Here is a 57,671-nt window from a genome sequence, read left to right as displayed (position 1 = left end):
GGCCGTAGCAAACTTATCGGTGATATGGATAATCACGACTTTCCAATAGGCGACCCAACTTCGGGCACACTCGCTTATGCTATGGATGATAGTTATGAATTACCTTCGACCAGCCATGTGTCGATTGTAGATGCCGAGGGTAATGCTATTTCTATGACAAGCTCGATAGAAATGGCATTTGGCTCGACGGTGATGGTTAACGGATATTTGCTTAATAACCAATTAACCGACTTTGCACTTTCTCCAAAAGTAGGGGATAAATGGGTCGCTAACCGGGTAGAAGCAAACAAACGCCCAAGAAGCTCTATGGCACCCGTAATGGTGTTTAATAAAGATGGGTCGCTGAAATTGATAGTCGGCTCGCCTGGCGGTAGTCGTATTATCAACTATGTTGCTCAAACCTTAGTTGGTGTTCTGGACTGGGGATTATCTGTGCAGGCTGCGATTGATTTACCAAAAATCACCAATCGCAATAAGTACACAACGCTTGAAAAAGGCACTGAGCTGACAAAACAAGCACCTTACTTTGAGAAAAAAGGTCATGAAGTACAGATCCGCGACTTAAACTCAGGACTGCATGCCATTGAGGTTCGTGGAACACATTTAATCGGTGGCGCAGATCCAAGAAGAGAAGGTGTTGCACTCGGTGAGAGCAGCGAATAAGCCGTGGTTTCTTAAGTGCTTTTAGGCTATAATTTAGCGTTCCAGAAAAATGCGTTTAACGTGCTCTGGAGCGCGTTAATAATGGTCTGATGAGCACTAAATTCATTGTAATTTAATCCTTTTCGACAATAATGAACCCTTAGACTAAAAAATTAGTGTCAAGCTTGTAAATATGACTAAACAAACCGATCCAAATTATCTCTACATTCCCTATTCAGGTCCTACGCTATTAGAAACACCATTGCTTAACAAAGGGAGTGCATTCTCTCAACGCGAGCGTGAAAATTTCAACTTAGCAGGACTACTTCCTCCTCGTTACGAAACAATTGAAGAGCAAGTTGAGCGTTGTTATCAGCAATACTCAAGCTTTAGCGACAACCTAAACAAGCACATTTACTTGCGTGCTATTCAGGATAACAACGAAACGCTGTATTACCGTTTAGTACGCGATCATTTGGAAGAAATGATGCCAATCATCTACACCCCTACAGTAGGTGATGCATGTGAGAAGTTTTCAGATATCTATCGCAGCTCTCGTGGTTTGTTTATTTCTTATGAAGACCGTTATCAAATCGACGATATTTTACGAAATGCTACTAAAGGCAAAGTAAAAGTTATTGTGGTTACAGATGGTGAACGTATTTTAGGCCTTGGCGACCAAGGTATTGGTGGTATGGGTATTCCTATCGGTAAGCTGGCACTTTACACCGTGTGTGGTGGGATCAGCCCAGCTTACACGTTGCCTGTTATGCTTGACGTGGGGACAAACAACGAGAAGCTACTCAACGACCCAATGTACATGGGCGCAAGACACCCGCGTATCAACCAAGCTGAATATGATGAATTCCTAGATTTATTCATTAAAGCGGTGAAACGCCGTTGGCCTAATGTGCTGTTACAGTTTGAAGATTTCGCGCAACCTAACGCAATGCCACTTTTGAAACGTTACCGCGATGAAATCTGTAGCTTTAACGATGATATCCAAGGCACCGCTGCGGTTACTGCAGGCTCGCTGTTAGCCGCTTGCCGTGTGAAGGGGGCAAAGCTCTCGGAACAAAAAGTGGTGTTTGTTGGTGCAGGTTCTGCTGGCTGTGGTATTGCAGAGCAAATTATTAGCCAAATGATTTCAGAAGGGATAACCGACGAGCAAGCGAGAAGCCAAGTGTTTATGGTGGACCGTTTTGGCCTTCTGACAGAAGGCATGGAAGGGCTAAGAGATTTCCAAGAAGCGCTAGTTCAACAACAAGCCAACCTTGCGGATTGGACATACAGTGGTGAATTTGCATCTTTATTAGATGTAATGCACTGTGCAAAACCAGACATCTTAATTGGTGTGTCAGGTCAAGCAGGTCTATTCACTGAGCAAGTGATCCGCGCGATGCATGCAGGGTGCGAACAGCCGATAATTTTCCCACTAAGTAATCCATCACGCCAAGTTGAAGCGCATCCAAAAGATGTGATTGAGTGGACTGATGGTCAAGCAATTGTAGCTACGGGAAGCCCATTTGAACCTGTAGTACATGGTGAGCAAACAATTATCATACCTCAATGTAATAACAGTTATATCTTCCCAGGGATCGGCCTTGGTGTACTTGCAGCTAAAGCGAACCGTATTACAGATAGCATGTTGATGGTATCGAGCGAAATGCTTGCTGAATCATCACCACGTGCTAATACGGGCAAAGGTAGCTTACTACCAGCCCTAACTGAAATTGAGCCGTTGAGTAAGCGAATTGCTTTTGCAGTTGCTAAAAAAGCAATGGAAGAGGGCGTTGCACTTGAAATGGAAGACGACGCAATTTGGGCAGCGATAGAGAAAAACTATTGGCTCCCTAAGTATAGAAATTACAAACGCTGTAGCGTCTAATTACTTTTACTTCGCTAAAACAGAAATCGCCGCCAACTCATATTGGCGGCGATTTTTGTTTATCAATCACGCGTAAAAGTTGAGAGTACCACATATAACTTCTCAGAGTGATAATCAACCATTTTGTTAAAATTTGTTACCCTGAAATCCAATTCAGTAGTTGTTAATTGAAATATGCTTGAATATACAGGTATCACATTTTAGGAGCAAAAGATGCGAATTTTAACTGGCTTACTGGCATTATGTTTATCTGGATTTAGCTTTGCAGGCGCATTGCCTGACTCGGCGCATTTATATGTTAAAGGCACTTCATTTATTCAAGTACAACCCGATATTGCAACCATTCGTGTTGCCATTACCGAAAAGCAAAAGTCGTTGCCCACAGCTAAAGAAAACGTCGATAAGATTATGGCTAAGGCCATCGAAATAGCTAAACGCTTTGATATTAAAGAAGACGATATTCACGCAGATCAGCTGAATGTCTACAGGCAGACACGCTACAATCGTGAATCAAATGAAGAAGAGTTTGATGGTTTTCGCGTAAGTCGAAGCCTGACTGTAAAACTTAAGGACATTAAAAAATATCCAGAGTTACTTCAAGAGTTTGTAGACAGCGGCATCAATCAGTTCAATAACACAGAATTTGGTGTTGAAAATGAAGGCAAGTATCTGCAAAGCCTCAAAAAAGCCGCCATCAAAGACGCAAAGAAAGCAGCTAAAGAGCTAGCAGGCGAGTTTGATGTTGAATTGGCAAAACTGTACTCAGTTTCATTCCAACCAATGCAAACGCCAGTTCAGCCTTACGTGCGCTCTGCAGCAATGGCGATGGAAGCAGATCAAGGCGCATACAAAAATGCGTATAACACAGGTGCAATCACATTGAACGCGGAAGTGTATGCTGTTTACTTAATTGAGTAATACTGGCTGTGAACTAATTAAACTTATACACTAAGCCCTCCATTGGAGGGCTTTTTATGATCACCGGTTTATATGCGGCATTGCTGGCACTAATCTATATTAAACTCAGTTTTAACATAATATCACTTAGACACAGACACAAAGTATCGCTAGGAGATGGCGGTATCGATGAACTGCAGAGTGCAATACGGATCCACGGTAATTTTATCGAGTACACACCTTTCGTACTGTTAATGATGTTATTACTCGAAACTCAACAAATCAACTCGTATTTACTTCATGCTTTTGGCATTGCTTTTTTGTTTTCTCGCATTGCACACTATGTTGCACTCGGTAAAACTAACTTTTCATTCAGAAAAGTAGCGATGGCGACAACATATGGAGTAATACTTATTTTAGCGTCATTCAACCTAGTGTATTACTTTATCTAATATGACAAAACACAAATTTCTGGTAACGGGTTTACCACGAACGGGCACAACAAGTCTGTGTATTGCTGCATTAGGTGCTGGATACAAAACAGCACACACGGCATATACAAGGCAAGCGTTAGACTGCGCTGAGTTTATTGCTGACACTCCCGTTTTTGCTGACTATGAAAAACTATATGCTTTATATCCTGAAGTTAAAATAGTACATTTGACACGAGATTTTGAGCAATGGCTTCCCTCAATTAAGCGTTTAATGACGGCAATGAAAGACAATTTACTGTCACATAAAGGGGGCTTTAACGACACCATTAAGCGTTGTTATTTAGAAACTTTTCCCGATTTTGACAAACATTTTGAAGATGATGATTATTGGCGGGATTGTTATAGTAAGCATCATGATAGGGTACTTAGCTTTGCAAAAATGAATCATATTCCTTTTATTACGGTCAATCTAATCGCTACCGATGCCGAACAAACGTTTGCCGAATTTATAGGCGTGGCTCAAGAAAAAGTGACCATCCCGCATGTCAATATCGGCGGTAAAGTAACTGCATGGAAGTGGTTTTCACACCCCAATAAAGTAGAATCGACACGTAACGGCAAAGCAGATAAAGACACCACACTCTTTAGCGTGCAAGTTCGCTCAAGCGCGTGAGTTTGTTATACTCACTACAAGCTGTATATACAAGATAGAGTTATGTTTGAATTAAAATATCACACACCTTTTAACTGGACTGAAAAAGTCCTAGCCAACTTTGATACCTTTCTTCAAGATCACGCCGCTGCAGAAAAAAAAGCAGCGGGGATGGCGATGGCAATGCTTGGTCATTACCCAGACAGGATCAAGCTAGTAAAAGCGATGGCAGATCTCGCAATAGAAGAAATGATCCATTTTAAACAGGTACTTAAGATCTTAACCGAGCGTGGTACGCTACTAGGGAACGATCAAAAAGACCCCTATATAAAGCAAATGCGCGCATTGTTCCGCCAAGGCACAGACGAATATTTAATTGATAGATTACTTATTGGCGCAGTAATAGAGGCTAGGGGCCACGAGCGCTTTTCTTTAGTTGCAGAAGCGCTTCCTGTAGGCAAAGAGAAAGACTTTTATGTTGCCATTGCCAAGTCAGAAGAAAAACACAAAAATCTCTTTGTGGAGCTTGGCTACGAGTATTTCGACAAATTAACGATAGATAACCGCCTAGAAGAAATTCTCATTGCAGAAGCGGATATTTGTAAGCGCATTCCATTTAGCGCAGCGCTTCATTAAAAACTGCGACATGACTCGAGACAATAAAGTCTCAACAAAGTTACAGTGTGACTTTATTGTCTCCTATATTTCTAAATTCTTATTCAGCGAACAGAACGGTTTCATCAAGATGTCTAGTTTCCCCTAGTGCATTGGGTTCCATGCTATTCTCTGAATACTTTTGGTTTCTAAACTGTTTCAGAACGACTGTTATAAATCAACCAGACGAGCAAGTGACTTTCTTTTATGTAAGATTTATCTATTTAACATAACGTAAATTATGGGAGGTTTTGAATGATGTAAGGAAAATTAGGTATACCCCCCGCATTATGTCCAATACTAGACGGTATCGGACATTAATAAAAGTTTACTGTATTTTCTATTGAGCTATGGTTTCGCTTTTTATAGTATGTGGTTGAATTTGTAATTTGAAGTATCGACATATGGAATTTGTAAGACCGCTAGAACCAATCTTGATAATTGATGACGCTGTTGAGATCAGAGATTTTCTGACACAGATTTTGGAAAACTTAGGGTTTGAAGAAGTTTATGGTTGTGAAGACTTTGATTCCGCAAAGCCGCTACTTAAGCATAAACAGCCCAGTGTTGTCTTCTTAGATATTGAGCTTCCCGATACAGATGGTACCGAGATCCTATCCTACATTAACGAAAATTTTCCAGTGGCCCATGTCATCATGTGCTCTGGTCATAATAGTATGGAGAATGTTCAAAATACTTGGGAGCTTGGTGCTAAGGGCTTTATCGCTAAGCCTTTCAATGCACACAAAGTGGATTCAGTCATGAAGCGTTTAGAGCTGGTTACATGAATGAAGAAATAAAGAAACTTACCGATGCGCTCTCTACTGTTATTTTAGAAAAGCCTGAACAAATAAAGCTCGCGATCTGTAGTCTTTTGTGTCGCGGACATCTCCTTATTGAAGATTTGCCAGGTATGGGTAAGACGACGCTATCTCATTCTCTTGCTGATGTGTTAGGTCTAACATATCGTCGCGTGCAATTTACTAGCGATCTGCTCCCAGCTGATATCACCGGTACTTCCATTTTCAACCGTGAACATCAGTCATTCGAATTCCATCCAGGTCCTATTTTCAGCCAAGTTTTACTGGCCGATGAAATCAACCGCGCAAGTCCAAAGACGCAAAGCGCCTTATTGGAATCCATGGAAGAACACCAAGTAACCATTGATGGCGTGAGCCATGAGCTCCCTAGCCCATTTTTTGTGATTGCAACGCAAAATCCTCAGCATCAATCTGGCACACATCCACTGCCTGAGTCACAACTAGACCGCTTTTTTATGCGTATAAGCTTGGGGTACCCCTCGGAAATTGCAGAAGCGCAGTTAATTAAATTAGCTGGAAAAGCAAGAAAACTGACTCGAGCACCACAAGTGATCGATGGCAAAACACTTTTGGCGTATCAGCAAGTTGTGCCTAACATTGTGCTAAGTGACGCCATTATTGATTACATCCTTCGCTTAGTTAACTACACACGAAGCTCAGGTCAATTTAGCGATCCTTTGTCGCCAAGAGCTAGCATCGCACTTGCAGCCGCAAGTCGTGCATATGCATTTATTAGTGGTCGAGATTTCGTGATACCCGATGATGTTCAAGCCGTTTTCACTTCAGTCTGTGCCCATCGACTTGGCGTTACCACGACTAATGAAGCAGAAGTTCAGACACAGGTCTTTCAAAACGTACCGGTACATTAAGCATGATTAACCGCTTGAAATGGAAAGTTAAGCAGCATATTTATAAACGACATCAACGCTCAGAAATACGGTTATCTCATAATAATATCTACATACTGCCATCTAAGGATGGCGGTTTTTTTATCGCTGTGGCTTTGCTTAATTTTGTATTGGGGATCAACTATCAGAATAATTTAATCCTTGCAGTGTCCTACATTATGGCTGTGATGATGATAGCCGCCCTATTTTTAGGTTTTTTTAACTTGAACAATACAAATGTCCGATATTTGGGAAGTAATGCTAATTTTAGCCCATATAGTTCATCTATTAGAATCAGTATTTCATCTAGCGCAGAGATCCAATCACTCAGGCTTTCAAGTGAATACAACCAAACGGCTACCCATATTTCTAAAGTGAGTGATGAAAAAGTTCTCGAGTTAGGCGCCCCTGAATTACCTCGTGGCGTATATGAAACGGGGGTAATTAAAATCCTCAGTTACTTCCCATTTGGCCTTATTCGTACCTGGTCGTATATAAAACCAAACGATGCTTTCTACGTGTACCCTACTCCATTGCCGGTTATAGACACAGAGTTTAGCTTTGGCAGTGCCTCGAATACTAGCCAAAGCATACAACAGAAAGAGCGTTCAGTTGAGTTCGACCATCTCTCGCAATATCAAAAAGGCATGAGTTTAAGCCGCGTTTCTTGGAAGCATTACGCCAAGACAGAGCAAATGTTAGTTAAACAGCATGCACCAGAGTCGGCCGATTTACACCGCGTTATTTTTGATTATTCTAAGCTTTCAGGCAGCAAAGAAGAACGTCTGAGTAAACTCTGTACTTTGGTGCTTGACGCCGATAAGCAACAGACAAGTTATGCCCTGTTACTGCAACAAAACAGGATCCCGTTCGGTCAAGGTGAAACCCATAAACTATGTTGCTTGGAGGCATTAAGTGAATTCTAGCTTCCCAAAATGGTACTACAGCACGTCACTATTTTTATGGCTGCTGAGCATTATTCTTGTCGATGATTTTGGTATCGGCTTTGTCGGATTATGTACCGTTTTAACACTATGGCAAGCATCGAGGTTGGTGACTAAACCAAGCGTATTAAGCATTCGCTTTATTAACTTGGTCACTTTACTCGGTGCCATTGCAACGGCCTCATTAATAGGTCTAAAAAACAGCGTGAATGTTTTTGTGGCTTTGATGTTGGTTGCATCGCTACTGAAACAAGTGCATGCCACGCATGCCCGCCAATTTACACAAATATGTATTTTGAATTTCTTTACTTATCCTTGCTTGTTTCTTTTTACACAAAGTATATTTGCAGCATTTCTTGTATTGATTTTGCTGGCTGTTAATTTAGCTATCATGCTTAATCTCGAGCAAAACCTAAGGTTCAAATCTGCGCTTAAGATAAGTGCAAAGGGATTGGTATTGGTGCTGCCTGTGGCTACTTTATTAGTTATTTTTTTACCTAAACTCCCTGCATTTTGGCAGTTACCTGCACCGCAGAATCAAGCAAAAACAGGGTTATCTGAGAATGTAGATCCTTTCAATATCGCAAATTTATCCCAGTCCAGCGACTTGGTGTTTCGGGCGTCATTTGAAGACACTCAACAAACGGGACCTTTCTATTGGCGTGCAATTATTCATGATGAATTTGACGGACGGCAATGGAAAGTCTCTGAGTATCAAGGTACCAATATCAGAGCGTTGCCCAAAGATCCGATTGGCACAGCAACCATTATTGCGCAGCCAAGTCAACTTCCTTGGTTGTACGGCCTGTCATACTCTTATTCGACAAACGCTAAGTTGAATAGTAATGTGTTTGGCACGGTCTATTTGAAAAACCTATCAGCAAAACCTGTCGAGTATCAAATCGATTTCACTGATTTTGAACCCCAAGATTCGTTAAGGCCTTGGTATTATAGCCGTAACATCGCATTACCTGACGACATTAACCAACAGGCAAGGCAACTGGCGCGCGATTGGGACAGTCAATCGACAACAACGAGCCAATTCATTGAATTAATGAAGCGCTATTTTTTGCAAAATGGTTTCGTCTATACCTTAACACCAACTACAACCCAATCGGACAATAGGATTGATGACTTTCTATTTAGCTCGTTTAATGGATTTTGCGGTCACTACGCCTCTGCCGCGGCATTTCTACTGCGAAGCGCGGGTATCCCCGCTCGCTTAATATCTGGCTATCTGGGCGGTGAAAAGAATGACAATCAAGGCTATTACAGCGTTTATCAATATGACGCACATGCTTGGGTTGAATATTTTACACCGGGAATTGGCTGGCAACGCTTAGACCCAACCGCCTGGATTGCCCCAGAGCGCATGACAGGGAGTCTTTCTCAGCTAGAACAATTATCGAGCGAGTTCAAAAGTGGTTTAGGCTACAGCTTAATTGGGTTGTCTAATTGGCAATCTATTAATTGGTTGCGATTACAGCTTGAGGAGCTTGACTATCAGTGGACTCGCGTCGTCATTAATTTTGACAAAGAAAAGCAAGGCGCACTGTTTAAAGAGTGGTTTGGGAGCAATGGTCAGCTTTGGGCCGGGATATTTTCTCTGTTTATGCTGCTTTTGCTCTCAATTGCGCTATTTTACCTTAGCAAGCAGCTTACTCGGCATAAATGCCCTATCGAACTGGTCTATTACAATGCTATAGTGTCCGATTTCAAAGAGCAATTAAGTGGCACTACGGCGAAACAACATATTGTCGAGTTATGTAAGTTATTTCCTGAGTTAGAAGTGTCGCTTTGGCAGTTTTATCAATTAATTGAAAAGTCACAGTATCAACAAAAACCACTTAATAAACTTGAGCTTGGTGAGTTGAAGAGGTTGTATAAATCAATAAAAAGAAAGGCAAGAAAATAGTATGAATGCTGTTATTTTGGGCGTCTTGCTCATGCTGGGGTTAACCCTCTTTAGAATAAATGTAATTGTCGCCATGACAGTTAGTGCAATAGCTGCGGGCTTAGTGGCCGGTTTAGATTTGAAGACAACCTTAAACGCCTTTAATGATGGGCTATCTGGTGGCGCAGAAATAGCTCTGAGCTATGCCATGTTAGGTGGGTTTGCGGTTGCTATTTCGAAGTCTGGCTTAACTCAAATCCTCGCGCAAAAGCTGCTCAAATTGGTTAATGCCAATGATTGCGAAGGCTCAACGTTCTTAAGCATGTTTATAATGGTTATCATCTTGGCTTGCTCGATTGCATCGCAAAACCTTGTGCCTGTCCATATTGCGTTTATTCCAATCCTCATTCCGCCGCTATTAGTCGTACTGAACAAGCTGACGATAGACCGCCGTGCGATTGCATGTATTTTAACGTTTGGCTTAGCGACCAGTTATATGGTGTTGCCATATGGATTCGGTGGCATTTACCTTTACTCTATTTTGCATAAAAACCTTGTAGATAATGGTTTAGAATTGGTTAAGTTCGACGTGCCTTACGCTATGGTAATCCCAGCGCTTGGTATGTTGATAGGACTATTGATTGCCGTTTTCATTACTTATCGTAAAAAGCGAGATTATGAAGTGAGTCAACAGCAAAGTACTCAGTCAAACACCGTACCGGAAGGCCAAGAAGCAACTAAAGTGATGATCGTCGGCGGCGCTGCGGTGTTTGCTTCTCTCCTTGCACAAAATATCAGTGGCTCAATGATTTTAGGTGGGCTCGTTGGCGTGATGATTTTTAGCCTCTTTGGTATTGTAAAATGGGAACAAAATTCGGATGTTTTCAGCAAAGGCGTAGCGATGATGGCAATGATAGGTTTTATCATGATCTCTGCGCAAGGCTTTGCCTCCGTCATGAAAGCAACGGGCGATGTGGCAAGTTTAGTAGCAAGTTGTGCCGATTTTGTTGGCGATAATAAACCACTTGCCGCTGCGATGATTTTGCTTGTTGGCTTACTTATTACCATGGGAATTGGCAGCTCATTTTCAACCGTGCCAATCATTGCCACGCTATTTGTACCTTTGTCTCTAGAAGTTGGCTTTTCTGCTATGGCTACCGCCGCTTTGGTGGGAACCGCAGGTGCACTAGGCGACGCGGGCTCTCCTGCATCAGATTCCACACTTGGACCCACTTCTGGCTTAAATGCCGACGGACAACACGATCATATATGGGATTCCGTGGTGCCAACATTTATTCACTTCAACATCCCACTTCTATGCTTTGGCTGGATAGCCGCGATGGTGTTATAGGTTTATACATCCATGATGGTATCAAGGCTCTTTGCCTTGGTACTTTTAGCTCGTAAACGCATTATATTCTCCTTGTCTCTAATGTCGCTTTTGTCTTATTAGTTTTCTTGTGCTATACCAAGAGGTAAGAGAATTAATGCAATAAGACTATGCAAACACTTAAACCAAGCGAAATAGCCAGTTACTGTAACGTACACCAACGTAGTGTGAGTCGTTGGATTGCCAATGGCGAATTAATAGGTCATAAGCTTCCTGGACGCGGTAACTACCGTGTCTTACTTGAAGACTTTTTATCCTTTTTAAACAAGCACAAAATCCCCCTTTCGCAAGACTTTATTAGCGACTATCAAATCGCAGAAAGTGGTCTACACTCTGATAAAGAACGGGATTTAGCTAAGGTGCTTATCATTGATGACGAGCCCCAGTATAGAAAAGCGATACGACGAGTGATAGGCAACGATTATTTGATACAAGAAGCTGGGGATGGCTTTATGGCAGGCATTGCCATCTCGGAGTTTAAACCAAGTTTAATCACGCTCGATCTTTCCATGCCGGGAATGGATGGCTTTCAAGTGATCTCATTTATCCGCGAAAAAGAAGAATTTAAAGCGATTAAGATTTTAGTGGTCTCTGCATTAAATGATGCGGAGCTTGAAAAGGCCAAAGCAATGGGTGCCAACGATGCCCTTTCTAAACCGTTTGATAACTCTATTCTGTTAGAAAAGATTAATGCGCTAATACAGGGGTAGCTATGAATGCACCTATCATGTTGGTTGATGATGAAATTGATATTCTAAAGTCGCTTAAGCGCACACTGCGTTTACAGCATTATGAAGTGGTATATACCGATGACCCAAGACAAGCGCTCGGTTTGATACAAGAGTACAAACCGCATGTGCTTATTACTGATTTCAGAATGCCCAACATGAATGGCCAAGAGCTTATCCAAGAAGTGAAAAAGCATGATCCTAGTATTGAATGCATCGTGCTTAGTGGGCAAGCTGATTATGACGATATGAAGTCACTGATCAACGCGAATAATACCTTTAAGTTTTTATCCAAGCCCTGGGATAGCGAAGAACTGTACACAACGATAGAAGCAGCACTCAAAAACCATCACAAAAACGAATTAAAAACCCAAATCCTGCGTAGCAATAATGCGCCTTTAGTCGAAGTAAATACCATAGGTAATATCATTGACTGTAATTACGCTTACACGGAGTTAGTGTTAAACGAAGTCAATAAGGGCAATTTCTTTCAACTGTTTAATTTTGAAAGTGATAAATGTCTTGATGATTTTGCTGAGCGCAGAATTGCAACACTAAAAAGCTCAGGGGTGTTATGCCAAGTTGAGCTCAAGCTAAAAACAGAATCCAGCTACTTACTTATTATTAAACCCCTCTCCAGCGAGGAGGATAAATATCCTAACTTCTATCAGAGCAAACTGGGATTTCTTGAACATATCAATCGCACTGATAACTCTGTAATGATCTGCCTGAAAATTCGTGATTTGCTAGTTAAAAATATTATTTCTAATACCCCGATATATTCAGATACGTTTAAAAAAATCATAGATCATGCTCTGCTGAGCGAAGCGACTCATTTTTCGATGCTTGAAATCAGCTTTGATCAAGCCATTTTCTGGCTAGATTCAGTACAAAGTGAGATTGAGGTACACAAATTTTTAGATGAGTTAATCAACTCGATCAAACAATTTTTCATTCGCAAAAATATCCAAATCAAGTTCTCCGTCTCTTACACCATGATTGAGCCTGAGCAACCACTCTCGGAAGCAATAGACAGCTTAGTCATCTACACCCAATTTGTTTGCGAATCACGCACTGATTTCTATATGCGTTATTCGCAATCACTGCTTTCAGAAAAGCTAAACGAGCATAAAGTGTCTGAGGCATTGTTTAACGCCGTTGATAATGATGAGTTTTACCTAAGATTCCAGCCTAAGCTTAATTTAAATGAACATTCAATCAATAGTTGTGAAGTGTTAATTCGCTGGAAGAACACCCAGTTTGGCGCTAACTCACCAGATTATTTTATTCCGTTGGCAGAAAAAGACGGACAAATAGTCAAAATAGGAAATTGGGTGCTTGAGCAGGCCTGTATCGCACTGTGCGAATGGCAAAAGGAAGAGCTTGAGATCCAAAAAGTTGCAGTGAATGTTTCACCCTATCAACTTTCCGATCCCAACTTTGTACAAACCATGTATTCGATAATTGAAAGGTATTCGCTCAAACCCGAGCAATTCGAATTAGAAATCACCGAGCACTTTGTCTTAGAAAACCTCGAGCAAGCTAAAACTAAGTTACTACAATTAAAAGAAATCGGATTCTCCATTGCTATTGATGATTTTGGCACTGGGTATTCCTCTTTGGGCTATATTTCAAAATTGCCAGTGGATGTTATCAAAATTGATAAGAGCCTGATTGAAAACATCGACAGTTCGAAATCGGCTCGAGATCTAGTTCAAAATGTTATTCGATTAGTTCACGACCTTGAATTAAAAGTTGTCGCTGAGGGTATAGAAACCGTCGAGCAGCTTGAAATTCTAGAACAGTTAAAATGCGATGAAGTACAAGGATATCTCATCGGAAAACCTGTTTTGCTTGAGGAGTTTACTCACTATGTCTATTAAAAGCCAAGTGCCACGGATTGTACTCGTTGATGACGATGAGTTAATGTTGAAGTCGCTCCACCGCCACTTCAAAATCAGCATGGAAAACGCTGAAATATTAACCTTTTCATCACCTAAACAATTCATAGAGTCCCTAGATACGTTAGCGAGCATCGACATCTTTGTGAGTGACTACCTTATGCCATCAATTAACGGTGTTGAATTAATCAATATTGTGAGACGCCGTTATCCGCAAGTCCTCACCGTCTTGTTAACGGGCGATACCACGGGCAAGGTACTGTGCAAATCTTCAATTTCTGCAACCTTTATCGTAGCTAAACCATTTCGAAGAGAAGAATTCGATGAGGTTATCACCGCTTTTTATCGACTCAATGAGCTGCCTTTAAGTGAAGCAATAAAACGTGCGCTAAATGAAACTTTCATTGAAAACGAATTGCCTATCTTGCTAAGTAAAATTGAAGACATTGATCTTGATTTTCAAAAGCTTGAAGCGATGCTGGAACAAGAAGTGCTTATTCAAGCCAAATTATTTCACTTATGTAACAGTGCTTATGTGGGGTTATCTACAAAGCAATACTCCCTCTCTACCGCAATTAAGACGCTCGGTGTGGATTTAGTGTCTGCAATTATTGTCTCTGTGTGTTATCACAATATGGTTGCAGCTAGATATGATATCACGAACTGTGAGCAGTTAAGCGATATTAACTTTAGAAAGGTTAAGTTACTTAAGGAATTACTACTCAAGCTACATGACGGATCGATTGACTCTGAGCGTGTTGTTTTTCTTCAATCCTTATTATTTCTAGGTGAGCTCGGCTCAGAAATAGCTCAGCTTATTACCGAAAGTCAATGTCATTCCCCACAGAGTTGCTATATCGAGAAATTGCATATAGCCCTTTATACTGCCACATTAATTGGCTACGAGCCAGCCATCACAGAGCAATTGTATGCACTCATCAAAGCCCTAGAAACGGGTAACTCAGATTGCAATGCCACTAAGCTATTGTTGCTTATAGATACAATCACCAATAAAGAAGTCAATCAGACGGTGATCAACACCTTTTTTGATCAAAAGAGCCAAGATTGGTTGGAGCTTTTCTATGAACTCAGAAGCAAATACTTTAGTTAGTTACAAAGTACTGATATTAGACGATGAAACGTCAATACTTAAGGCGTTAAAACGAGTCATACGGCTGCCTTCGGTAGAGGTTGTCAGTTTTGATAATCCTTTTGAAGCTCTTGAGTACATAGATACGTGCCCTGTTCAGGTTATTATCTCTGATTTTAGAATGCCGCTTATGAATGGTGGAGATTTTCTAAAACGAGCCAAAAAAATTAACCCCGGTGCAATTGGCATAATTCTTAGCGGTTATACCGACTCCGATATGCTTATTGATATGATAAATAGCAAGGTTGCGCATAAGTTTTTATGTAAACCATGGGTGAACGAAAAATTACTCGAAGAAGTTAATGCTGCAATAGACGTATACAATGATAACTATTTTAAAACGATTTTACAGGAACAACTAAAAAAGCGTGATTGCCCACGGGTACTAATCGATAATGAAGGCCAAGTTGTCGAACATAATCTCAGTAAAGACATAGAATCTCAGATACTTGCAGAGTTCTCGGCATGCTTTAGTGGTAATGGTATCTACCACACTCCGCTTGGTGTTTTAAGATGTGAGATCCGTAGCAATCCAAAAGACAAAGAGTTCTACCTGATCACCATCGAAAAAGTCGAAGTAACAGATGAAATTAACGTTTATGAAGCTATCACCGAACTGCTATTATGTTACTCGATAAATCCCGTTCTCACTTACTATGCGTTGCCAACTTGCGAACTCACTACAGCGAAATTGGCAGCTGCGGCTCAAGAAGTTTTCAGAAACTATAAAATATTGCCGTCACCGACACATAATTATCTGTTTGTACTTGATAACATTGAGCAATCCTTATTACAAAGAAAACAGATAGAGCTAGAAATTCAGTTGGAAAAATTACTTGATACCGCACTACCTCACGAGATACAAAGTAATACCACTCAACTTGCTGTATTTTTAAATAATGGAGAGTAGGCGTGGATACCTTTGCAACAGTTGAATTAACACAAGATTTAGTCGAATCAAGCTTTCCGCTTGCCGACCTCAATACTCTACTCACCTCTCTATCTGATTATTTTGAGGTGCCAATTACTTTAGTCACCGTAATTGAAGGGCAATGGCAACACCTTATCGCCAGACATGGGATCCTAGCCGATAGAACACCGGAGCAAGATGCTTTTTGTAAGAGCTTAATCAAATATAACAAGTCATTACTCGTTCCAGATACCGCCTTGGATGAAAACTATGCCAATAACCCACTCGTTACTGGCGAGCCTTACATTCGCTCATACTTGGGTGCACCTTTTCGGCTCGATGGCAAGCCAATCGGTGGCGTATGTTTAATCGATACTAAACCAAAAAATTATACCGAGCGAGATGTTCATTTACTTGAGACGATAAGCGGTCTTATCACCAATATTTTAGAGCTACAAAAGAACTATTCGTTATACCTAGAAGATCAAGAATTAATCCGCTTTTCACCAATCGTGTTAATTAAATGGAAGTATAATAATGGGCTTCGCATTCGTACGGTTTCTCCGAATATCGAACGCGTTATTGGTATTGACGCTTTCCACTTATGCTCCGGGGAATTGCATTTTGAAGACTTACTCACTGAGCCAAGTGTTGAGAAGTTTCATTTTAACTTACAAAACCACTTGGATGGTTTAGAAGCGTCTGAAATTTTGCTAGAGATGGCATTAGACTCAAAACAGATCTGGATCCGTATGATCACCGTGGCGCACTTTAACCACGACAGCAGAATGACAAGCATTCAGGCTTTTATCACCGAAAATACAGCACAAAAGTACACCGAAGACAAACTCAATGAGACGAACCGACAGATGCGTTTGTTGCTAGAAGCCTCGGAGCTAGGTACATGGGATTGGAATATTCCAGCAGATATCAACAAAGTCAATAAAAAGTGGTGTGATATGCTTGGAATTGAATTTGAATACGTTGAGACCAGCGTTAATTACTTTCGCCAACTTATTCACCCAGCCGATCGTAGCCATGTAGAAAAAGACTTAGCCAAGCATCTGCAAGGATTAACCGATGCCTACACCACTTCTTATAGAATGAAACATGCCGACGGCCACTGGGTATGGATAGAAACTTATGGCAAAGTGGTTGAACGCGATAATAGCGGCAGAGCGCTGCGCCTTGCTGGTACTCACCGAGATATTACCTACCGGATGGAAGCACAGTTACAGGAGCGTAAGCAAAAACAATTACTGTCTTTTATCAGTAAAGCACAGTCAGCCTATTTAAAGACAGGTGATCTGTCTAAATCATGCCGTGAAATTCTAGAAGAGCTCATAGACATTGCGGATAGCCAATTTGCGCTGATCGGCGAGCTTGAACACACCGCAGGTATACCAAGGCTCTTTATCCATGCAATTTCAGAAATGCAATGGAATGATCTAAGCTCTCAGTTGGTACAGCGATATTATGATAACGATCTCTATTTTACTGATTTTAATAATCTGTTCGGGTCGGTTATCCTGACGGGAAAAACCGTAATTAGTAACGAACGAGGCAAGCATCCAGCATCGAAAGGCACACCGAAAGGACATCCAAGGATCTCTAAATTCTTGGGGCTGCCGATAAAGCTCAATGGCGAATTAATCGGTATGATTGGACTTGCGAATAAGTTTTTTGACTATACCGAAGAAGATGCAAAATTCTTACAACCACTAGTCGATTCTCTAGCGGGCTTATACTATGCGGTTAAACTCGATAAAGAGCGTCAAGAAGCAGAAAATAAGCTGCTTGAACTTGCCATGACCGACACCTTATCAGGCCTGCCCAACCGACGTGCCTTTATGGAAAAAGCCGCCGAAGTTGGTGAGATATCCTTCCCCTATTTAATTGGTATGATAGATATCGATAACTTTAAGTCTATTAATGATACCTACGGTCACGATGCTGGTGACAAAGCTATTAAACTGATTGCTTACACCATAAAGGATGCGCTACGCAGTGATGATTTTACCGCGCGAATGGGAGGTGAGGAGTTTGCATTTGTGTTACTTGATGCTACACATGGATCATCTAGCGCATTGATTGAGTCCATCAGAGAGTCAATATCCAACTTGGAAATTGCACTTCCAGAAGAAGAGAAAATACGTCTCACGGTCAGTATTGGTGTAAAAGAGGTACTTCCCGAGATGGAAAGAATGTCTATTACAAGACATTTAAATGATGCTGATAGAGCATTGTATGAGGCTAAACATACTGGCAAAAATAAAGTAGTTTGGTTCGAATAACAAAATATTTCATATTGCTTGATATACTTTAATTTCGTGTCGGACATAAAAATGGAAAATGATGAAACAGCTCTCACTTAACCTAGCTGCACTTGGATTTTTAGTTACCTCATCAGTAGCTTATGCCGATTATACTGCTGAGTTAGAAATTGACCGAATGCAGGACACACCGTTTAAAGAGTGTAGCGACTCACTTTTCGCCAAGTTATGAATAATTTTTTTACCGAACTCACTTGGATTATCTCACAAGTGATTGGGGGAGAAACTACATAAATATTGATGGTTATGTAGAAGAAGAAGGCGAAAAGTTTGATTTTCTTCTTCAATACGAAGTCAAATCTGATGGGACGTTTGAGATTAATGCAATGGAGTTCTTAGGAAAAGCAAAAGACGACTCGTTTATTATCATGATGATGGACAAGATTTGCTATCATTCAACCGGTGATTAGCGCTTCAACTCGAAGCGCTAATCGGCTTCTAAATTTAGTCTACTGTAACACTGCACTGGATGGGCTGTTGATAATAACCCCAAGTTAATATTGCTACATTACTTTGTACTTTAAGGTGATAATCGCCACCGCGGTAATGAGTATCACTGGCGGAGTTATCGATGAACATCAGCTTTTCACTGTCATTAAATTCTGCGACCATGCTTAGTGGCTGAGTATCGTAGTAAAAAACGGATAATAACTTATCGTTACAGAGATACGTCGTATGCCCGGAGCTAGTCACTAATGCAAAACGAGCCTCAAGCTCGGCAATACGGTAAATATACAACTGCTTCAAGCAATGCGTGCTATCGCTAGATTTCCAACACGCATTGCGCCCTTTTATCCACCCTCTTTGTTCGGCTTTAAGCAGCTTCGAATGCGGCTCTTTTACAATTTTTTCATACACAGAATTGAGTTTGCGATCCAGTCGAGACAACGCCGCACTGTTACAAATAACGGCTTCCATGCTTCCTGCTCTTACCTCGTTACAAGCAAATGAAGGCGTATGTAAGGTATGTTGTTTTAAGTGCTCGTCAATATAGCGACACCAATCCTGCGTGCTACGGTCGGGCTTATCCGAGTAACTTCTTACACCAAGTTTAAACTCAATGACCGATTGCCATTCTTGGCTGCCAAGATCAGGACCATGCCCGCTACCATCGCCACTTATTAAAAGATCATCGGCCTCTTTCATCCACTGCTCACCACAGTGAAACGCTTCAACGTTCAATTGCTCGGTGGGTGTTAAAACGGTCCTATTTTGTGGCGCACATCCAAATAGAGTGATGGCTATAACTAAAGCCAATCCATGATAAAAAACTCGGGTTAATGTAGTCGCGTTCAAGCTCATTTCCTTTTAATCGCGTAAACAAGAGTTACGCTTACCAAAACAAAAAAATTGAGTTATTGTCATCGGTACGTCCGTTAGAGACACTTCTTTACTGTGGGCATTTAACTTTATGGCTTCTTTTGGCATTCCAAATACAACGCTGGAGCTTTCATCTTGTGCATAAGTCTTCGCTCCAGATTTCTTCATTTCTAACAAACCAAATGCACCATCAGCGCCCATTCCAGTTAATATAAAACCGATAGCATTGCTTCTAACTTGCTTCGCAACAGATTGAAACAATACATTGACCGAAGGCTTATGGCGCTGCACTGGTGGCCCATCTTTGAGCTGAGTGTAATAGAATGCACCACGACGAACAAGCTGAAGGTGATGGCTTCCTGGCGCGATGTACACATGGTTAGCCAGTACGCGTTCGTTATGTTCAGCCTCTTTAATCTTTAATTTTGAAAGATCATTTAGCCTTTGAGCAAAGGCTTTAGTGAAGTTGGCTGGCATATGTTGTACCACCACAATACCAGGCAATTCGGGCTCTAATTGACTAAAGATGTACTCAAGCGCTTGCGTCCCCCCTGTCGAAGTGCCGATGGCTACCACTTTATCAGTGGTATTAATGGCAAGGTTGGTATTGCTCATTGCGACATTGATAGCAGGCGCACGGCTTATGTCTTCCGTAGAGGACTTTGGTCTGTAGAATCTCGCTTGCTTAACCACTTTAATAAATTGCTCGCGTTGAGACTCAAGAAATGATTTTAGGCCACACTCTGGTTTAGTTAAGATTTCAAATGCGCCAAGAGAGAGTGCCTCTACCGACAATTGAGCTCCTGTGGTTGTTAGCGATGAACAAATGATCACGGGGATAGGTTTATTGCCCATGAGCCAGCGTAAAAAGGTAATGCCATCCATCTGTGGCATTTCTATATCAAGAATAATAACATCTGGCGGCTCTGCCAACACGCTAGGCTGCGCCAAGACAGGGTTGCTAAACACCTTAGTCACGCAGATTTCAGGCGAATACTCCAACATCGCAGTGACCGTTTGTCTTACCACAGCAGAGTCATCGATTATATAGACGGAAATTTTATTCGACATCAGGTTGCCCTCCTACTCGATAACGCAACATGAAAACGGTCTACCCGGCAAGCGCCATCCTTAAGATCCACTTGAACTCTCCGGTAATAAGGGCCACCTACATCACGCGCGACAAGCCTAAATCCATAATCGTCAATCAGCTTATGACTCATTTCGATGTTTCGCATACCGACAGTCTCTGAACAAGACGTTTTGAACATCTCTCCACCACCAAAAAGCTTAATCTCCACACAATCCTCAGGGATACTAAATCGCTTTAAATATTGGCGAACAAACGAAAAAGTCTTATCGACATATTTAGCGGACTCATCGTCATTCGGCTTTTCTGTGGTTGGCAATAGCATATGACTAACAACAACTAGTTGGTGCTGCTTAGACACTAAAACAAATGAAACACAGGACCCCAGCAAGGTATTGAGCGTTGCAGGACGAAATGACTCTACTGCCAAACTACCCGGCTGCAAAAATATTGATTCAACGTCTCTGCTTGGCATCAACATTTTGCATACACCGCAGGGGCGATTGATTCAAATTTATCATACACGCCATTTAAGCTCTCGGAGTGTCCTAAAAACAAAAAACCTTGCTTCGGCATCGCCCTATAAATATTCTCGAGGATTTTTACCTTTTCATCTTTTTCAAAATAAATCAGTGCATTACGGAGAAATATAATGTCAGCTTTACCACCGATATAAGGCACAAGTAGATTATTTTTGAAAAAGTTAACCTTATGATAGAGCTCATCATTCACCATGATATAGCCGGTCTTCTCTCCGACGCCATTTAAACAGTATTTCCTTAGATATTCGTTAGGAATATTTTTAGCACGATGTACGGAGTAAATTGCCTTTTTCGCTAAATCCAGCATCCGCTCAGAAATATCGCTAGCACGCACCACCCAATTCCCGTGGCCATAATGCTCCTGTGTGCACATCGCCAAGGTGTATGCCTCTTCGCCAGAGGAGCAAGCCGCACACCAAATATCTGGTGCAGACTTTTGGTAATATTTGGTAAACAGTTCAGCTAACTTTTCAAAGTGTTTACATTCTCTGAAGAAATAGGTTTCATTGGTAGTCAGCAAATCGATGCACATGTTTCGCTCACCTTTGTTATTGGGTACATTTAGATACTCAATGTACTCACCATAGCTACTTAATCCTAAAATCCTCAGTCTTTGATTTAGCCGTCCACAGACTAAGTTCTTTTTATGATCCCTAAGGTGTATTCCTGATTCTGCTTTGAAGAAGTCAGCAATACAGGTAAATTCCTGATCGCTAATAAAGTCCCCAATCATGTAGCATCTCCTTAGAACTGTTCAAAGTGCTCTTTTGAACGAGCTTGCCCAACGCTAACTTCTTTTCGCTCGACGACAGGTTTTGCTTCTGTTTTCGGCTTTCCTCTTTCTAATACTGGCATCTTGCTTTGGCTTTCAACATCTCCGATTTTAAAATAGGCGACGAGCTGGGTAAGCGCCTCTGCTTGACTGGACATTTCTTCCGCGGTGGCTGCGAGCTCTTCTGACGATGACGCATTTTGCTGTGTTAGCTGAGTAATTTGATTCATCGAGTCATTGATTTGGCCAACACCTGTAGCTTGTTCGTCTGACGCTGCGGAGATCTCTTGTACTAAGTCAGAGGTTTTACCAATCGCAGGCACGATTTCAGCAAGTAGACTACCTGCTCGCTCGGCTTTGCTCACTGAGCCAGATGCTAGCTGAGATATTTCCTGCGCTGCAAATTGAGATCGCTCAGCAAGTTTTCTGACTTCTGCAGCCACTACAGCAAACCCTTTGCCATGCTCACCAGCTCGAGCCGCTTCTATGGCAGCGTTGAGTGCTAACAGATTCGTTTGATAAGCAATGTCATCGACAATACCTATCTTAGAGGCAATTTGTTTCATGGCTGATACGGTCTCTTCCACGGCACTACCACCTTCTTGTGCTTCACCAGCTGCTTTTGATGCCATACCGTCGGTAATTTTGGAGTTTTCTGCATTTTGGGCAATGGATGCCGTCATTTGTTCTACAGAGGCTGATGTCTCTTCAACAGATGAGGCTTGTTCGCTTGCACTCTGTGCCAATGACTGTGCTGTTGAGGAGACTTCGGTAGATGCCTGCGTTAGCGACTCTGAGTTAGAACGAACATCACAAATAATGCGACTTAAACTGGAGATTGTACCATTGACGCTTTGCTTCAATTCGTCATAGACACCTGAATAGCTTCCTGCAATCTCAACATCAAGGCGACCTTCTTTTAACCCATCCATAACGTTAGCAATTTCCTGAATCGGTTTTTCAGTCGCTTCCAATACTTCGTTAAGACCATCAGTCATGGTTTTAAATGCGCCGGCATAGTTTGAGGTATCGGCGCGATTTTGGATGTTTCCTTTGACCGCTTGTGAAACCAACTCGACGATATCGGTCGCTAAGGTATCTAACACATCGGTGAGATTGGCTGTACGTTGCGCCAGCTCACCTAAAAGCCCTTGTGCTTGTACTTTGGGCTTTAATGATAAGTTACCTTCACTCACTGCGTTTAGCACGGCAAAATTGTCCTCAAGTACCGATTCCAGCACTTCCATCGACTTATTATATGCCTCTGCAATTCTGCCTATCGATCCCTCTAACTCATTGGCTTCAATGCGTCTGTCAAACTCCCCACAAGCTACCGCTTGGAAGGCAACACCAAACTCTTCTTCTAGCAAGCGCTCTTTACGCTTTTCTTCAGTTACGTCTTTCCACTCAACCGTAGTAGAAATACGCTTATTGCTTTCATCAAATACGGGGGTGATCATGAGCTCCAAGCTGTGCTCGCCAAACCCGAGCTTTGCAACGTGCGTAGAGGTTAAACTCGCTAACATAGTGCGCTGGTGGCTTGGATTACGGTGGAACTGGTCAATACTTCCTCCCACCAGTTTGTCGACGCAAAAGGTAGGTAACGTGCTTTGGATCGCAGTTTCCAATCTGAGTAACATGTCTCGCATGGCCCGATTCATATAAACAATCTCGTAATTTTCATCTGCTAGCATAATACAGGTGGTACTGTAATCCATGGCTTGTTTGTAAAAGTCGCTATTACATCCAGCCCTTAAGCTCGATTGACTGATTAATTTAGCCACGAAACTACAGTTAGCAATGGGCTGTTCCAATTTGGTGATTTCTAATTGATAAGATCCACTAGGCATATTAACTGTGGTGGCTTTGTCTATCAGCTCGGAAAAGTTATTTTGCAACGACAGCATATCAGTAATATATCCACCATCATTTTGTGCGCTATTTGCAATAAGCTGGGTAAATTGATTACTTTGATGAACAATCCGGCCTGCACCATCTAACAGTGCAGCAAATGTGCCTGTGGTCTCGATAGCCGCTAATTCCGCATTACTTTTAAGCAAACTTAATACATTGGTCGCAAGTGTTTTGGCTTCCCCTCCGTATAAAGCGGGGTTTACTTGGGTAAGATCTGAGTGTTCAATCGCGTTTACGACTGCTTTCGACAGTAGATTGACTTGTTTGTCAAAGATTGCTGGTAAAATTCCCATTATGTATCCCCTTATTAAGAGTTAGCTAATTTTCTAGATTCAGGTTCATGAGCAAAATCATGAATAAGCTTTGGTACATCAAGAATGAGCGCAATGTCTCCTGACCCTAAAATACTTGAGCCACTGATCCCCGACATCTTTTCAAATAACGCACCGAGTGGTTTGATGACCGTTTGAAACTCACCTAACAGCTGATCGACGACGATGCCTGCTCGCAACTGGCCGTACTTCACAACGACAATACTTGGTCTGATCTTAGGGTTCGTGGGTAAGTCGAAAATACGACTCAAATGAATAAATGGCAGCACTGTACCGCGCAGATTAATGTAATCGGTTTGACGAGTTGCCCCATTGCCAAGCGGAAGTTCAATACACTCTGTAACCATATCGAGTGGAATGACGAACTTAGCATCAGCAACACTCACCATAAAACCATCGATAATGGCCATGGTTAACGGCAACCTGAGTTGGAAACACGTACCTTGGTGCTCGACAGATTCAACACTCACCGTTCCACGTACCGCTTCAATGTTTTTTCTCACCACATCCATGCCAACACCGCGTCCCGAGATATTTGATACTTTTTCGGCTGTGGAAAAGCCTGGCTCGAAGATTAAGTTGGCAATTTCTTTGTCGGTAAGCTCAGTATCTGGTGAGATCAGATTACGCTGAATTGCTTTTTCTTTAATTTTTTCTTTGTCTAGCCCGCGTCCATCGTCACTGATCTCTATTACAATACTGCCTGAATCATGAAAGGCTTTGAGTGATAAGGTACCGTATTCAGGCTTTCCACTGTCCGCTCGTTGTGCTGGTGACTCCATACCATGATCAATGGCATTGCGAACTAAATGCGTAAGTGGGTCGACTATCTTTTCAACCATTGATTTATCAAGTTCGGTTTCAGCCCCCATAATTTCTAAAGAAACCTGTTTTTCCAACTCCTTTGAGGTGTCGCGCACCACACGGCTAAAGCGATTAAACGTTTCGCCTATCTGTACCATTCTAAGTTGCAGTGTACTGCTTTGCACATCACTAACGAGTTGTTGAATATGTTCAACAATTTCAGTAAGGGCCGAGTCGCGTATTGTTTTGGTGTGATCTTCGAGTGCCGCAGACACGATAACCAGCTCGCCAAGTTCATTGACTAGCTCATCTAGCTTCTGCGCTGGTATTTTCATCATCCGCTCGGGATTCTTTGGTTTGACTTTGTTATTTTTGGTGGGCTGTTTATCAGTTTTGACAAGTGTTGGCTTCTTATCATCTTCAATTGGGGCTATCTCAATATTGGATTCTGCAGCAATAAACTCAAATGCTTCATCAATATCTTCTCGCGTAGAGTGATGTATCTCTAGCTGCATTCTAAAATGGCATAATTCTAGTTCATCTGGTGTGACCGCGTTAAGCGCAGGTACCTCATCAATTAACCAATCGACTTCTACCGTACTACCTTTACTTTCGATGTAACGAATAATCGAGAGCGGGTCAAAACCATCCACCATGCAGGCCTTATAAAACTGCGCTGAAACTCGGAAGCTCTGCGTTGCTTCTTGATTTTCGACAACGGTTTGCTCGCTTGAGGTTTGGTGTTGCAAACCACTATATGACTTTAAACTTTCTAGCAGCCCAGCTTCAGTATCGGTCAACGCCGGAGGAAAATCTTCGTTTGACTCTAAGCACTTAATTAACGCATTTATATGGTCATTACATTCGAGCAAGGTCGAAATCAGTTTTTCGCAAGGATTTAGCGCGTGATTACGAAGAAGCTCCATAGTGGCTTCAACAAAATGCGTAAAATCGACAATATGGTCATAGCCAACAACACCGGCAGAGCCCTTTATGGTATGTGCAGCACGAAACGCCTCGTTGATGATCTCGTCGTCACTATTTGGCAGTATAGACTCTATAGCCAAAAGGCTTTCTTCAAATTGAAGTACCAACTCCTTGGCTTCTTCAATAAAGACCGCTTGAATTTCGGATAAATCAACCATCTTACCTCCTTTGCGTGCAGTTTGATGCAACTAAGGTATTGAGTAGCCATAAGGCACAAGGTGAGTGATGCTCATCGACACCTATTACAGATAACGGCTTTTCCGTACAACACTGTGCGAGTGCAACAACTAATTGAAAACCTGCAGCGTCTACCTCCAGCAGCTCGCTAAGGTCAATCGCTATCGCCGTCGTGTCATCACTTAACATGAGCTGCCATTTTGCTGCCACTTTACTCACTTCATAGATGGTCAATACTTCTGGCAGCACAATGGTTAAGTTGCTCATATTTATGCTCCTAAGCCAAAATACGTGAAACAGTATTAATCAGCTTTTCGGGTTTAAACGGCTTTATCATCCAAGCCTTTGCTCCCGCTTGTTTGCCTTGACTCACGAAATCCGCGCCCGACTCCGTGGTTAGCATCAGAAAAGGCGTAAAGCGATATTGGCCCATTTCTTTCACCTTCTTCAACAAGCTCAGCCCGTCCATGTTTGGCATATTCAGATCACTAATAATCAGGTTGATTTTGCCCTCATCTAACTTGTTGATTGCGTCGAGACCATCACAGGCATCAATGACTTCGTAACCTTCAGCGAGTAGTGTCATTTTTGCCACCTGACGAATTGAAGCCGAATCATCTACTATCATAATTTTCTTAGCCATAAGACCTCCTAGAAAAATGTTACTTCATCTTCAACATGGTCGTGTTGAGACGTATTTTCAGTGGTTGAAACATGACATTCCCTTTCTTCTTTCATGGTGTACGAGTTGAACATTTCTTGCTGTAATGCAGCCAACCCTTCCTCACCAAGCTCACCTTCTGTCCTGTATAGTGAGACTAATGAAGTAAGCCCTTTGCAAATGTGTTCTAGCTTTTGGCTCACTCTATCTTGGAATTGAAAATCAGTTATCGCGTCGTCGACGTTCGCTTTTATCTTGCTTGCGGTATCGTCTAATCCATGTACCGATTGCGTCAGCTCATTAGCAACCGTCGCCATCTCATTGAGCACTTTTCGGATATGTAATTCAGCGTCATCCATAAGCGTAACGTCTTGTGCCTGTGATTCGGTGAGCTTTTCAGTATTGTCAGCAACGGCATTGGTTAAGCCATTCATCTTTTCAATAATAAGCTCTGCGGCCTCTGAGGTGATATCCGAAAGCTCACGCACCCGTTCCGCGACCACGGCAAACCCCCGGCCAGCTTCCCCCGCTCTTGCAGCTTCAATCGATGCGTTGAGTGACAACAAAGTGATCTCTTTTGAGATTTTTTGAATGGATTTGGTCTGCTCAGTTAATTCCTTGGCCGCATGGCTTACAGCTTGATTGGAATTGACGACCTCGAGTTTTGACCCAAGAGCCACACGCAGACTGTGCAGTACTTCATTGAGTTCTTCTTGACTTTGTTTGGCAAAACAGTGTTTATCATCTCCAAAATTTTCTACAGAACCTCGTGCCGATTCGATCGTGTTATTTAGTGCTTGTCTTAGCTCTGAAAACTGCAGGGTAAGCCCTGAAACCGAGTCATTACCCAAGGTCTTAATACTATAGACCTGATTAATAACGGTTTCTAAAATCGCGGCAATAGATTCGGTGTTATGCAGCTCGACCTCGCAATGCTCTTGTATCTCATTCGAATAACTAACAAATGCCTCACAATCAAGAATGACTTTTGCAGTTAAATGACGCTGCCTTAACGTTACCGCTAAGAGTGCACTAGTGATGAGCACAGAAGATAGCGACAAAATATCAACGCGAACACTGAGTAATAGCGTGAGAGACAATACTAGGCTGAGCAACACCGCAGCGCTAATGTAGTACTTGTAGATTGCCTTTAGCTCATTGATTGGAAGTATCTGCATTATGCTGACTCCCCAAGGTGACTACCACGCTCACTTAACTCTATCAGCTCAGCCATCTCTTCAACTGAGAGAACTTTTTCAAGGTCTAGCGCGATAAGTAGCTCATCTCCGCGTCTTACCATGGAAGCGATGAAGTCAGCTCTGATTTGCGCGCCAAACTGGGGGGAGTTGGTTAGATCTTTTGCGTCAACTTCTATGACTTCATTAACGCCGTCAACAATGACACCCATCTCAATAAGGCTGTCAGAAATACTGAATTCACAAATGATAATGCAGGTTCGTCTGCCAACTTCTATTACCTCTCCACAAAGCCGAGCTGACAGATCGATAACGGGTACAACTGAACCTCTTAAATTAATCACTCCTTTAATAAACTCAGGCATCAAGGGGACTTTTGTCACGGAGCCCAGTTCAATAATCTCTTTTATTGACAGGATTTCGATTGCATAGCAATCCTGTCTTGACTGAAAAGTGAGATATTGCAATGACTGTGTGTTTTCTGTGATCGCTTGCATATTCCGCCCCGTCTCATTTGTCTTATATGTTACTTTAGTCTCACATTTCCTATCTGTCAAAATTTGAACAATAATTTATTTAAACTATTTTTGAGTGGTAAAAATAAACTTAAAAACAAATGGTTATAAATAATTTCGCAGTATTGAGTATTGGCGGTTTTGCAGTGGACTTTTTGACAACGAAATCTGTGAGCCAACTGATTGAGAACTGGATAATCAGAACAAAAACAATAAGGAAGTACATGAATTGCAAAGAAAGGCTAACCTAATGAAGGCTAACTTTATTTATGAACTGGATATGATTGATTAATTATCCGTAAATTCGTCGGAGAAATCTGCTTCGCTGAGCTTAGGAAAGGATACCGTAAACGTTGTACCTACACCGACTTGTGAGTCAACTTGAATGCGACCCTTATGCTTGGCGACGATGCTATATGATAGAGACAGCCCAAGGCCAGTGCCTTGACCAACAGGCTTGGTGGTAAAAAATGGATTAAAAATTTTATTGATGTCCCCAGCAGGGATCCCTTTGCCTGTGTCTTGGATGGCAATAATCACCTCGTTTTGCTTATCTTCGATAGAGATAGTTACCGTACCACTTGACGCTATCGATTGCGCCGCATTGATAATTAAGTTCAAAAATACCTGATTAATCTGCATTGGCTGACAATATAACAACACTTCATCATCAAGCGAGTAAGTTTTGTTGATAACCGCATGGTACTTAATTGAGTTGTTTGCTATTTTCAGCGTGCTTTCAATCCCTTTAATAAGATCTGCCTCTTGCCACTCTTGGTTATCAACATGAGAAAAGGATTTTAAACTCTCCACTATCTTGGATACTCGGTCCAGCCCTTCTAAGCACTCTTGCAGTAAATCAGGCACGTCTTCCTTTAAAAAGTCAATACTATGCTGATTTTGGAGCTGCTGCTCCTGCTGTGCTAGGTCACTGTCGACAAGTGTACTAAAATGCGCTTCATAAAAAGCGAGCATCGCAAACAATCCGCTTGCCTGGCCTTCTAAACTTTGAATATTAGAATTCACAAAACCAATTGGGTTGTTGATTTCATGCGCCACGCCAGCAGCTAATTGGCCAATTGCTGCCATTTTCTCGGACTGTAGTAGTTGGTTTTGTGCGGCTTCCAACTTAAGATTGAGTGTTTTTAACTCCTGTTTTTCTATTTCTAACGCTTCAGTTAGACGTTTTTGCTCTTGATAATAGCTCGCCAGCTCCGTCACATCTTGTATTATCACACATACTTTTTTCACTTCTTCAGAGTGCTCGAAAATCGGCACATATTGAATATTCTGATACATTGAAGTTTCATCACCAGTAACAGGACGACTACTGCTTAGTTCAAACACATGAGGACGATGTTCCCAGTAGCTAAAACTTGCTGCTTTTAAAGCAAATACACTCTTCAATTTCCGCTTAATGATTTTTGCCGCATCAGGAAATACCTTATCGACGGACATGCCCTCGATATTTTTAGGGGTGTTATCCGGTAGCCGGTTTTTCAAAAATTCATTTGCAAAAACCACCGTGTGTGCTTGGTCTAGGACACAAATTCCAACCGGAATATAACGCTGTAATTCGTTAAACACAGTCAGTCCTCAATTCCAAGCATGGCATTAAGCTTTTGGATCACTGTTTTAATGGAGTTTTCATCCAAACAAATAATTACTCTCGAATCAAAAGCAATAGACTCGATTATAAATGCAATTTTCATTACCAATGTGGTTTTCCACTCAGCAATGTCGTCGGATAGCTGATGTTTATAAATAGTTGGCATAGTCAATGAGGTTTTAAGCTCTAACTGACTAGAAAAACCGTTTAAACATGCACCAGCCAAGATATTAGATAAATCTAGTAGGACTTCATTGAGATCGGAGTCATCTAGCGGACTATCGTAGTCCATAAGCTCGGCTATTTCTTTTAAGCCTTGCGGTGACAATAGATTAATGACTTCACCTTTAATTTCTCCTAAAAATGACTGCCTCGTTCTGTAAACATGCGCGGTATTACAGATCTCATTGAGTTGATTAGGGCTCACCGAAGTAATTTCAGGGATAGATAAACTAATTTTCGTTTCGATTAATCGAGCTAAAGAGTTGGCTGCCTGACCCATGGATATATTCATTAGCTCTTGCAAGCCATCCCTTTGCTCTTCACTGAGTGGCATATTCATAATAAACCTAGCTCTTGCAGCGTGTTATGTAACTCTTCTTTTTGTAACGGCTTTTGCAAAAAGCGAAATGCGCCGAGTTTATCCACCAACTTTTTCGCTTCGGGCTGAATATCAGCGGAGATAACGATAACGACGGTTTTTGCGTGGTGTTCATGTAGATGCGTGAGAACTTCAAAACCATCCATTTCTGGCATAGTTAGATCCAAAAATAACACCTCAGCTTTGCCCTGCTCCACCATCACCAATGCTTCTTTGCCATTTTTTGCCTCGCTGACCTCGACATCCCAGCCTTCAGGTATTGCCCTAAGCACAGCCTTTCTCGACATCATAGAATCGTCTGCAACGGTTACTGGAATTGCCATGAGCACCACTCCTATTTCACTATATTGGTAAAAAGTATGGTCTTTGGCTTTTTGACTGTCAAAAAATTATAAGTAAAAAATGACTCATTTGTCCTCTGAACGAAAGAGATTCAACTAATGGCTCGATTAATTATCGTAAATGAGTTTTAGCGGTTCTTGACGAGTAGCAATTTTACAATTTAAGCATGATGTGTTCTTATCGGTCGATTAAATATAGGGCTTAGCCCTATATTTGCTTTAGAGATTTTAAAAATAAAATCTTAGCGAAAAACTAGCTATCAAAGCCGTTTAGCATTTTGTCACAAACCACAGGAGTTGGCCTATGATTGTCATCCACGGCAACAAAGGTAAAACTACCTGTAATTGCTAAGTGTTTATCATCTTTGTGCATTCTTTCAAGATAGATTTCAACATCAACCTTTAAACTGGTATTACCAACATACACTACCTTCGATACTAATTCAGCAAAAGTACCAGCGGGAATTGCCTCTTTGAAATCAACTCTGTCTGAAGAGATCGTTACCAAAGGTTTGCGACAAAAACGCGTTGCAGCAATAAAGGCAACTTCGTCCATCCAAGCCAGTGCGTCACCACCAAATAAAGTGTTATGATGGTTTGTTCGGCCTGGAAAAACGGTCTTTGTTACGTGTGTGATTGAGCTTTTGATGCGTTGCTCAACAATGGCTTGTCTTTGTTCGTCTGTCATTTTTTTACTGCTTTATCCGCTAGTGTATCTTTCATAAGTAGAGCTGGATCGAGTCGTTCCCCGAACCAATTAAAGCGCCAATCCAAATGCGGGCCAGTTACCCTGCCCGTCGCGCCAATTTCAGCGATTTTATCGCCTGTCTTTACCGTATCGCCAACCTTAACATCCAGTTTACTAAGGTGGATATACGTAGAGGTAATGCCGTGACCGTGATCGATAATCAAAGTGCCGCCACTGTAATAAAGATCTGGATTTGCAAACACCACTTTACCCGATACCGGCGCTAAGACCGGCTCACCCGTTTTATTTGCGATATCTAATCCAAAATGTGGTCGTTTTGGCTCACCATTAAAATATCTTTGGCTACCATAAACACCTGAGATTCGGCCCTTTGCTGGTCTGAAAACGGGGTCTTTAAAGAATAATAAATCCGAATTGCCTTGTCTTGCTTTTGACACGGCTTGCGCTTCTTCACGTATGCGCTTTAGCACCGAATCAGGTGGTGAAACATACTTCTTAGCAACACCTGTGATCTTGTCTATATCGTAATCTCGTTTCGTGATCACTATCGCTTGGCGATGCTTTTGACCATCATCAGATTGCCAACTCAAGATGTGGTTCAGTTCAGCATCACGACCAAAACCAAACACGAAATAGCCATCTTTAGAGCGTTTTAATTCTGTCTCGTTTAGCTTTATCTCAGTTGCATTTTCAAGCTTGCCGACGACCAAGCCACCTTGTGTTAGGTTACCTTTTAATTCAAGCGCCTCAGCAAATAATGTGGTGCTCGCAAGCAATATGACAATTGCACGTTTAAGCATAAGCAATCGCTCCTTTTCCAACCCCTTCGTATGCTCTTACTTCAACCTTATCATGTGGATTTTGCAGCTTTATTTGGCCAGCAAGATACTCCGCAATACATTCAACTGTTGTATCACAAGGTAATATATCGCAACGTGATTTGCTGATCGCCAACTCAAAATATCCCTGCGACGAGGTATACGCGAACGCATAATCTTTATCTTGAGCGGTTACATACTTAAGCAAACTAGGATCAATTAAATCTTCTTCACTACCAAGATAAATATCTTGCCATTTATCCGCCCATTGTTTTTGTAATCTAGGCATGCTGATATCATTGAGCTTCACACCAATCAATGAACGATGACCATGAATAATACGCTGACAGTTACCATCGTGTTTCTTTAAGCCATGGCTATAGTGATAATAGAAGCCAGTTGCGGCCTCTGGACGCAGTGTTATATCTAAATCTTTCACATTTTCAGGCATATGCGGCATAATAACAGACTTAAGGTAAGCGATTGCATTGGCTTCATTGATTTCGTCCCCTTCCACTACACACACCGCTTCTTCCGGTGCATTCATGGCTAAGTGATTCCCATCAAATTGCATATCAAATTCAAATCGGCCTTCACTGTGTTTTGCATTACACGCAAGTGTGCTGGGTACCGCTAATTTATGGTCCAGCTTTTCGTCGATAATACGTTTGATTTGCTTTTTAACTTTTGCAAAGTCTAACACCATAGACTCTTCGTTTAGCTCACCATGCAACACAATATCGGTGATCCAACTTTCACCTACCGCACCACGACGTGGGCAAAGGTACGAAAAATCAATTACGGTCAAAGAGTCAACAAAAAGGATCATAGATCACCCAAAATAGCCTGCTAAAAAATCATTCCCGATTATAATGATTTTCACATTATAAATCGCCCCTAATTGGAACTGATTTGCATTTAATCTCTTCAATTTTTTTGAAATTTAATCAAATAGACATATCTTTAGCGCAAAATTTACAAGCCTCCGCACGCTTTTTAACTGTTCGGAGTTGTTTAGCGTACATCTGTACGCTAAAGTAGCGTCAATTTGCAAGCTAAGAAGAAGATTTATGGAACCGAAGAACAGCTATACAAAAGAAGAACTTATTTTATGTGGTCGCGGAGAAATGTTTGGTGAAGGCAACTGCCGCCTACCTAGCGACAACATGTTAATGATGGATCGCATCGTTCAAATTAATGATGACGGTGGTGAGCATGGTAAAGGTCAAATTATTGCTGAACTCGACATCAACCCTGATCTGTGGTTCTTCGACTGCCACTTCAAAGGTGATCCAGTAATGCCTGGTTGTTTAGGTTTGGATGCGATGTGGCAATTGGTAGGCTTCTTCCTTGGTTGGTCTGGTGGTCCTGGTCTTGGTCGTGCACTCGGTGTGGGCGAAGTGAAGTTTACGGGTCAAATCTTACCAACGGCTAAAAAAGTGACTTATCGCATTGAAATGAAGCGCGTTATCAAACGTAAGCTATTTATGGGTCTGGCAGATGGCATCGTCGAAGTTGATGGTCGCGTGATCTATGAAGCAAAAGATTTGAAAGTAGGTCTTTTCCAAGATACCAGCGCATTTTAACTTTTTCGCTGTTATCGTTTTATAGCTTTAAAAACACACAAAGCCCCATCTGGGGCTTTGCTCTCCTAAAATTCGGTATCAGGTTTTAAAGATGTTACGATTATCCATCGCTTCTCGCCATCCGCCTAACCATTCTGATCTGTGTTCTACTTGTTGATAGGGACAATTTTCTTTCGACCGACCGGCTAATCCTGCCTTAAATCCTTGTGAATGTGCTCTTTCTAAACGGTCTCTTTTCTGTCTCTTCATAGGTAATATCCTCACCTTTTTCTCGATCAGCATTAGCGTTTCTAATACTGTGTAGTTCAAACTTGAGCGAACGTCATTCAAAACGAAGATAGTGACTTACGGTATAATGACGATTCGTACTAACAATTTAAATTAAAGATTTTATTGAGAAAAGTTAAACACGAGCGACATCGTATATCATACAGATGTGCTACTTACCGATGAGATTTGGCCAAACCCATACCTTCAATAAATCACATCTCAGCGAGTCATGCAACGATCAGAAATGTAATTCTTGTACGGCGAAGTACAAAAAGCATAATTATTTTAATTTTATATAGATACCTAGATATTCAAGACGTAAATAATTGATTTTTGATATTGTTCCCCTACTTTTCTCTGTAAAAAAACATTCATAATACAGTAACAAAAAGAGGCTGGACGAATCCAGCCTCTTTTCAATAACTTGAGTTTTTAAATCGAGAAAAGCTCAATTAAGCAATACTATCTTAGCTTGCTTTAATAACCTCTACACCACCCATGTATGGTTTTAGTGCATCAGGCACAATAATTGACCCATCTGCCTGCTGGTAGTTTTCTAAAATCGCAACTAGAGTACGACCTACCGCTAAACCAGAACCATTAAGAGTATGAAGTAGTTCTGGCTTCTTCTCACCACTACGGCGGAAACGCGCTTGCATACGGCGCGCTTGGAAATCCCACATGTTTGAACAAGAAGAGATTTCTCTGTAGGTATTTTGCGCTGGTAACCAAACTTCCAAATCGTACGTTTTCGTTGCACCGAAACCCATGTCTCCAGTACAAAGCACCACTTTTCTGTAAGGTAAGCCAAGTAGCTGTAGAATTTGTTCAGCATGACCTGTTAACTCTTCAAGCGCTGCCATTGAATCTTCAGGTTTAACCAGTTGCACAAGTTCAACTTTATCAAACTGATGTTGACGGATAAGTCCGCGCGTATCACGCCCATAGCTACCCGCTTCGCTTCTAAAACAAGGCGTGTGCGCCGTCATCTTAATCGGCAGCTCTTTTTCGTCATAAATAACGTCACGGGCGCAGTTAGTTAACGGTACTTCTGCCGTCGGAATTAGACTAAAGCCATCTTGATCTTCAGATAATGCTTCTGTGTGGAACAAATCTTCTGCAAACTTAGGAAGCTGACCCGTGCCAAACAAGCTCGCTTTATTCACAAGATATGGTACATACATTTCTGTATAGCCATTTTGCTCAGTGTGAGTATTCAGCATCAGTTGTACAAGCGCTCGATGCATACGCGCTACACCACCACGCATCACTGTAAAGCGAGAGCCACTTAGCTTAACACCAGTTTCGAAATCAAGGCCTTTATCAAGCGCTTCACCAAGGTCAACATGATCTTTAACTTCAAAATCAAACTGCTTTGGTTCACCCCAAGTGCTTATTTCAACATTTTCTGATTCATCAGCACCTGCAGGCACCTCTTCAGCAGGAAGGTTTGGCAACGACATTGCGTAGTCATTTAGCTCAGCAAGAATTTTATCCTGTTCTTCTTTCGCTGCACTTAATTGGTCGCCCAAGTTTGCAACAGCATCTAGTAAAGGTTGAACGTCTTCCCCTTTCGCTTTAGCTTGACCAATCGCTTTGGAGGAACTGTTACGCTCACTTTGTAATTCCTGAGTTTTGGTTTGTAGCGCTTTGCGCTTTTCTTCTAATTCGGTGATCTTAGCAACATCGAGTTCAAAACCACGCTTTCTCAAACGCGCAGCGGCTTCCTCGATGTCTTGACGAAAGTATTTAGAATCTAACATTGTTTTTTTAACCTTTTTGCATGATGAGGCAGAGACCAACCCAGGCCATGAAGATACACGCCACCACGTTTAATGTGACGTTAAACGCCATTTTCACATATTGCCCTTGTTGAAGTAACAACAAGGAATCCATTGAGAATGTAGAAAAAGTAGTCAGTGCACCTAAAAAGCCAATACCTATCAACGTTTTAGATGGAGAAACTGAAATAACTTCTTTTTCAATTAAACCGTAAAGCACACCCATCAATAATGAACCAAGAATATTAACGATCAACGTCCCAAAAGGGAATCCCTTACCTAAGAGTTTTATCGACATATCGCTGATAAAAAAGCGTAACATTGCACCAAACGCTCCACCTAGCGCAATTGTGAGATAATTTATCAGCATCGCTACTTGTACCTCTTGGTGCTACTTTGTGCATTTTGCATCTGTAGATAGTTGAGCTTGTCGGCTATTTGTTTCTCAAGTCCCCTATCTGTAGGATGATAATATTGTCGCTCTTGAATGGCTTCTGGAAAGTAATTTTCTCCAGCGGCAAAGGCACCAGGTTCATTATGCGCATAACGGTATTCTTCGCCAAAACCCAGCTCTTTCATTAGTTTTGTCGGTGCGTTTCTGAGATGTTCAGGTACGGGGTAATTCGGATCACTTGCAGCATCGCGTTTAGCTTGATTGAACGCCATGTAGACCGCATTACTTTTTGGCGCACTCGCGAGATAGAGCGTTGCCTGTGCTATCGCACGCTCTCCTTCGCTTGGCCCAACACGATGAAATATATCCCAAGCATTTAACGCTACTTGCATCGCTCTTGGATCTGCNCGGTGGCGATCGCCAGCAATCGCCTTGCAACATATAGCGGATCGCCTCCGCCTGCTAATATTTTGCAATACCAATAAAGTGCCGCATCTGGTGCGCTGCCGCGAACCGACTTATGAAACGCTGAGATTAGGTCGTAATATAGGTCGCCCTTATTGTCATAACTTGATAATTGACTGGGCAACACTTGTTTTAGTACCAGTTCATTCACCAAATGAGTGCTTGAGTTTGGCTCAAAACTTAAGTCAACCGCCTGCTCCAGCAGATTAAGTGCCTTTCTCGCATCTCCCGAAGCTGCTTTGGCAATGAGTTCAAGTGCGTTGTCATCAATAGCGATAGCTAATTTCGACAGCTGTTCATCGCGTGACAACGCGTCTTTAAGTACTTGACCTAGTTCGTCCTCGACAAGCGATTGTAAGGTATAAACACGCGCGCGGGACAAGATCGCGTTATTCAGTGCAAAAGAAGGGTTTTCAGTGGTCGCGCCAATAAAAATAAAGGTGCCATCTTCAATGTGAGGTAAAAACCCGTCTTGCTGGGATTTATTAAAGCGATGTACTTCATCAACAAATAACAGCGTACGTCTACCAAATTGAGCTAATCGGTTTTTAGCATCGACGACCGCTTCACGAACCTCTTTAATTCCTGCACTTACAGCGGAAAGCTTGATAAGCTCTGCATCCGCATAGTTGGCAATGATCTCAGCAAGGGTGGTTTTACCCACTCCGGGTGGCCCCCAAAGGATTAGGCTATGACAGCGCCCTGATTCGATCGCACGATAAAGCACAGAGCCTTTGGACAAAATATGGCTTTGCCCAACATAATACTCTAACGAGGTTGGCCGCATTCTTGCGGCCAACGGTCGTACATCTGGTGTAAAATCAAACCCTAAACTAGTCACTGCCTCTTTGGTCGTCTACGACCACTCCTTGTGGAATTGTAAACTCAAACAAACTCTCTTTTACTGGCGCATTGACTTTGCTTTCCTTAAAGCTAAACGTAGAGACTTGACCTGAAATATCGTTCACTTTCAATAGTGCTAAGCCATCGTTTTTATCATCAAAACGCAGTGTTAATTGCTCTACCTGCGAGTCTACTTTGTTTTTTGGCGTGATCAGGTATTCTTGACCATTAAGTGCTACGTCGTACTTTAACCATTGACTATCCTCTTGGGTCGTAAGTAACACGAATGGCGTAGTATCAATAAGTTTAGTCGTATCTAGGATGGTTACTTGCTCAGCAAACGTATCGTAGTAATAGGTTGTTGCTCCGCTTGATACAAATAAAGTGTCATCTGGCATCTCTTGTTGCCAGCGGATTTTTAATGGCTGCGCTAAGGTTATCGCCCCTTCACCGGTTTGCAACTCATTGCCATCTTGATCTTTAACGATTTGCTCAAACTTACCTTGAAAACTGGTTAATTCAGCCAGTCTTCCTTTTAGACTTTGCATCGCTGCCTCATCAGCCCACACAGGCTGAATAAGGAGGTTTGATAATACCGTTAGCAACGCAATTTGCTTAAATTTTTTCATTAATTGGCTCCACCTTTTACCAATACATCTCGTGCACCATTATGACCAGGAGCGCTTACCACTCCCGACATTTCCATTTGCTCAACTAATCGAGCGGCACGGTTATAACCAACTCTTAACTTACGTTGTACACTCGAAACAGACACTTTGCCTGTTTCAATAACAAACCCAACGGCTTCATCATAAAGTGGGTCAGACTCTTCATCCCCACCTTCCGGTGCTTCGCCTGGTAGTAAAATATCCTCAGTTGCTTCACCGCATAGAATTTCTTCTACGTAGTTTGGTTTACCTCTTGCTTTCCAGTCACTCACTACCGCATGCACTTCATGATCGTCAACAAACGCGCCATGTACACGAACCGGAACACTCGTTCCTGGCGGCAGATAGAGCATGTCACCCATACCCAACAGGTTTTCTGCGCCTTGTTGGTCTAGGATTGTACGTGAATCAATCTTACTTGATACTTGGAACGCCATTCGCGTTGGTATATTCGCTTTGATCAAACCCGTAATGACATCCACTGATGGGCGCTGTGTTGCCAGCACTAAATGTATGCCTGCCGCTCGTGCTTTTTGTGCAATACGTGCAATTAACTCTTCTACTTTTTTACCAACAATCATCATCATGTCGGCAAATTCATCTATAACGACCACGATACTCGGTAATTTATCTAGCTCTTGTGGTTCATCCGCCATACCGTCTGTATCTTTAAAGAGTGGATCTAAAATTGGGTGACCCGCTTCTTTAGCGTCTTTAATCTTTTGATTGTAGCCTTTAAGGTTACGGACACCGAGTGCAGACATCAGCTTGTAACGGCGTTCCATTTCCCCCACACACCAACGTAGCGCGTTTGCTGCCTCTTTCATATCGGTAACCACTTCACACAATAAGTGCGGGATACCTTCGTAGACTGAAAGTTCGAGCATTTTCGGATCTATCATGATCATTCGCACATCTTCTGGTGGCGACTTATATAACAAGCTTAAGATCATGACATTAACGCCCACTGACTTACCAGAGCCTGTTGTTCCAGCCACCAGCAGGTGCGGCATTTTGGCTAAATCAGCAACGACCGGCTGGCCTGCGATATCTTTACCAAGCACCATAGTCAAAGGAGATGGATTTTGTTCAAACTTAGGAGCATCTATCACTTCGGACAAACGTACGATCTCGCGGTGTTTGTTAGGTAGCTCTAAACCCACGTACGTCTTGCCTGGGATAACCTCAACTACACGCACTGAGACTGCAGATAATGAACGCGCTAAGTCTTTTGCCAGACCGGTGATCTTAGCCACTTTAATGCCCGGCGCGAGATCTAACTCAAAGCGTGTAACGACAGGGCCTGGATACACACCAACTACCTGTGCTTGGACATTGAAGTCTAATAGTTTAGTTTCAACTAACCGCGAAACCTGCTCTAACTCTTCTTGCGAAATTGGATTCTTAGCCTTGTCCGGCCTATCCAACAAATCTAATGAAGGCAATGGTTCTGCAGGTGGCTGAGCCTCTAGAAGCGCTTCAAATTGCTCTTTTGCGCTTGGTGGAGGCTGATAACCATTGGCCGCCTTTTCAGGTGCTTTAGGCTTTAGAGGCCTTGCCGGAGAAACCACTTTGGTTTCGTGCACAGGTGCTTCATCCAAGGCATTTAATGCTGCGACAGTATCCAGTGGCTCATCCTCTATCGCTGAAAAGTTGATTTCTTGCTCAAGGATATCATCTAGCTCATCGAACACCGACGGTTCTTTCTTCTCTTGTAGATCAGAGTGCGGTGCAGGCGAAGTTTGAGGTGTAGATTCAGTGTTCGTTTTGCGGAACAATTTATCTTTTAATTTGCCAAGTCCACTAGGTTCTTCTTCAGCATCGAAGTCAATATCAGTTTCAGTATCGGTTTGCTGCTGGAGAGTCTGCTCATAATCATTTATTTTCTCGGTAGCTATTATTGGTGTCTCACTTTCTACTCTATCCGTTTTGGTGCCAGCACCCTCAGGTTTCTGTGAAACTGACTGCGTTTGCTCTATATTGCGCTCTGCTGTCAGCCGATCGCGTAACCATCTAAAGCCGGCGAGTACCTTTTCACCCAAATAATCAACGAATTCAACCCAAGATACACCGGTAAGTAGCGTCATTCCTGCAAAGAAAAAGCACAGTAATAGTATAGAAGTACCGGTGAAGTTAAAGGCAGGCATCATGGCTCCTGCAACCACATCCCCTACTACCCCACCAGATGAGAAATTATAGATATCATCGAAATTGATGCTGCTGATTGCGCTTGCAGAGGTAATAAACAGTGTCGCGCCAATAAGGCGTAAACCTAGCGTGGTGTAATCGAGTTGCAGTAGCTTATGCGGTTTTTTAAACAGCAGATAACCAAGAAACTGCAGCGCCGCTGGGATCAAAAACGCCAGCCAACCGAAACTCAGCAGCATAATGTCTGCCAGCCAAGCTCCGGCAGCACCCGTTATATTGTTTACTTTTACGTACTCACCAGATTGAGTCCAAGCAGGGTCTGCTGGGTCGAAACTTATCAACGCACACAACATAAATATTGCTGCAGCCGTGCTTACAATCAAACCTGTCTCTAAGAGGCGTTGCACACCATTTAAGCGCATTGTAATTAAACCTTTTTTCTGTTTCTTTTCTGGGCTATGTAAGCCCAAAACGTCAGCAAATTAGTGATTTGCGTTAGTATTGCTGTATATACTTACACCTTACCAAGAAATACCTCAAGGTGCACAAGGTTTTATTACTTCTCCTTCTTCTCCTTTTACTTCTTCCATGACCACAAAAGTGCGACTTTCACTGATACTTGGCAGCTTAAGTAAAATTTCTCCTAATACTCCTCGATATTCTGACATGTCGGTCACTCGTGTTTTCAATAGATAATCGAAACTACCGGACACAAGATGACATTCAATAATTTCGTCATGCTGCTTTACTGCTTGATTAAATCTATCGAATACATCAGGCGAGTTTTTATTCACTGTAACTTCAACAAACACCAAAAGTCCCTGTCCAAGCTTAGCAGGATCGACTACGGCTTTATAACCCCGAATAAATCCTTCTCGTTCCAGCTTTTTAACTCGCTCCAAGCAAGGCGTAGCGCTCAATCCTATGCGTTTGGCTAATTCTACGTTTGAAATTCTGCCATCTTTTTGAAGTTCGACTAAAATCTTTCTGTCGATTCTGTCTAGTTGTTGATACATAGTGTAGTTTTTTATCCTGAATGAATCATTAATTCAGAGTATATCACTACATTAAAATATTAAAACAGTGAGACACACTGGCTATAGGTAAATATAATAGTCAAAAATTTTACCCCGTTCTTATTTTGAGGCGAATATTATGATTATTGGTGTACCTAAAGAGATAAAAAACCACGAATACCGCGTTGGTATGGTTCCTGCGAGCGTTCGTGAACTAATCAATCACGGTCACGAAGTCGTTGTTGAGACAAATGCTGGTATTGGCATTGGTTTTACTGACGAAGATTATGTTCAAGTTGGTGCTAAAGTTTTAGACACGGCGGCAGACGTTTTTGCTACTGCTGATATGATTGTTAAAGTAAAAGAGCCTCAAGCTGTTGAGCGCGCGATGCTACGTGAAGACCAAATTCTATTCACTTACCTTCACCTAGCACCAGACCTTCCACAAACAGAAGATCTAATCAAGAGCGGTGCTATCTGTATTGCATACGAAACGGTAACTGATGCACGTGGTGGTCTTCCACTGCTAGCACCAATGTCAGAAGTTGCTGGTCGAATGTCAATTCAAGCTGGTGCTCAAGCGCTTGAAAAGTCACGTGAAGGCCGTGGTATGCTGCTAGGTGGTGTGCCGGGCGTTGAACCAGCTAAAGTTGTTGTGATCGGCGGTGGTATGGTTGGCCGTAACGCAGCGCAAATGGCTGTAGGTCTAGGCGCAGACGTAACTATTCTTGACCGTAGCATTGATGTGCTACGCTCTTTGAATGCACAGTTCGGTAGCCAAGCTAAAGTTATTTACTCAACGGCTGATGCACTTGAAAAACACGTACTTGAAGCAGACCTTGTGATTGGTGGTGTACTAATTCCTGGTGCAGCAGCTCCTAAGCTTGTAACTGCAGAACACATCAAAGCGATGAAGCCTGGTGCTGCTATCGTTGACGTTGCAATCGACCAAGGTGGTTGTATTGCTACTTCTAAAGCGACTACACACGCAGATCCAACATACATTGTTGACGACGTAGTTCACTACTGTGTAGCGAACATGCCAGGTGCTGTACCTCGTACTTCAACGTTTGCACTTAACAATGCAACGCTTCCGTACATCATCAAGCTTGCAAACCTAGGCTACAAACAAGCGCTACTTAATGACAAACACTTTATGGACGGCCTAAATGTTCTGAAAGGTCAAGTAACTTGTAAAGAAGTGGCAGAAGGCTTCAACATGGAATATGTTGACCCACGCGCTGCACTAGAAAATGCTTAATTTTGAATTTTAAGTAGTAAAAAGGGCTTCAATTGAAGCCCTTTCTGTTTGGCGTTAGTTTGTCTCAAAATTCACTTCGGTATCTTGGGTTAATGTAACGTCTTTTGCTTGATACAAACTAAAATCTGCATCTATCGTTTCGGCATCATCTAAATGACCTAAGCACGAATACCCTACTTTGTAATCTCCAGAACCAATAAATGCTATCTCATATTCACTCTCAGCATCTAAGTTTGCGGTTGCTACTGGCGCTGAATCTTCATCACTGATGTCGCTTGGCACTGCAACATCCGTTTTATAAAGATAAACAACATGTTTGTACTCTCCGACTAGAGGAGCTAGATCTGCATTATCCGCTACACATGCATTTTTTACAGACTCGCTAACCATGCCCTCAATCTCAAAACTGGTTAATAGATTCTCCAAACGGACAGCTGTTGGTTTTAGATAAACCGTGTCATCATTTGTGCGCTTCAACAGCGCCTTATTTAAGTCAAACTCCAATACGATTTGGTTCTCACCTTCATTTAGCGAGAAATTATTGAGTTGGATTTCACCTACACCATCGTTACCTTTACGGGTTACGGCTAATGGTGCTTGACTACCATCTAAAAAACGCACGCTAGAAGTTAAATCAAAATTCGACCCAGCACTGCCGTTTACAACATCGGCTCTGATCCACTCATAATCCCCAGCATCGATCTCTTGGTCGTTTACAACCAAATAGATATCATCACCCGTATACTCAAGCAGATTGATCTTCATTGGATTACCCTGCGCATCCAAGGTATCAAATGTCACATCTTCTTTTCCAGATGCTCTAAATATCAGCCGTTGAATAACAAGGTTGACTTCTGCAAGATTATTCACAGCAGCATCTGAAACACCAACACTTACGGTGGTTTTTTGAGTTGGTTGTGAGGTGTTGTTGTCGTTTGAGTCAGAACCTGAACCGCCACCGCATGCAACGAGTATCATCGCCGAGGCAATTGCTGTTAAAACGGGTTTGTACATGATGTTTCCTCCTCTTCTAAGTATTAAAGAGTAAGAATTGCGCCATGAATAAATAATTAATATAAACGCAATAATTTGAAATAGCTTCAAATGTAGTGCAGAAGGTTTGGCATTTTCTTATTAAATGTCATAAGTTTAATGTATCAAACTTATTGGAGTGTGGCCGTGAAGTTTAAACACAAAGTCGTATCCGTCTCTGCGCTTGTGCTGCTAATAGCATTACTGATCTTATCTGTTATTCAATATATTTCCGTGCAATCAGCAATCAAAGCGCAAGCTGAACAAAGTGTGGATGAAATAATTCAGGGGATTGGTAACACTGTCACTGCGCAAATGAAAGGAGCAACCGATCTCGCCGCGCTTGCTACCAATCTCGTTGCTTCCACTGACACCTTAGACGCAGCCTTTCCTATTCTCTCGCAGCCACAGCTCACAACCTCTTTCCTACTGATAGGTTATGGTGAAGAGCAAACTGGAAAATATGTCGCAAGCGATCCAAATTGGAACCCCGGTGCAAACTGGGACCCGAGAAAGCGGCCTTGGTATACCGACGCAAAAACTGCAAGAAAGCTAATTATCACAGCGCCTTACGCTGATGCGGTAAGTAACGAAATCGTAGTATCAATTGGTGCACCTGTGTTTAAACAAAGCCAATTTAACGGCGCAATTTTTTACGACGTTAGTTTGGCAAAACTCGGCGAAATGATTAACTCGTTTAACCTGCTAGGCGCAGGCTTTGCCTTTATGGTAAGTAAAGACGGATCGACTATCTCACACCCTGATGTAAAACTAAATGGTAAGTCTTCTCGTGCATTTCTCGGTGACATAAGTCTCTCAGAAAATATCCAATACGTTGAAGTTAACGGCGAAGAAAAATTAGTGCAGTTTAAAGAGGTCGAAGGCTTAGATTGGTATTTAGGGGTGATGCTGGATGAAGACACCGTTTTTGCTGCACTTTCACGACTGCAAAGAGATGCAGCCATATTTGCCTTTATTTCTGTGGCACTCGCAACTGTGCTACTTTCTTTTGTGATTAGTTTATTATTAAAGCCACTTGACGAAATCAACACCGCCATGGCTGCTATCGCACGTGGTAATGCAGACTTAACCGTACGATTAAATACCGAGCATGAACCCGAATTTGCAGCACTGGCGCAAAATTTTAATGCCTTTACCAGTAGCTTACAGTCTCTAATAGCGAATATTCAGGGTCTGGGCCACGAGGTATTAAACGATGCTCAACAAACATCTAAGGTCGCAAATAAAGCCAAACTTTCCATTCAAGAGCAATTAGCAAGTATCAAAGTCCTTGATGAAGCAACAACACACATGTCTGCAACTGAGCATCAAGTAACACAATCTGCCCATGAAGCCGCTGAAGCAATTAAAACCACCGATCAAGTTGCTCGCCAAGGAGAAACAATCGTTGCGGAAACAACGGAAACAATTCAAGAGCTATCTAATCAGATCAGTTCGGCAATGACCGTAGTTACTGAGTTAGAAAGCTCGTCTACGGCTATTGAACAAATACTATCTGTTATCAACAGTATCGCCGAGCAAACTAACCTCCTAGCNCCATTGAAGCCGCAAGGGCTGGTGAGTCTGGTCGCGGCTTTGCCGTCGTTGCAGACGAGGTGAGATCGCTTGCACAAAGAACACAAGAAGCCACAACTGAAATCCGTGGAATGATAAGTCAACTACAGTCAGGTTCAGAAAGTGCGGTTACTGTAATGAAGCAAAGCCAACATTATGTCGATAAAACGGTTGAAAAGGCAGACCAAACCAAAGCCGCGCTTGAAGATATGCGCAGCGCCATTCGCCATATTGTTGATTTGAACTCACGTATTGCTGATATGCTGAATGAGCAAAATGATATTGTAAATAACGTGAATAGCAGTAGCTCATCAATTCGCGGTATTTCCGAGTCGGTGTATAGCGAAGCTAAGAGCGTTGATGCCACCATGCAGTCTCAAGTAGAAAAGATAACAACCCAAGAACAACTACTTGAGCAATTCAAAGTTTGATTATCGGTAAACTAAACCGTTACTATAGAGACAGTTGTAAAGCGGCGCGATGCCAAGAGATAAAACATGAAAGCGAATTTGCAGGAATTATTTGAACAGTATTTTCAGATAGCTGAACAGGTTCAGATCAACCTCTATCCGGTTGATGACAATATGGTTCCAGAGAACGAATATCAATTAGAAGCTGCAATTCCGCCGCTATTTAAGCTCGCGAACGAAATTAATGAGTTAGATCTTAATGCCCTGCGACCACTTCGTAATCTGGGTGATATTGCCAATGAGTTAGCAGCTTATTTGCAGGCGCAATCACGTAAGATTGATTTAATTATCAGCCATATTCTCGCAACCGAAGAACCTGATGACAGTCATCTATTTTGTGACAGCTACGGCGGCGGCGGTCTGACCGCAACGTTAGAAGCAGATTATGAGGTCGGACAATCGTTACGAACTAAAATATTTTTGCGCAATGAAGCCAGTGCTATCTTTTGCTACTCAGAAGTCATTGCCAAGCAAGATGGTAAATTCACCCTCGCCTTTACCGCTATTAGAGAAGCGGATCAAGAGTTGCTCGTACGGGCGAGCTTACACGCCCAGACCAGACAACTTAAGCTAAAGCAGCAAAAAGACCAATAAGGCATTTAACGCATTAGGTGCCTTCTTTAAATACTCAATTATCTTCATAAAACTTACTGACACACCTGAGGTTAATGATAAACTATAGGCTTATTATTATATGGTGATGATTTAATGAGTTTTACTTTACTCCCAGAATGGGCACCACAAGACGCAATCATGCTTACTTGGCCGCATTCTGATACCGATTGGAGCGACATTCTCAGTGACGTTGAACCTGTGTACGTTGCACTTTGCCAACATATTACCCAAGTTCAAGAAGTCGTTATCGTGGCGCATAATGAAGCGCTAAAACAGCATATCGAAAACTTACTCAGCACAGCTGAGGTTAGCTTAGCTAAGTGTCACTTTGTTGTTACGCCTTGTAATGACACCTGGGCCCGCGACCACGGTCCACTTACGACGCAAACAAGTACAGGTAATCTATGTATTAAAGATTTCACCTTTACAGGTTGGGGTAACAAGTTTGCTGCGGATTTAGACAATAAGATCAATCAGCAGCTTGCCAAACAGGTTCTCAACTCACACTGTACCTTTGAGAAGGTCGACGTGGTACTTGAAGGCGGCGGTATTGAGATCAACGAGTCCAATGTTCTATTGACTACTTCAGAGTGTCTGTTGAACCCAAATCGCAATCCACATCTAAGTAAAACCGAATTAGAACTATTGTTGCAAAAAGAGTTGGGTGCAGAGTCATTCTTGTGGGTAGATCATGGATACTTAGCCGGGGATGATACTGACAGTCATATCGACACTTTAGTGCGTTTTGCACCAGATAACACCTTGGTATATGTAAAGTGCGACGACAAGTCAGACGAGCATTATGATGCCCTCAATAAAATGGAGCAGCAGCTACGCACATTTCGCACCCCAAATGGCGATCCATACCGTTTGATTAGTTTACCTTGGCCTAGTGCTAAGTTTGATAATGAGGGTGAGAGATTACCTGCCACCTATGCAAACTATCTGATCTTGAATAAAACGGTGTTAGTACCTATCTATGGCGACGACAAAGATCAAGAAGCGTTGGACAAAGTCTCTCTTGCTCACCCAGAAAGAACGGTAATTGGCGTAAACTGCCTACCAATCATCCATCAATTCGGTAGCCTGCACTGTATTACGATGCAGTTACCAAAAGGTTTTTTAAGGTAAGTACCATGACTGAAAAAAACATCAAAGTTGGTATTGTTCAACATAGCAACTCTACAGATCTCGTAAACAACTTTGCAAAAACCTGTGACGGTATCCGAAAAGCGGCAAGTCAGGGGGCTAAGCTTATCGTTTTACAAGAATTGCACCGCAGCTTGTATTTTTGCCAGACAGAAGACACAATTCTCTTCGACTTAGCGGAAACTATTCCAGGCCCAAGCACAGACTCACTAGGCGCACTTGCAAAAGAGCTTAATGTTGTCATCGTTGCGTCGTTATTTGAAAAGCGTGCAACAGGGCTTTATCACAACACCGCAGTTGTACTTGAGTCTGACGGTACGATCGCCGGCAAATACCGTAAAATGCACATTCCCGATGACCCAGGTTTTTATGAAAAGTTTTACTTCACTCCTGGCGACATGGGCTTTACTCCAATTCAGACTTCTGTCGGCAAATTAGGCGTATTAGTGTGTTGGGATCAATGGTTCCCAGAAGGTGCGCGTCTGATGGCAATGGCGGGCGCTGAGTTTTTAATTTACCCAACGGCAATTGGCTGGGATCCTCGTGATGATAAAGCAGAGCAAATCCGTCAACGAGATGCTTGGATAATTGCACAGCGTGCACATGCAGTCTCTAACGGAGTACCTGTGATTAGCGTTAACCGTGTTGGCCATGAATCAGACCCTTCGGGTCAAAGTGAAGGTATTCAATTCTGGGGCAATTCTTTTGTTACCGGTCCGCAAGGTGAAATGTTATTGCATGCATCTGAAGAAGCTGAGGAAATCTCGGTTGTTGATGTTGATCTTGCACGCAGTGAATCCGTTCGTCGCATCTGGCCGTATTTAAGAGACAGACGAATCGATCACTATCAGGATCTTTGCAAAATTTATCGCGATTAATAAATAGGAGTAATCAATGGCGAATGTGCAATGGAACAATTTACCTTGGGTAAAATCAAACAAGGATAAAATTTCGTGGGGCAATTTGGTTGGCAGTAGCTTATCACTGTGTTTGAGTGAGCACATCCAACAACATGACAACTTAGTTGTACTCGTCACCCCCGACACCCCCTCTGCACTTCGCCTTGAGCATGAACTAGCGTATCTTTTAAAAGATACGCCTGTCATGATGTTTCCTGACTGGGAAACATTACCCTATGATCACTTTTCACCACATCAAGATATTATTTCTCAGCGTCTTGCTACGCTAAATACACTCAAACAGGAAAAGCAATCCGTACTCATCATTCCTGTTTCAACCCTTATGCTACGTACCGCACCACCTAGCTTTATCCACGGCATGAGTCTTCAGGTAAGAAAAGGTGACACAGTAGACGCACAAAGCTTGCGTGATACCTTAACTCAAGCGGGTTATCGTCATGTTCAGCAGGTAATGGAGCATGGTGAGTTTGCTGTTCGAGGCTCTATTATTGATTTATACCCCATGGGTAGCCCACTCCCCTTTAGACTAGATTTCTTTGATGATGAGTTAGACTCCATTCGTCATTTTGATATTGAAAGCCAACGTTCAAATGATGAGATTGATGCTATCGATTTATTACCGGCGCACGAATTCCCAACCAATGCAGAAGACATTGAACGCTTTAGAATTAATTACCGCGAAGCGTTCGGTGCAAGTAGTGAAAAAGACAGCATCTATATGCAGGTTAGTAAAGGAAACTGGCCTGCGGGTATAGAGTACTATTTGCCGCTCTTTTTTGATTCATTAGCGACGGTGTTTGACTACTTGCCTGAAGATACTGTTTTTATGCCTTTTGGCGACATTGAATCTGCGGCGCAAACCTTTTGGCAAGACGTATCTAAACGCTACGAAAATCGCCGGGTTGACCCACTTCGCCCGCTACTTTCACCAGCCAAGCTATATCAGCCAATAGAGACCTTGTTTGAAGGCCTTAACGGCTTCTCTCGAATAAAGCTTAGTCAAGCGATGCTAGGAACCAAAGCGGGCAATAGCAATGTCGCAGCTGAATTAATCGACGATGTTCGCATTGAGCATAAACACGCTAATCCATATCAAAAAATCCTCGATTACATCGCTGCTGAGAAAAAACAAAAGTCTCGGGTGTTATTCAGTGTTGAATCAGAGGGCCGACGAGAGTCACTGCTTACCTTATTAAAACCAACAGGGCTAAAGCTTAAGCCTTATAAGCGCATTGCAGAATTTGTATCTAGCGACTCAGATGTTGGTGTGGTCGTCACTCCACTCGCTACCAGTGTGAAACTTCTGGACAAACAATCGCTGTCTATCATCACAGAACAAGAGCTGTTAGGTGTTAAGATCTCCCAAAAGCGCCGCCGTAAACATAAATACGAGCAAGGGCAAGATGCGCTGATCCGAAACCTCGCTGAGTTAAAAGAAGGTCAACCTATTGTTCATTTAGATCATGGTGTAGGCCGCTATTTAGGGCTAGAAACCATAGATGCAGCGGGTATTGCTACCGAGTTTGTGACTATCATCTATGCCAATGACGCTAAACTTTATGTACCAGTTTCTTCGCTCCATATGCTCAGTCGTTACTCTGGAGGTGAAGAAGCTTCTGCTCCTCTTCATAAACTGGGCAATGACGCGTGGGAAAAAGCAAAACGTAAAGCGGCTGAAAAAGTCAGAGATGTCGCTGCTGAACTCCTAGACATATACGCAAAACGCCAAAGTAAACCAGGTTATGCATTTAAGCTAGATGCGAGCGCCTATCGAGACTTTTCTGATAGCTTCCCATTTGAAGAAACAGACGATCAACGCAATGCAATCACTGCCGTACTTGCAGACATGCAATCAAGCCTAGCGATGGACAGACTCGTTTGTGGTGATGTTGGCTTTGGTAAAACTGAAGTGGCCATGCGTGCTGCATTTGTTGCCGTCAACGATAGCAAACAAGTGGCTGTCTTAGTACCAACTACGCTCCTTGCCCAACAACACTTTGAGAACTTTAAAGACCGTTTTGCCGATCTGCCTGTTGAAGTCGGTGTGCTTTCGCGCTTTAACTCAGCGAAAGAACAAAAAGAGACGTTACAAAAACTTGAAGAAGGCAAAATTGATATTGTGATAGGCACCCATAAGCTTATTCAAGAAAACATCAAGTTCGCCGATTTGGGTTTGTTGATTGTCGACGAAGAACACCGTTTTGGTGTGAGGCAAAAAGAAAAAATTAAGCAGCTTAGAGCGGATGTCGACATTCTTACCCTGACCGCAACCCCAATTCCGCGTACACTGAATATGGCCATGAGTGGTATGCGTGATCTCTCTATTATCGCGACACCGCCAGCCAAACGATTAGCAGTAAAGACCTTTGTGCGAGAGCGCAATGACGAGCTTATCCGCGAAGCAATATTACGTGAAATCAAGCGCGGTGGACAGGTTTACTTCCTCCACAATAATGTCGAGACAATAGATAAAATCACCGCTGATATCTCGGCGCTCGTGCCAGAGGCCAACGTCACCACTGCCCATGGGCAAATGCGTGAAAAAGAACTTGAGCACTTGATGGGTGAATTCTATCACCAAAAGTATAACGTGCTGGTGTGTACAACCATTATTGAAACCGGTATCGATATCCCCTCTGCTAATACCATCATTATGGATAGAGCTGATAAACTGGGATTGGCACAATTACATCAGCTTCGCGGCCGTGTAGGACGAAGCCATCATCAAGCATACGCATACCTACTCACGAAGAATAGCCAAGCCTTAACCAAAGACGCGGTCAAGCGCTTACAGGCCATTGAGCAACTCGAAGACTTAGGTGCAGGTTTTGCCCTTGCCACCCACGATTTAGAGATCCGTGGTGCGGGTGAGCTGCTGGGAGATGACCAAAGCGGTCAAATTCAAACCGTTGGCTTCACACTATATATGGAAATGCTGGAACAAGCAGTTGAAGCCTTGAAAAATGGTAAAGAACCAACACTCGATAACCTACTTCAGCAGCAAAGTGAGGTTGACCTTAAATTCCCAGCACTGCTACCGGATGACTACATTCATGATGTAAATATTCGTCTTAGCATGTATAAACGCATCGCAAGCACTAAATCACTGGCCGAACTCGATGAACTGCAGATCGAATTAATCGACCGCTTTGGGCTGTTGCCAGATGCGGCTAAAAACCTCTTTGCGGTACAGTCTGTTAAGCTAAAGGCAACCCAATTAGGCATTAACAAGGTAGAAGCAAACCCCAAAGGTGGCTTCTTCGAGTTCAGTAGTCATACAAAAGTTAACCCAACATTCATCATAGGATTGATACAAAGTAGCCCGTCAACCTATAGAATGGAAGGCGCGAATAAACTGAAGTTCCTGATCGAAGAGAAAAATGGCCAAGAGAGATTAAAACTGGTCAATGCGATGATTGATGACTTTGAGAAAAAGGCTGTAGCATGAAAACAATAAAAAGTCTGGCCATCCTAGCGGCTTTGGTAAGTAGCGCATCTGCACACGCCACCCGCTGGTTTGAAGTAGAAATGATAGCATTTGAGCAAGAGCCTAGTTTCTCTTTGCGAGAAGACTTTAGTATTGAACCTGAACCACTCAATCGAAAAAACATTATGTCACTATTATTCGGCGGTTTTAATACCACCGGCTATAAACTATGCTTGGAAGGCAGTGAGCAGTTTGCTGAGCAAGATTTTATTCGTGGATTAACATCCGGCGCACGCTCTAGCTCTTGCGACCCAGATGTAAACTATGTTGAAAAATTCGGCACTTTGCCTCTGTCACCACAAGCTGAGCCACAGGAACATATGGACTCAATTTATTTGTTGGATAAGTCACAGTTTAATTTTTCTAACAAAATTGCCGAGTTAAAACGCAAAGGACTCAAGCCACTATTACACACTGGTTGGCGATTCCCAGAACAAAGTAATAAGCGTGCTCCCAATATCGAAATTATTGGTGGCAAACAGTTTGCGTCACCATCAAGTTATAGCGTAACTGAAAATGACGATCAGTTTTCTTCACTATCGAACCGTTTTAATATTCAGGAATCAAAAGAGCAAGTGCACTGGCAACTTGAAGGCCTGATCAAAATTCACGTGAGACATTACCTTTACGTGACCACAGATTTAGATTTAAAGTACGAAGACGGCAACGATATTCGTACTGCTCGTATGTCTCAATATACACGCGTGTATAGCGGCGACATACATTACTTAGATCACCCCAAACTTGGGGTCATCTTTCAAATAAGAAAATACAAACATTAGACGGGCAACCCTATGAAAAAACTACTAACTGCTGCTGCGTTACTCACCCTAGCCGGCTGTTCTAAAATAAATTTAGAAAACTACAACAAAATTGAAGTTGGCATGGATAAAACTGAAGTTGAGAACATTCTTGGCTCTGCTGATAAATGTGAAGAGAAAACGCTACATACCAATTGCATTTGGGGAAGCGAAGACAAACATATTAAAGTAACGCTACTTTCTGACAAAGTCACATTGTATTCTAAAAAAGGGTTAGAGTAAGTTTTACTCAATGCCTTTTCCATCAACGGTGAAGGCATTTAACTGCTCCTATCGATACAACAATGCAAACACTAAAGATTAGTTCCCCCCTAAAATCTATATTCGTTTTTAATACCATTTTGACTAAGTTTATGATCTAATAACCTCATTGAACATTGAAGCGACTAAGTTGAACTTTGAAAGGCCACGCAAAAGAGAAAGTGGCTGTCACTTAAAATCTTGTATTCACTTAAAATCTTGTACTTCAGCGCTTATATTGGACAGGTGCTCAAGGTTTCAGTGTCTACCCTTTCAGTTTTCTCGGATAACAAACTGTTCAAAGCATCCCAAGCAACCTTCTGAGGCACGATAAGTTTTTTCCGCAATATCGACCTGCTGAATGATCCTTCAAGTCCCATTATATAACGATTGGGTATCTAGTTTTAGTCAGAAATACGACTATTCGCTTGGACGAGAAAAGCCTTATGACTCTGTGTAACAAAACGACTGCTATTTGACTACACTCACCCATCTTTGTCCAAGTATGGAAATGCAAAAAGCTCTGTTTGCAACCTATGCAAACAAAGAAATCACGCTGCATCATCTTGATGCATACTTCAAAGTCATAAGATATGAAAAAGTTACCTTGGTGATAATAGATCGCGCAAGCTGGTCATTAGAAGGGCAGCTTGAGGGCTTGGAAAAAATTTAGAGTTAACGTAAGCAAAGGAAAATGTATATGCCGTAGAGGCTAAATTAAGCTGGACAGTTTATAGATAAAAATGGTTTAAACATGAAAATTATATACTAGTGATTCATAAAGTAAAAAGGCCACCCGAAGGTGGCCCTAATTCAATTTCGAAAGTTAGAAATTATAAGTTAGATTAACAAACGCTCTGCGGCCCCAAGGATCGTAGATCGATGATGACGTACCTCTGCCACCAACGTAATCAGGTATAAGTTTATCGAAAATATTACGAACCCCCAATTCAACCGAAAGGTCTTCAGTTGCTAGGTAGCGAGCCGATAAATCATGATATACCATGCTCGGTGCATAAGGATATGCGGTATCTTCGGGCGTATCACCTTCTTTCTTACCATCAACAGTGTACGTTTCTTTCAAGTTAATGATAGCGGATCTGTCTATAAAGCGGCTACTCCAAGTGACAGATAAGTCATCTAAGTTGTACGTTGCCCTGAAAGTCGCTTGCCATGTTGGATCACCGATTTCGCCGTCTTGACGGTCAGGCTTATCAGGGTTGTTCTGGAATTCATAGGTATCGTACTCGATAACATGGTTAACGAATAAGTTTATCTTTGCACTACCAGGTAGCGAGAAGTCTGCAAGATCAAGGTTATAGTTAAAGTCAGCTTCTACGCCTGATAAGACACGTTTAGCGGTATTTTGGTAGCCAGACTCAACAAACGTAACTGATTTGTTGTTTGGATCGCGTGTAATTTGCGAGCAATAAATAGGGTCAAGCTCTGGGCCATCTACACAGTTATTCACTACTGTCTGTGGTGTAATTGACTGAATAGCGTCTTCAATTTCAATATCATAGTAATCAATACTAAATGAGAAGTCCTCAAACGCTGTAGTAACGAAACCAAGTGTGAATGAAGTTGATTCCTCAGGCGTCAAATTTGGGTTTCCGCCAATGATTACCCGTTTACTAGCATTATCTTGACCAACATGGTCAGCTGGAATACCCAAGGCGGCACAGTTCGCTGCGCGATTAGGATTATTTGCCAATCTTGATTTATCGCATGGATCCCATACGCGAGCAAAGTCAGGGCTACGAGGAGAGAATGCTTCGGTTACGTTAGGAGCACGCACCGCTTCACTATAAGTACCACGAAGACTATAACCTTCCACTGGAGACCACATGAAACCAGCTTTCCAAGCGTCTACTTCACCGGCGTGTGAATAATCTGCTCTACGGAAAGCACCGTCAACACTTAACTCGTGCGCCAAGAAAGCATCAGATAAAATAGGTAAATTAACTTCGAAGAACCATTCTGACACATCATATTCGCCATATGTATCTGGCGTCGCTACCTCGTTTAGAGCTCCTGACTTAGTTAACTCATCAGTAATCGAGCCCGACGATTCCCAGCGTTTTTCGTAGCCGAGTGCCATTCCCATAGCACCGCCAGGTAGTTCGAACCACTCAGCACTATCAAACGACACCGAACCGCCAAAATACCTTTGTTTAATCGTATCCTGGCGAGTGACATTAGCACTAACCCACGCTTTTGCTTCTTCAGACGCTTGATCATAGCCAAACGGGTTGTAAGCCACACAGCTATTCACATCTACCGTAGCGGGACTTGAGTAGCCTTCCCCTTGCATAGATGGAACATTAGCACGACAATCAGCTTGGCCTGTTTCAGGGTTAATGACAGCATCTAATGCAGCAACCCAGTTACCAATAATGAGATCATTAGCCTGAATACGGTCATTTTCGGTGCGACCGTATGAATAGTAAACGTCATAATCGAATAGCGTTTCACTCAGTGTGAAATCACCTTTGATCCCGGAAACCAATCTAAATGTCTCACGCTTGTTACGTGCCTCTCGGTTACCTATCTCATCAAAGAATTTATGTATACTTATACTTTCTAAGTTAACACTATCGTCCTGCGCAGCCTTAGCCTTGAAGAAGTCAAGCGTCTCTTGCGACACGAAAGGGTTTTCTAATAAATTAACGGTATCACCATCGCCAAAACGATACGCAGGCTGAGCCTGTTGAATAATATCCGAACGTACATATTTTACGTCTGAGTAAAATTTAACATTATCATTGATTTCGTAATTAAAGAATGACCCTACCGTAACTTTGTCACGCTCAGGAAGAAAATTTTCGTATCGTGTTGTAGAAAAGCATAGCTCACAGCCATCAGGGAAGCTACCGAAAGCTGGAGAGTTAGACAAATCTCGCATCGGCATTAATTCGCCATTACCTGCATTATCAAAAGTGTAGTTTGTTCTACTATAATCTAAAACAGAAGTTTGACTGATCCACTCAGATAAAATATTTGGCGCCCACAGCTTATCTGGGATACCATCATCTTCGCCTGTATCTGCTGGATTATCAACAGTGCCGCTTTCACTGTAATGGCGCATGTCTCGTTCCATTACTTCAGCAACAGAGTCTTTAGTGATGTAAACCGTCGCGTTGCCTTTACCATCAGCAGTTGATGCACCACCGACTAAGCTGAAAGTTTTATTTTTGTTGCCAATGCCATGAAGTGAGTCACTATAACCTACTTTCAATTCAAGGCCTTCAAAGTCATCTCTCGTAATAATGTTAACTACACCAGAGACCGCGTCAGAACCGTAAATCGCCGATGCACCACCGGTAATCACTTCAACACGTTTAATCATTGAAGTTGGAATAGTCGATAGATCAACAACCGCAGAACCTTGCTGACCAGCTACATGTCGTTTTCCGTTTACTAGTACTAGTGTTCTGTCCGTTCCTAAACGACGTAAATCGATCGTACTTGAACCTGCATTTTCACTGCTCCCAGTATTTGCTCTTAACGTACCTGTTGCACCAATCGCTGGTAATTCTGAAAGTACCTGCGCAAGGTCGGGGATGCCTGCTTGCTCTATTTGTTCACCCGTTAATGTGATAGTTGGAGACGGTTGGCTAAGTTCATATCGCGCAATACGAGATCCGGTTATTTGTATTCTTTCTAGCTCTTTTGCCTCCTTTCCTTGTTCCTCAGCAAGTACCGACCCTGAAATTGTTGCTGCGGCAAGAAAAGACATTTGAATGGAGCTAAGTATTTTATTTTTAGCAAACATTGAAATTTCCCCTGTTGATATTCGTTTTTATTTTTAACTAGCAATTCATATTAAGTTAAGATTTGATAGCAAATCAAATTAACAACTCATTTTTACCTTTTTTAACAAAAAAATAAAAGCTTTATTTCTAAACTCATGGCTCAACAAAACAACACAATGTAAACATATCAAAACAAATCACAAAAAAACAACTGCTTAAGCCTTAAAGAGAATAACCTATAAAGTCCAAAAAAATGCGCAATAAACCGATGAAAATCATGTATTAACAAAAGAGACACAAAAACCCACCACCTTAATGATTACTGCATTGTCTTTTATGTCACTTTTCTTTAATAAAATTGAGGTGTAATGATAGGAATTTTAATTTTTAACCGAAATTAAAATTCAAATTGATTAAAAAGCAAACAAAATTTTTTTGAATTAATTTATATGCACTAAGGATTCGATAATTGTCTTTAAGACAAAAGTCCAATTAGTTAGTGATTCCAAAGATACATAACTTGCGACTAGGCGAAGATGGATTGAAATGTACCGATAAAATCTGTATTTGACCTGAGATAAGTTCAGAAGATAAAATTTCAGATAACTTTTCAGACGTATGGTAACGAGTGCTTTCTTCGAAAACTGAGNTGAAGAGCTTGT

53 protein-coding genes and 1 pseudogene (1 of these 54 cut by a window edge) are annotated in these 57,671 nt (G+C 42.1%); 29 read left to right on the top strand and 25 right to left on the bottom strand.

Annotation, left to right across the window (positions count from 1 at the left end):
- The 18 genes from ggt to CKO50_RS24380 form a co-directional block, all read left to right on the top strand.
- Positions 1 to 663: the 3' portion of a gamma-glutamyltransferase gene (gene ggt / locus CKO50_RS02675; RefSeq protein ID WP_095726894.1), read on the top strand. The gene continues 1,098 nt to the left of window position 1, outside the view; 663 of the gene's 1,761 nt are visible here — the last part of the coding sequence; the start codon falls outside the window, past its left edge; its stop codon occupies positions 661 to 663.
- Between the two features lie 172 nt (positions 664 to 835).
- Complete coding sequence (locus CKO50_RS02670; RefSeq protein ID WP_095726893.1) at positions 836 to 2,530, top strand: NAD-dependent malic enzyme; 1,695 nt, start codon at positions 836 to 838, stop codon at positions 2,528 to 2,530.
- Between the two features lie 213 nt (positions 2,531 to 2,743).
- Entirely contained in the window at positions 2,744 to 3,448 is a 705-nt protein-coding gene (locus CKO50_RS02665; RefSeq protein ID WP_095726892.1) for an SIMPL domain-containing protein, read from the top strand.
- A gap of 56 nt (positions 3,449 to 3,504) precedes the next feature.
- Entirely contained in the window at positions 3,505 to 3,879 is a 375-nt protein-coding gene (locus CKO50_RS02660; RefSeq protein ID WP_095726891.1) for an MAPEG family protein, read from the top strand.
- A 1-nt stretch (position 3,880) separates the two neighbouring features.
- Positions 3,881 to 4,534 carry a sulfotransferase family protein gene (locus CKO50_RS02655; protein WP_095726890.1) on the top strand — a complete coding sequence of 218 codons (654 nt, stop codon included), beginning with the start codon at positions 3,881 to 3,883 and terminating at the stop codon, positions 4,532 to 4,534.
- A gap of 42 nt (positions 4,535 to 4,576) precedes the next feature.
- The gene (locus CKO50_RS02650; protein ID WP_095726889.1) at positions 4,577 to 5,149 is read left to right on the top strand and encodes a tRNA-(ms[2]io[6]A)-hydroxylase; all 573 of its coding nucleotides are present in this window, start codon (positions 4,577 to 4,579) and stop codon (positions 5,147 to 5,149) included.
- 422 nt (positions 5,150 to 5,571) lie between these two features.
- On the top strand, positions 5,572 to 5,955 hold the full coding sequence (locus CKO50_RS02645) for a response regulator (protein WP_010372856.1): 384 nt from the start codon (positions 5,572 to 5,574) through the stop codon (positions 5,953 to 5,955).
- A complete protein-coding gene (locus CKO50_RS02640; RefSeq protein ID WP_095726888.1) occupies positions 5,952 to 6,857 on the top strand; it encodes a MoxR family ATPase in 906 nt (301 codons plus the stop codon). The genes CKO50_RS02645 and CKO50_RS02640 overlap by 4 nt, the downstream gene beginning before the upstream one ends.
- Before the next feature lie 14 nt (positions 6,858 to 6,871).
- Complete coding sequence (locus CKO50_RS02635) at positions 6,872 to 7,801, top strand: DUF58 domain-containing protein (RefSeq protein ID WP_255229144.1); 930 nt, start codon at positions 6,872 to 6,874, stop codon at positions 7,799 to 7,801.
- Positions 7,791 to 9,734 carry a DUF3488 and transglutaminase-like domain-containing protein gene (locus CKO50_RS02630; protein ID WP_095726886.1) on the top strand — a complete coding sequence of 648 codons (1,944 nt, stop codon included), beginning with the start codon at positions 7,791 to 7,793 and terminating at the stop codon, positions 9,732 to 9,734. Before CKO50_RS02635 ends, CKO50_RS02630 begins: the two co-directional genes overlap by 11 nt.
- A 1-nt stretch (position 9,735) precedes the next feature.
- Positions 9,736 to 11,064: a Na+/H+ antiporter family protein gene (locus CKO50_RS02625; protein ID WP_095726885.1), complete on the top strand. Its 1,329-nt coding sequence runs from the start codon at positions 9,736 to 9,738 to the stop codon at positions 11,062 to 11,064.
- A gap of 149 nt (positions 11,065 to 11,213) precedes the next feature.
- Positions 11,214 to 11,813: a response regulator gene (locus CKO50_RS02620; protein ID WP_095726884.1), complete on the top strand. Its 600-nt coding sequence runs from the start codon at positions 11,214 to 11,216 to the stop codon at positions 11,811 to 11,813.
- 2 nt (positions 11,814 to 11,815) lie between these two features.
- A complete protein-coding gene (locus CKO50_RS02615; RefSeq protein ID WP_095726883.1) occupies positions 11,816 to 13,714 on the top strand; it encodes an EAL domain-containing protein in 1,899 nt (632 codons plus the stop codon).
- Positions 13,704 to 14,843, top strand: a complete 1,140-nt coding sequence (locus tag CKO50_RS02610; RefSeq protein WP_095726882.1) for a response regulator — start codon at positions 13,704 to 13,706, stop codon at positions 14,841 to 14,843. Before CKO50_RS02615 ends, CKO50_RS02610 begins: the two co-directional genes overlap by 11 nt.
- Complete coding sequence (locus CKO50_RS02605; RefSeq protein WP_095726881.1) at positions 14,815 to 15,792, top strand: response regulator; 978 nt, start codon at positions 14,815 to 14,817, stop codon at positions 15,790 to 15,792. Before CKO50_RS02610 ends, CKO50_RS02605 begins: the two co-directional genes overlap by 29 nt.
- A gap of 2 nt (positions 15,793 to 15,794) precedes the next feature.
- Positions 15,795 to 18,086 (top strand): diguanylate cyclase, encoded by a 2,292-nt coding sequence (locus CKO50_RS02600; RefSeq protein ID WP_095726880.1) that lies wholly within the window; start codon positions 15,795 to 15,797, stop codon positions 18,084 to 18,086.
- Positions 18,087 to 18,144: 58 nt separating this feature from the next.
- Complete coding sequence (locus CKO50_RS24385; RefSeq protein ID WP_255229137.1) at positions 18,145 to 18,297, top strand: hypothetical protein; 153 nt, start codon at positions 18,145 to 18,147, stop codon at positions 18,295 to 18,297.
- A 22-nt stretch (positions 18,298 to 18,319) separates the two neighbouring features.
- Entirely contained in the window at positions 18,320 to 18,535 is a 216-nt protein-coding gene (locus tag CKO50_RS24380; protein WP_255229136.1) for a hypothetical protein, read from the top strand.
- Between the two features lie 34 nt (positions 18,536 to 18,569).
- Here the strand turns inward: CKO50_RS24380 and CKO50_RS02590 are convergent, their stop codons facing one another.
- The 16 genes from CKO50_RS02590 to CKO50_RS02515 form a co-directional block, all read right to left on the bottom strand.
- On the bottom strand, positions 18,570 to 19,427 hold the full coding sequence (locus tag CKO50_RS02590; RefSeq protein ID WP_255229134.1) for a lysozyme inhibitor LprI family protein: 858 nt from the start codon (positions 19,425 to 19,427) through the stop codon (positions 18,570 to 18,572).
- Positions 19,428 to 19,433: 6 nt separating this feature from the next.
- Positions 19,434 to 20,516 carry a chemotaxis response regulator protein-glutamate methylesterase gene (locus tag CKO50_RS02585; RefSeq protein ID WP_095726879.1) on the bottom strand — a complete coding sequence of 361 codons (1,083 nt, stop codon included), beginning with the start codon at positions 20,514 to 20,516 and terminating at the stop codon, positions 19,434 to 19,436.
- Positions 20,516 to 21,016: a chemotaxis protein CheD gene (locus tag CKO50_RS02580; protein WP_255229131.1), complete on the bottom strand. Its 501-nt coding sequence runs from the start codon at positions 21,014 to 21,016 to the stop codon at positions 20,516 to 20,518. The genes CKO50_RS02585 and CKO50_RS02580 overlap by 1 nt, the downstream gene beginning before the upstream one ends.
- Positions 21,010 to 21,810: a protein-glutamate O-methyltransferase CheR gene (locus tag CKO50_RS02575; RefSeq protein WP_095726877.1), complete on the bottom strand. Its 801-nt coding sequence runs from the start codon at positions 21,808 to 21,810 to the stop codon at positions 21,010 to 21,012. Before CKO50_RS02575 ends, CKO50_RS02580 begins: the two co-directional genes overlap by 7 nt.
- An 11-nt stretch (positions 21,811 to 21,821) precedes the next feature.
- Positions 21,822 to 24,056 carry a methyl-accepting chemotaxis protein gene (locus CKO50_RS02570; protein WP_095726876.1) on the bottom strand — a complete coding sequence of 745 codons (2,235 nt, stop codon included), beginning with the start codon at positions 24,054 to 24,056 and terminating at the stop codon, positions 21,822 to 21,824.
- A gap of 14 nt (positions 24,057 to 24,070) precedes the next feature.
- Positions 24,071 to 26,044, bottom strand: coding sequence for a chemotaxis protein CheA (locus CKO50_RS02565; RefSeq protein ID WP_095726875.1), 1,974 nt, complete (start codon positions 26,042 to 26,044; stop codon positions 24,071 to 24,073).
- A gap of 1 nt (position 26,045) precedes the next feature.
- Positions 26,046 to 26,330, bottom strand: coding sequence for an STAS domain-containing protein (locus tag CKO50_RS02560; RefSeq protein ID WP_095726874.1), 285 nt, complete (start codon positions 26,328 to 26,330; stop codon positions 26,046 to 26,048).
- A 10-nt stretch (positions 26,331 to 26,340) separates the two neighbouring features.
- Complete coding sequence (locus CKO50_RS02555; RefSeq protein ID WP_095726873.1) at positions 26,341 to 26,706, bottom strand: response regulator; 366 nt, start codon at positions 26,704 to 26,706, stop codon at positions 26,341 to 26,343.
- 8 nt (positions 26,707 to 26,714) lie between these two features.
- The gene (locus CKO50_RS02550; RefSeq protein ID WP_095726872.1) at positions 26,715 to 27,902 is read right to left on the bottom strand and encodes a methyl-accepting chemotaxis protein; all 1,188 of its coding nucleotides are present in this window, start codon (positions 27,900 to 27,902) and stop codon (positions 26,715 to 26,717) included.
- Positions 27,902 to 28,417, bottom strand: coding sequence for a chemotaxis protein CheW (locus tag CKO50_RS02545; protein ID WP_095726871.1), 516 nt, complete (start codon positions 28,415 to 28,417; stop codon positions 27,902 to 27,904). Before CKO50_RS02545 ends, CKO50_RS02550 begins: the two co-directional genes overlap by 1 nt.
- Before the next feature lie 306 nt (positions 28,418 to 28,723).
- Entirely contained in the window at positions 28,724 to 30,022 is a 1,299-nt protein-coding gene (locus tag CKO50_RS02540; protein WP_095726870.1) for a sensor histidine kinase, read from the bottom strand.
- Positions 30,023 to 30,024: 2 nt separating this feature from the next.
- Positions 30,025 to 30,606, bottom strand: a complete 582-nt coding sequence (locus CKO50_RS02535) for a chemotaxis protein CheC (RefSeq protein ID WP_095726869.1) — start codon at positions 30,604 to 30,606, stop codon at positions 30,025 to 30,027.
- Positions 30,603 to 30,968, bottom strand: coding sequence for a response regulator (locus tag CKO50_RS02530; protein ID WP_010604737.1), 366 nt, complete (start codon positions 30,966 to 30,968; stop codon positions 30,603 to 30,605). Before CKO50_RS02530 ends, CKO50_RS02535 begins: the two co-directional genes overlap by 4 nt.
- A 271-nt stretch (positions 30,969 to 31,239) precedes the next feature.
- The gene (locus tag CKO50_RS02525) at positions 31,240 to 31,674 is read right to left on the bottom strand and encodes an acyl-CoA thioesterase (protein WP_095726868.1); all 435 of its coding nucleotides are present in this window, start codon (positions 31,672 to 31,674) and stop codon (positions 31,240 to 31,242) included.
- Positions 31,671 to 32,495: a M23 family metallopeptidase gene (locus tag CKO50_RS02520; protein ID WP_095726867.1), complete on the bottom strand. Its 825-nt coding sequence runs from the start codon at positions 32,493 to 32,495 to the stop codon at positions 31,671 to 31,673. The genes CKO50_RS02525 and CKO50_RS02520 overlap by 4 nt, the downstream gene beginning before the upstream one ends.
- Positions 32,488 to 33,342 (bottom strand): 6-carboxytetrahydropterin synthase, encoded by an 855-nt coding sequence (locus CKO50_RS02515; protein ID WP_095726866.1) that lies wholly within the window; start codon positions 33,340 to 33,342, stop codon positions 32,488 to 32,490. The genes CKO50_RS02520 and CKO50_RS02515 overlap by 8 nt, the downstream gene beginning before the upstream one ends.
- A gap of 241 nt (positions 33,343 to 33,583) precedes the next feature.
- Between CKO50_RS02515 and fabA the strand changes: the two genes are divergently transcribed.
- Positions 33,584 to 34,099 (top strand): 3-hydroxyacyl-[acyl-carrier-protein] dehydratase FabA, encoded by a 516-nt coding sequence (fabA, locus tag CKO50_RS02510; protein ID WP_010372774.1) that lies wholly within the window; start codon positions 33,584 to 33,586, stop codon positions 34,097 to 34,099.
- 78 nt (positions 34,100 to 34,177) lie between these two features.
- On the opposite strand, the gene rmf is transcribed toward fabA, so the two are convergent.
- The 7 genes and pseudogenes from rmf to lrp form a co-directional block, all read right to left on the bottom strand.
- Positions 34,178 to 34,348 carry a ribosome modulation factor gene (gene rmf, locus CKO50_RS02505; protein WP_010372771.1) on the bottom strand — a complete coding sequence of 57 codons (171 nt, stop codon included), beginning with the start codon at positions 34,346 to 34,348 and terminating at the stop codon, positions 34,178 to 34,180.
- 488 nt (positions 34,349 to 34,836) lie between these two features.
- The gene (serS, locus tag CKO50_RS02500; protein ID WP_095726865.1) at positions 34,837 to 36,132 is read right to left on the bottom strand and encodes a serine--tRNA ligase; all 1,296 of its coding nucleotides are present in this window, start codon (positions 36,130 to 36,132) and stop codon (positions 34,837 to 34,839) included.
- Between the two features lie 7 nt (positions 36,133 to 36,139).
- Entirely contained in the window at positions 36,140 to 36,520 is a 381-nt protein-coding gene (crcB, locus tag CKO50_RS02495) for a fluoride efflux transporter CrcB (protein ID WP_010604733.1), read from the bottom strand.
- Positions 36,521 to 36,522: 2 nt separating this feature from the next.
- Positions 36,523 to 37,850: pseudogene (locus tag CKO50_RS02490) on the bottom strand (replication-associated recombination protein A).
- Positions 37,843 to 38,481 carry an outer membrane lipoprotein chaperone LolA gene (gene lolA / locus CKO50_RS02485; RefSeq protein ID WP_095726864.1) on the bottom strand — a complete coding sequence of 213 codons (639 nt, stop codon included), beginning with the start codon at positions 38,479 to 38,481 and terminating at the stop codon, positions 37,843 to 37,845. Before lolA ends, CKO50_RS02490 begins: the two are co-directional and overlap by 8 nt.
- Positions 38,481 to 41,090 carry a DNA translocase FtsK gene (locus tag CKO50_RS02480; protein ID WP_095726863.1) on the bottom strand — a complete coding sequence of 870 codons (2,610 nt, stop codon included), beginning with the start codon at positions 41,088 to 41,090 and terminating at the stop codon, positions 38,481 to 38,483. The genes lolA and CKO50_RS02480 overlap by 1 nt, the downstream gene beginning before the upstream one ends.
- A 114-nt stretch (positions 41,091 to 41,204) precedes the next feature.
- Positions 41,205 to 41,684, bottom strand: a complete 480-nt coding sequence (lrp, locus tag CKO50_RS02475; RefSeq protein ID WP_095726862.1) for a leucine-responsive transcriptional regulator Lrp — start codon at positions 41,682 to 41,684, stop codon at positions 41,205 to 41,207.
- 139 nt (positions 41,685 to 41,823) lie between these two features.
- Here lrp and ald point away from each other — a divergent pair, with 139 nt between their 5' ends.
- Positions 41,824 to 42,945, top strand: a complete 1,122-nt coding sequence (gene ald / locus CKO50_RS02470; protein ID WP_095726861.1) for an alanine dehydrogenase — start codon at positions 41,824 to 41,826, stop codon at positions 42,943 to 42,945.
- Positions 42,946 to 42,999: 54 nt separating this feature from the next.
- On the opposite strand, the gene CKO50_RS02465 is transcribed toward ald, so the two are convergent.
- On the bottom strand, positions 43,000 to 43,959 hold the full coding sequence (locus CKO50_RS02465; protein ID WP_095726860.1) for a DUF4382 domain-containing protein: 960 nt from the start codon (positions 43,957 to 43,959) through the stop codon (positions 43,000 to 43,002).
- A 165-nt stretch (positions 43,960 to 44,124) separates the two neighbouring features.
- On the opposite strand from CKO50_RS02465, the gene CKO50_RS02460 reads away from it, so the two are divergent.
- The 9 genes from CKO50_RS02460 (at position 44,125) to CKO50_RS23880 (ending at position 53,927) form a co-directional block, all read left to right on the top strand.
- Positions 44,125 to 45,597, top strand: a complete 1,473-nt coding sequence (locus CKO50_RS02460) for a methyl-accepting chemotaxis protein (protein ID WP_255229111.1) — start codon at positions 44,125 to 44,127, stop codon at positions 45,595 to 45,597.
- Complete coding sequence (locus CKO50_RS24375) at positions 45,594 to 45,983, top strand: methyl-accepting chemotaxis protein (protein WP_255229109.1); 390 nt, start codon at positions 45,594 to 45,596, stop codon at positions 45,981 to 45,983. Before CKO50_RS02460 ends, CKO50_RS24375 begins: the two co-directional genes overlap by 4 nt.
- A gap of 66 nt (positions 45,984 to 46,049) precedes the next feature.
- The gene (locus CKO50_RS02455) at positions 46,050 to 46,616 is read left to right on the top strand and encodes a hypothetical protein (protein ID WP_010372743.1); all 567 of its coding nucleotides are present in this window, start codon (positions 46,050 to 46,052) and stop codon (positions 46,614 to 46,616) included.
- A gap of 114 nt (positions 46,617 to 46,730) precedes the next feature.
- Entirely contained in the window at positions 46,731 to 47,768 is a 1,038-nt protein-coding gene (locus CKO50_RS02450) for an agmatine/peptidylarginine deiminase (RefSeq protein ID WP_095726859.1), read from the top strand.
- A gap of 5 nt (positions 47,769 to 47,773) precedes the next feature.
- Entirely contained in the window at positions 47,774 to 48,664 is an 891-nt protein-coding gene (locus CKO50_RS02445; protein WP_095726858.1) for a carbon-nitrogen hydrolase, read from the top strand.
- A 16-nt stretch (positions 48,665 to 48,680) separates the two neighbouring features.
- The gene (gene mfd / locus CKO50_RS02440) at positions 48,681 to 52,154 is read left to right on the top strand and encodes a transcription-repair coupling factor (protein ID WP_095726857.1); all 3,474 of its coding nucleotides are present in this window, start codon (positions 48,681 to 48,683) and stop codon (positions 52,152 to 52,154) included.
- Complete coding sequence (locus CKO50_RS02435) at positions 52,151 to 52,975, top strand: CsiV family protein (RefSeq protein WP_095726856.1); 825 nt, start codon at positions 52,151 to 52,153, stop codon at positions 52,973 to 52,975. The genes mfd and CKO50_RS02435 overlap by 4 nt, the downstream gene beginning before the upstream one ends.
- A 12-nt stretch (positions 52,976 to 52,987) precedes the next feature.
- Positions 52,988 to 53,236 carry a DUF3862 domain-containing protein gene (locus CKO50_RS02430; RefSeq protein WP_095726855.1) on the top strand — a complete coding sequence of 83 codons (249 nt, stop codon included), beginning with the start codon at positions 52,988 to 52,990 and terminating at the stop codon, positions 53,234 to 53,236.
- 523 nt (positions 53,237 to 53,759) lie between these two features.
- Positions 53,760 to 53,927: a hypothetical protein gene (locus CKO50_RS23880; RefSeq protein WP_217989640.1), complete on the top strand. Its 168-nt coding sequence runs from the start codon at positions 53,760 to 53,762 to the stop codon at positions 53,925 to 53,927.
- 153 nt (positions 53,928 to 54,080) lie between these two features.
- Here the strand turns inward: CKO50_RS23880 and CKO50_RS02425 are convergent, their stop codons facing one another.
- Positions 54,081 to 57,029: a TonB-dependent receptor gene (locus CKO50_RS02425; RefSeq protein ID WP_095726854.1), complete on the bottom strand. Its 2,949-nt coding sequence runs from the start codon at positions 57,027 to 57,029 to the stop codon at positions 54,081 to 54,083.
- Positions 57,030 to 57,671: the final 642 nt, after the last annotated feature.

The organism is Pseudoalteromonas sp. HM-SA03, from assembly GCF_002289345.1.
In the GTDB taxonomy this organism is placed as follows: domain Bacteria; phylum Pseudomonadota; class Gammaproteobacteria; order Enterobacterales; family Alteromonadaceae; genus Pseudoalteromonas.
This window is presented reverse-complemented; position numbering and strand designations above follow the sequence as displayed.

What these genes read in the sequence shown, in the direction of transcription:
- CKO50_RS02515 (WP_095726866.1), bottom strand. Translation starts at nt 33,342, where the DNA reads ATGATCCTTTTTGTTGACTCTTTGACCGTAATTGATTTTTCGTACCTT.
- CKO50_RS02565 (WP_095726875.1), bottom strand. Translation starts at nt 26,044, where the DNA reads ATGGTTGATTTATCCGAAATTCAAGCGGTCTTTATTGAAGAAGCCAAG.
- lolA (WP_095726864.1), bottom strand. Translation starts at nt 38,481, where the DNA reads ATGAAAAAATTTAAGCAAATTGCGTTGCTAACGGTATTATCAAACCTC.
- CKO50_RS02605 (WP_095726881.1), top strand. Translation starts at nt 14,815, where the DNA reads ATGAACTCAGAAGCAAATACTTTAGTTAGTTACAAAGTACTGATATTA.
- CKO50_RS02535 (WP_095726869.1), bottom strand. Translation starts at nt 30,606, where the DNA reads ATGAATATGCCACTCAGTGAAGAGCAAAGGGATGGCTTGCAAGAGCTA.
- CKO50_RS02625 (WP_095726885.1), top strand. Translation starts at nt 9,736, where the DNA reads ATGAATGCTGTTATTTTGGGCGTCTTGCTCATGCTGGGGTTAACCCTC.
- CKO50_RS02585 (WP_095726879.1), bottom strand. Translation starts at nt 20,516, where the DNA reads ATGTCGAATAAAATTTCCGTCTATATAATCGATGACTCTGCTGTGGTA.
- CKO50_RS02465 (WP_095726860.1), bottom strand. Translation starts at nt 43,959, where the DNA reads ATGTACAAACCCGTTTTAACAGCAATTGCCTCGGCGATGATACTCGTT.
- CKO50_RS02520 (WP_095726867.1), bottom strand. Translation starts at nt 32,495, where the DNA reads ATGCTTAAACGTGCAATTGTCATATTGCTTGCGAGCACCACATTATTT.
- CKO50_RS02435 (WP_095726856.1), top strand. Translation starts at nt 52,151, where the DNA reads ATGAAAACAATAAAAAGTCTGGCCATCCTAGCGGCTTTGGTAAGTAGC.
- CKO50_RS02615 (WP_095726883.1), top strand. Translation starts at nt 11,816, where the DNA reads ATGAATGCACCTATCATGTTGGTTGATGATGAAATTGATATTCTAAAG.
- CKO50_RS02525 (WP_095726868.1), bottom strand. Translation starts at nt 31,674, where the DNA reads ATGACAGACGAACAAAGACAAGCCATTGTTGAGCAACGCATCAAAAGC.
- fabA (WP_010372774.1), top strand. Translation starts at nt 33,584, where the DNA reads ATGGAACCGAAGAACAGCTATACAAAAGAAGAACTTATTTTATGTGGT.
- CKO50_RS02575 (WP_095726877.1), bottom strand. Translation starts at nt 21,810, where the DNA reads ATGATTGGGGACTTTATTAGCGATCAGGAATTTACCTGTATTGCTGAC.
- mfd (WP_095726857.1), top strand. Translation starts at nt 48,681, where the DNA reads ATGGCGAATGTGCAATGGAACAATTTACCTTGGGTAAAATCAAACAAG.
- CKO50_RS02445 (WP_095726858.1), top strand. Translation starts at nt 47,774, where the DNA reads ATGACTGAAAAAAACATCAAAGTTGGTATTGTTCAACATAGCAACTCT.
- CKO50_RS24385 (WP_255229137.1), top strand. Translation starts at nt 18,145, where the DNA reads ATGATGAAACAGCTCTCACTTAACCTAGCTGCACTTGGATTTTTAGTT.
- CKO50_RS02590 (WP_255229134.1), bottom strand. Translation starts at nt 19,427, where the DNA reads ATGAGCTTGAACGCGACTACATTAACCCGAGTTTTTTATCATGGATTG.
- CKO50_RS02545 (WP_095726871.1), bottom strand. Translation starts at nt 28,417, where the DNA reads ATGCAAGCGATCACAGAAAACACACAGTCATTGCAATATCTCACTTTT.
- CKO50_RS02430 (WP_095726855.1), top strand. Translation starts at nt 52,988, where the DNA reads ATGAAAAAACTACTAACTGCTGCTGCGTTACTCACCCTAGCCGGCTGT.
- crcB (WP_010604733.1), bottom strand. Translation starts at nt 36,520, where the DNA reads ATGCTGATAAATTATCTCACAATTGCGCTAGGTGGAGCGTTTGGTGCA.
- CKO50_RS02660 (WP_095726891.1), top strand. Translation starts at nt 3,505, where the DNA reads ATGATCACCGGTTTATATGCGGCATTGCTGGCACTAATCTATATTAAA.
- CKO50_RS02455 (WP_010372743.1), top strand. Translation starts at nt 46,050, where the DNA reads ATGAAAGCGAATTTGCAGGAATTATTTGAACAGTATTTTCAGATAGCT.
- CKO50_RS02580 (WP_255229131.1), bottom strand. Translation starts at nt 21,016, where the DNA reads ATGTTGATGCCAAGCAGAGACGTTGAATCAATATTTTTGCAGCCGGGT.
- CKO50_RS02450 (WP_095726859.1), top strand. Translation starts at nt 46,731, where the DNA reads ATGAGTTTTACTTTACTCCCAGAATGGGCACCACAAGACGCAATCATG.
- CKO50_RS02560 (WP_095726874.1), bottom strand. Translation starts at nt 26,330, where the DNA reads ATGAGCAACTTAACCATTGTGCTGCCAGAAGTATTGACCATCTATGAA.
- rmf (WP_010372771.1), bottom strand. Translation starts at nt 34,348, where the DNA reads ATGAAGAGACAGAAAAGAGACCGTTTAGAAAGAGCACATTCACAAGGA.
- ald (WP_095726861.1), top strand. Translation starts at nt 41,824, where the DNA reads ATGATTATTGGTGTACCTAAAGAGATAAAAAACCACGAATACCGCGTT.
- CKO50_RS02550 (WP_095726872.1), bottom strand. Translation starts at nt 27,902, where the DNA reads ATGCAGATACTTCCAATCAATGAGCTAAAGGCAATCTACAAGTACTAC.
- CKO50_RS02655 (WP_095726890.1), top strand. Translation starts at nt 3,881, where the DNA reads ATGACAAAACACAAATTTCTGGTAACGGGTTTACCACGAACGGGCACA.
- CKO50_RS02650 (WP_095726889.1), top strand. Translation starts at nt 4,577, where the DNA reads ATGTTTGAATTAAAATATCACACACCTTTTAACTGGACTGAAAAAGTC.
- CKO50_RS02620 (WP_095726884.1), top strand. Translation starts at nt 11,214, where the DNA reads ATGCAAACACTTAAACCAAGCGAAATAGCCAGTTACTGTAACGTACAC.
- serS (WP_095726865.1), bottom strand. Translation starts at nt 36,132, where the DNA reads ATGTTAGATTCTAAATACTTTCGTCAAGACATCGAGGAAGCCGCTGCG.
- CKO50_RS02640 (WP_095726888.1), top strand. Translation starts at nt 5,952, where the DNA reads ATGAATGAAGAAATAAAGAAACTTACCGATGCGCTCTCTACTGTTATT.
- CKO50_RS02610 (WP_095726882.1), top strand. Translation starts at nt 13,704, where the DNA reads ATGTCTATTAAAAGCCAAGTGCCACGGATTGTACTCGTTGATGACGAT.
- CKO50_RS23880 (WP_217989640.1), top strand. Translation starts at nt 53,760, where the DNA reads ATGGAAATGCAAAAAGCTCTGTTTGCAACCTATGCAAACAAAGAAATC.
- CKO50_RS02555 (WP_095726873.1), bottom strand. Translation starts at nt 26,706, where the DNA reads ATGGCTAAGAAAATTATGATAGTAGATGATTCGGCTTCAATTCGTCAG.
- CKO50_RS02670 (WP_095726893.1), top strand. Translation starts at nt 836, where the DNA reads ATGACTAAACAAACCGATCCAAATTATCTCTACATTCCCTATTCAGGT.
- CKO50_RS02665 (WP_095726892.1), top strand. Translation starts at nt 2,744, where the DNA reads ATGCGAATTTTAACTGGCTTACTGGCATTATGTTTATCTGGATTTAGC.
- CKO50_RS02425 (WP_095726854.1), bottom strand. Translation starts at nt 57,029, where the DNA reads ATGTTTGCTAAAAATAAAATACTTAGCTCCATTCAAATGTCTTTTCTT.
- CKO50_RS02480 (WP_095726863.1), bottom strand. Translation starts at nt 41,090, where the DNA reads ATGCGCTTAAATGGTGTGCAACGCCTCTTAGAGACAGGTTTGATTGTA.
- CKO50_RS02530 (WP_010604737.1), bottom strand. Translation starts at nt 30,968, where the DNA reads ATGGCAATTCCAGTAACCGTTGCAGACGATTCTATGATGTCGAGAAAG.
- CKO50_RS02645 (WP_010372856.1), top strand. Translation starts at nt 5,572, where the DNA reads ATGGAATTTGTAAGACCGCTAGAACCAATCTTGATAATTGATGACGCT.
- lrp (WP_095726862.1), bottom strand. Translation starts at nt 41,684, where the DNA reads ATGTATCAACAACTAGACAGAATCGACAGAAAGATTTTAGTCGAACTT.
- CKO50_RS02570 (WP_095726876.1), bottom strand. Translation starts at nt 24,056, where the DNA reads ATGGGAATTTTACCAGCAATCTTTGACAAACAAGTCAATCTACTGTCG.